The sequence below is a fragment of the Pseudomonas sp. TH49 genome, assembly GCF_016650625.1.
Lineage (GTDB): Bacteria > Pseudomonadota > Gammaproteobacteria > Pseudomonadales > Pseudomonadaceae > Aquipseudomonas > Aquipseudomonas fluorescens_H.
The window spans coordinates 1,432,760-1,490,430 of record NZ_JAEKFL010000002.1 but is presented as its reverse complement, the minus strand read 5'-3'; the positions used below and the strand labels follow the sequence as shown (position 1 = coordinate 1,490,430).

At 63.5% G+C, this 57,671-nt stretch carries 19 protein-coding genes (1 of these 19 cut by a window edge); 11 read left to right on the top strand and 8 right to left on the bottom strand.

Annotated elements, in window-relative coordinates:
• The 4 genes in view from JFU48_RS24045 to pepN are tightly spaced (at most 33 nt apart) and all read left to right on the top strand, a layout consistent with a single transcriptional unit that may run on beyond the window.
• Positions 1-3 carry the end of a rhomboid family intramembrane serine protease gene (locus JFU48_RS24045; RefSeq protein WP_103485044.1) on the top strand. 867 nt of this gene lie to the left of the window's left edge, so the window shows 3 of its 870 coding nt (coding positions 868-870); the start codon falls outside the window, past its left edge; it ends in the stop codon at positions 1-3.
• A 33-nt stretch (positions 4-36) separates the two neighbouring features.
• Positions 37-297: a YeaC family protein gene (locus tag JFU48_RS24040; protein ID WP_003224178.1), complete on the top strand. Its 261-nt coding sequence runs from the start codon at positions 37-39 to the stop codon at positions 295-297.
• Positions 294-1,124 (top strand): DUF2797 domain-containing protein, encoded by an 831-nt coding sequence (locus tag JFU48_RS24035; protein ID WP_003224179.1) that lies wholly within the window; start codon positions 294-296, stop codon positions 1,122-1,124. The genes JFU48_RS24040 and JFU48_RS24035 overlap by 4 nt, the downstream gene beginning before the upstream one ends.
• A gap of 10 nt (positions 1,125-1,134) precedes the next feature.
• Positions 1,135-3,792 (top strand): aminopeptidase N, encoded by a 2,658-nt coding sequence (pepN, locus tag JFU48_RS24030; protein WP_201137901.1) that lies wholly within the window; start codon positions 1,135-1,137, stop codon positions 3,790-3,792.
• A 230-nt stretch (positions 3,793-4,022) separates the two neighbouring features.
• Here the strand turns inward: pepN and katG are convergent, their stop codons facing one another.
• Positions 4,023-6,293 carry a catalase/peroxidase HPI gene (gene katG / locus JFU48_RS24025; protein ID WP_201137900.1) on the bottom strand — a complete coding sequence of 757 codons (2,271 nt, stop codon included), beginning with the start codon at positions 6,291-6,293 and terminating at the stop codon, positions 4,023-4,025.
• A gap of 336 nt (positions 6,294-6,629) precedes the next feature.
• Here katG and JFU48_RS24020 point away from each other — a divergent pair, with 336 nt between their 5' ends.
• Positions 6,630-8,666 carry a TonB-dependent receptor gene (locus JFU48_RS24020; protein ID WP_201137899.1) on the top strand — a complete coding sequence of 679 codons (2,037 nt, stop codon included), beginning with the start codon at positions 6,630-6,632 and terminating at the stop codon, positions 8,664-8,666.
• A 121-nt stretch (positions 8,667-8,787) separates the two neighbouring features.
• On the opposite strand, the gene JFU48_RS24015 is transcribed toward JFU48_RS24020, so the two are convergent.
• The 3 genes from JFU48_RS24015 to JFU48_RS24005 form a co-directional block, all read right to left on the bottom strand.
• Positions 8,788-10,998, bottom strand: coding sequence for a sulfatase-like hydrolase/transferase (locus tag JFU48_RS24015; RefSeq protein ID WP_201137898.1), 2,211 nt, complete (start codon positions 10,996-10,998; stop codon positions 8,788-8,790).
• Between the two features lie 329 nt (positions 10,999-11,327).
• Positions 11,328-11,525, bottom strand: a complete 198-nt coding sequence (locus JFU48_RS24010; protein ID WP_098968294.1) for a helix-turn-helix transcriptional regulator — start codon at positions 11,523-11,525, stop codon at positions 11,328-11,330.
• On the bottom strand, positions 11,522-11,896 hold the full coding sequence (locus JFU48_RS24005) for a hypothetical protein (RefSeq protein ID WP_003224193.1): 375 nt from the start codon (positions 11,894-11,896) through the stop codon (positions 11,522-11,524). Before JFU48_RS24005 ends, JFU48_RS24010 begins: the two co-directional genes overlap by 4 nt.
• Positions 11,897-12,177: 281 nt before the next feature.
• Here JFU48_RS24005 and JFU48_RS24000 point away from each other — a divergent pair, with 281 nt between their 5' ends.
• A complete protein-coding gene (locus tag JFU48_RS24000) occupies positions 12,178-12,798 on the top strand; it encodes a hypothetical protein (protein ID WP_242486704.1) in 621 nt (206 codons plus the stop codon).
• 65 nt (positions 12,799-12,863) lie between these two features.
• On the opposite strand, the gene JFU48_RS23995 is transcribed toward JFU48_RS24000, so the two are convergent.
• The 4 genes from JFU48_RS23995 to JFU48_RS23980 form a co-directional block, all read right to left on the bottom strand.
• On the bottom strand, positions 12,864-13,343 hold the full coding sequence (locus tag JFU48_RS23995) for a copper chaperone PCu(A)C (RefSeq protein ID WP_003224198.1): 480 nt from the start codon (positions 13,341-13,343) through the stop codon (positions 12,864-12,866).
• Positions 13,343-13,948: an SCO family protein gene (locus JFU48_RS23990; protein ID WP_201137897.1), complete on the bottom strand. Its 606-nt coding sequence runs from the start codon at positions 13,946-13,948 to the stop codon at positions 13,343-13,345. Before JFU48_RS23990 ends, JFU48_RS23995 begins: the two co-directional genes overlap by 1 nt.
• A gap of 156 nt (positions 13,949-14,104) precedes the next feature.
• Positions 14,105-15,511: an efflux transporter outer membrane subunit gene (locus JFU48_RS23985; protein WP_201137896.1), complete on the bottom strand. Its 1,407-nt coding sequence runs from the start codon at positions 15,509-15,511 to the stop codon at positions 14,105-14,107.
• 84 nt (positions 15,512-15,595) lie between these two features.
• Positions 15,596-16,390, bottom strand: a complete 795-nt coding sequence (locus JFU48_RS23980; protein WP_201137895.1) for a helix-turn-helix transcriptional regulator — start codon at positions 16,388-16,390, stop codon at positions 15,596-15,598.
• Between the two features lie 488 nt (positions 16,391-16,878).
• Between JFU48_RS23980 and JFU48_RS23975 the strand changes: the two genes are divergently transcribed.
• The 5 genes from JFU48_RS23975 (at position 16,879) to JFU48_RS23955 (ending at position 57,587) form a co-directional block, all read left to right on the top strand.
• On the top strand, positions 16,879-23,292 hold the full coding sequence (locus JFU48_RS23975; RefSeq protein WP_201137894.1) for a non-ribosomal peptide synthetase: 6,414 nt from the start codon (positions 16,879-16,881) through the stop codon (positions 23,290-23,292).
• A gap of 268 nt (positions 23,293-23,560) precedes the next feature.
• Complete coding sequence (locus JFU48_RS23970) at positions 23,561-36,574, top strand: non-ribosomal peptide synthetase (RefSeq protein WP_201137893.1); 13,014 nt, start codon at positions 23,561-23,563, stop codon at positions 36,572-36,574.
• A complete protein-coding gene (locus tag JFU48_RS23965) occupies positions 36,571-54,414 on the top strand; it encodes a non-ribosomal peptide synthase/polyketide synthase (RefSeq protein WP_201137892.1) in 17,844 nt (5,947 codons plus the stop codon). The genes JFU48_RS23970 and JFU48_RS23965 overlap by 4 nt, the downstream gene beginning before the upstream one ends.
• A gap of 66 nt (positions 54,415-54,480) precedes the next feature.
• Positions 54,481-55,629, top strand: coding sequence for a macrolide transporter subunit MacA (gene macA / locus JFU48_RS23960; RefSeq protein ID WP_201137891.1), 1,149 nt, complete (start codon positions 54,481-54,483; stop codon positions 55,627-55,629).
• 2 nt (positions 55,630-55,631) lie between these two features.
• Positions 55,632-57,587, top strand: a complete 1,956-nt coding sequence (locus JFU48_RS23955; RefSeq protein WP_201137890.1) for a MacB family efflux pump subunit — start codon at positions 55,632-55,634, stop codon at positions 57,585-57,587.
• Positions 57,588-57,671: the final 84 nt, after the last annotated feature.

Below are 57,671 nucleotides of genomic sequence, written 5' to 3'. Positions count from 1 at the left end.
TAAAATTTTCAGTGAATAAAGAGCACGGAGACCCAGATGTCCTCTTTTAACGACATGATCAAGAACATCACCCCGGATATCTACGAGAGCCTGAAACTGGCCGTGGAAATCGGCAAGTGGTCCGACGGTGGCAAACTCACCGCCGAACAGCGCGAGCTGTCGTTGCAGGCGATGATCGCCTGGGAAATCCAGAACCTGCCTGAAGACCAGCGCACCGGTTACATGGGCCCGCAAGAATGTGCGTCGAAGTCGATCGAAGTGCCGAACATCCTGTTCAAGTCGGATGCCATCCATTGATCGAGATTGGCCGCGGTGCAATCAGCAAAATGTCGGCGCGCCTGGACGGGCCGAATGTGCAATACGCGTTTCGTCTGGATGACGTCGAGGTGCCGGTCAATCCCATGATCGGCACCACGGTGCGTCTGGAGTACCTGGGGGCGATCCACTGCACCCATTGCGGGCGCAAGACCAAAACCAGTTTCAGCCAGGGTTACTGCTACCCGTGCATGACCAAACTGGCGCAGTGCGACATCTGCATCATGAGCCCGGAGCGCTGCCACTTCGAGGCCGGCACCTGCCGCGACCCGGTGTGGGGCCAGCAGTTCTGCATGACCGATCACGTGGTGTATCTGGCCAACTCGTCGGGAATCAAGGTCGGCATCACTCGCGCCACGCAACTGCCGACCCGCTGGCTCGATCAGGGCGCGAGTCAGGCGCTGCCGATCATGCGTGTGTCGACGCGGCAACAGTCGGGCTTCGTCGAAGACCTGTTCCGCAGTCAGGTGGCAGACAAGACCAACTGGCGCGCCTTGCTCAAGGGCGATGCGGCGGCGGTGGATCTGGCCCAGGTGCGCGACCAACTGTTCGACAGCTGTGCCGAAGGCCTGGACGGCTTGCAGCAGCGATTCGGCCTACAAGCTATTCAGAAGATTACCGATGTAGAACCTCTCGAAATCCGCTATCCGGTCGAGCAATACCCGGCCAAAATCGTCAGCTTCAACCTGGACAAGAACCCGATTGCCGAAGGCACGCTGCTGGGGATCAAGGGTCAGTACCTGATTTTTGACACCGGCGTGATCAACATTCGCAAATACACGGCCTATCAGCTCGCCGTGCATCAATAAGGATTCCAGCATGCGCACCGAACAACCGAAGATGATTTACCTGAAGGACTATCAGGCACCCGAGTACCTGATAGACGAGACGCACCTGACCTTCGAGCTGTTCGAGGACCACAGCCTGGTCCACGCGCAACTGGTGATGCGCCGCAACCCGGAGCGTGGCCCGGGCCTGCCGCCGCTGGTGCTCGACGGCCAGCAACTGGAGCTGCTGTCGGTGACCCTGGCCGACCAGGAACTGAGCGCCGGCGATTATCAGCTGACCGAAAACACCCTGACCCTGCAACCGGCCAGCGCCAGCTTCACGGTCGACACCAGCGTCAGGATCCACCCGGAAACCAACACCGCGCTGGAAGGCCTGTACAAGTCCGGCACGATGTTCTGCACCCAGTGCGAGGCCGAAGGCTTTCGCAAAATCACCTATTACCTCGACCGCCCGGACGTGATGAGCAAGTTCACCACCACGGTGGTCGCCGAACAGCACAGCTATCCGGTGCTGCTGTCCAACGGCAACCCGATTGCCTCGGGCCCTGGCGAAGATGGCCGGCACTGGGCGACTTGGGAAGACCCGTTCATGAAGCCGGCGTACCTGTTCGCGCTGGTGGCTGGTGATTTGTGGTGCGTCGAAGACACCTTCACCACCATGACCCAGCGCAATGTCGCGCTGCGCATCTACGTCGAGCCGGAAAACATCGACAAGTGCCAGCACGCGATGAACAGCCTGAAGAAGTCGATGCGCTGGGACGAAGAGGTCTACGGTCGCGAGTACGATCTGGACATCTTCATGATCGTCGCCGTCAACGACTTCAACATGGGTGCGATGGAGAACAAGGGTCTCAACATCTTCAACTCCAGCGCCGTGCTGGCTCGCGCCGAAACCGCCACCGACGCTGCGCACCAGCGGGTCGAGGCGATCGTCGCCCACGAATACTTCCACAACTGGTCGGGCAACCGCGTGACCTGCCGCGACTGGTTCCAGCTGTCGCTCAAGGAAGGCTTTACCGTATTCCGCGACGCCGGTTTCTCCTCGGACATGAACTCGGCCACGGTCAAGCGCATTCAGGACGTGGCGTACCTGCGTACCCACCAGTTCGCCGAAGATGCAGGTCCCATGGCTCACGCGGTGCGTCCGGACAGCTTCATCGAGATTTCCAACTTCTACACCCTGACCGTGTACGAAAAAGGCTCGGAAGTGGTCGGCATGATCCACACCCTGCTGGGCGCCGAAGGTTTCCGCAAGGGCAGTGACCTGTACTTCGAACGCCATGACGGCCAGGCTGTGACCTGCGACGATTTCGTCAAGGCCATGGAAGACGCCAACGGTGTCGACTTGACCCAGTTCAAGCGCTGGTACAGCCAGGCCGGCACACCGCGTCTGGCGGTCAGCGAGTCGTATGACGCCGCGGCGAAAACCTACAGCCTGACCTTCCGCCAGAGCTGCCCGGAAACCCCGGACAAGGTGGAAAAACTGCCGTTCGTGATCCCGGTCGAACTCGGTCTGCTCGACAGCAAAGGCAACGAGATTGCCCTGCGTCTGGCCGGTGAAGCATCGGCCCAGGGCACCAGCCGCGTGATCTCGGTGACCGAGGCTGAGCAGACCTTCACCTTCGTCGACATCGCTGAACACCCGCTGCCATCGTTGCTGCGTGGTTTCTCCGCACCGGTGAAACTGAGCTTCCCGTACAACCGCGACCAGTTGATGTTCCTGATGCAGCACGACAGTGACGGCTTCAATCGCTGGGATGCCGGTCAGCAGCTGTCGGTGCAGGTGCTGCAGGAACTGATCGCCCAGCAGCAGAAGGGCGAGAGCCTGGTGCTCGATCCGCGTCTGATCTCGGCGCTGAAAACCGTGCTGTCCGACGAGTCGCTGGATCAGGCCATGGTCGCCGAAATGCTCTCGCTGCCGAGCGAAGCCTATCTGACCGAAATCAGCGAAGTGGCGGATGTCGAGGCGATCCACACCGCTCGCGAGTTTGCCCGCAAGCAACTGGCGGACAACCTGTTCGAAGCGCTGTGGCTGCGTTACCAGGCCAACCGTGATCTGTCGAAGCAAACGCCGTATGTGGCCGAGGCCGAGCACTTTGCCCGTCGCGCGCTGCAGAACATTGCGCTGTCGTACCTGATGCTCAGCGGCAAGCCGGAAGTGTTGGTCGCTACGCAAGAACAGTTCGAAAACAGCGACAACATGACCGAGCGCCTGACCGCGCTGGCGGTGCTGGTCAACTCGCCGTTCGAAGAACAAAAGGCCAAAGCACTGGCGACCTTCGCCGAGCACTTCAAGGACAACCCGCTGGTCATGGATCAGTGGTTCAGCGTGCAGGCCGGCAGCACGCTGCCGGGCGGTCTGGAACGCGTGAAAGCCTTGATGCAGCACCCGGCGTTCAACATCAAGAACCCGAACAAGGTGCGTGCGCTGGTCGGTGCGTTTGCCGGGCAGAACCTGATCAACTTCCACGCTGCCGACGGTTCGGGCTACCGCTTCCTCGCGGATCTGGTGATCGAACTGAACGGCTTCAACCCGCAGATCGCCTCGCGCCAACTGGCGCCACTGACCCGCTGGCGTAAATACGACAGCGCCCGTCAGGCGTTGATGAAGGCTGAGCTGGAGCGGATTCTGGCTTCGGGGCAGTTGTCGAGCGATGTGTACGAAGTGGTGAGCAAAAGCCTGGCGTAACACGTAACGACATGTGGGATCGGGCTTGCTCGCGAAAGCGGTGTGTCAGACACGGAGATGTCGACTGGTACACCGCATTCGCGAGCAAGCCCGCTCCCACAGTTATTTGCGTAGTGCACAAACCCCTGTAGGAGCTGTCGAGTGCAACGAGGCTGCGATCTTTTGATTCTGGTTGTTTGAATCAGGATCAAAAGATCGCAGCGTGCCGCAGCTCCTACAGGGTTATTGCGTTACTTCAGATCAAACCGATCCAGATCCATCACCTTGGCCCACGCCGCCACGAAGTCTTTGACGAACTGTTCCTTCGCGTCAGAACTCGCATACACCTCGGCCAGCGCACGCAGGATTGCGTTGGAACCAAACACCAGATCAACCCGCGTCGCCGTCCACTTCACGCTGCCGGTTTTACGGTCGCGTCCTTCGAACTCGTCCGCTGCCGGTGAGGTCGGCTTCCACTCCACGCCCATGTCCAGCAGGTTGGTGAAGAAGTCGTTGCTCAGGGTTTCAGTGCGCGACGTGAACACACCATGCCGGCTTTGCCCGACGTTCGCCCCCAATACCCGCAGACCACCGACCAGAACGGTCATTTCCGGCGCGGACAGGGTCAGCAGTTGCGCCTTGTCGATCAGCAGCGCTTCGGCGGAAACGGTGTATTTGCCCTTGCTGTAGTTACGGAAACCATCGGCAATCGGTTCGAGGAAACCAAACGACTCGACGTCGGTTTGCTCCTGAGTCGCATCGGTTCGACCTGGATTGAACGGCACAGAGACCGAGTGCCCGGCGTTTTTCGCCGCTTGCTCGACCCCGGCGTTACCCGCCAGCACGATCAGGTCCGCCAGTGAAACTTTCTTGCCGGATGAGCCGGCGTTGAACTCGTTCTGAATGCCCTCAAGGGTCTTCAGCACCTTGTCCAGTTGCTCCGGCTGGTTGGCCTGCCAGAATTTCTGCGGGGCCAGACGCAGACGGCCACCGTTGGCGCCGCCACGTTTATCGGAACCACGGAAGGTCGATGCGGCGGCCCATGCCGTCGAAACCAGCTCCGAAACGGAAAGTCCCGACGCTAGCACTTTGCTTTTCAGCGCCGCCGCATCGTTGCTGTCGATCAGCGGGTGAGTGGCTTCAGGAATCGGGTCTTGCCACAGCAGTTCTTCGTTGGGCAGTTCCGGGCCGAGGTAGCGCGACAGCGGGCCCATGTCACGGTGGATCAGCTTGTACCAGGCGCGGGCGAAAGCGTCCGCCAGTTGATCCGGGTTGGCCAGGAAGCGTCGGGCGATCGGCTCGTAAATCGGGTCGAAGCGCAGCGCCAGGTCGGAGGTGAGCATGGTCGGCGAGAGCTTTTTGCTCGGATCGTGCGCATGGGGAACGGTGCCGGCCCCCGCGCCGTTTTTCGGTTTCCATTGGTGCGCACCGGCCGGGCTTTTGAACAGTTCCCACTCGAAACCGAACAGGTTTTCCAGGTAGTTGTTGCTCCACTGGGTCGGGGTGGTGGTCCAGGTCACTTCCAGGCCGCTGGTGATGGTGTCGGCGCCTTTGCCGGTACCGAATGCGTTGCGCCAGCCGAGGCCTTGTTCTTCCAGGCCGGCCGCTTCCGGCTCAGGCCCGACATTGTCGGCAGGGCCGGCACCGTGGGTCTTGCCGAAAGCGTGACCGCCAGCGATCAGCGCCACGGTTTCTTCGTCGTTCATCGCCATGCGGCCAAAGGTTTCGCGGATATCGCGACCCGAAGCCACCGGATCTGGGTTGCCCTCGGGGCCTTCCGGGTTCACATAAATCAGGCCCATCTGCACCGCGGCGAGCGGGTTCTCCAGATTGCGTTCGCCCTGATCGGTGCGGCTTTGCTCTTTGCCGTGCAGGTCCGGTTCGGCTACCAGCGTGCCGTCACCGGGTTCCTGCATGGCGGATTTGTCCTTGCCGTAGCGGCTGTCGCCACCGAGCCATTCGTGTTCCGAACCCCAATAAACGTCTTCGTCCGGTTCCCACACATCGGGACGACCGCCGGAGAAGCCGAAAGTCTTGAAGCCCATGGATTCCAGCGCGACGTTACCGGTGAGTACGATCAGGTCAGCCCAGGAAATATTGCGACCGTATTTCTGTTTGATCGGCCATAGCAGTCGGCGGGCCTTGTCGAGGCTGACGTTGTCCGGCCAGCTGTTGAGCGGGGCGAAACGCTGTTGCCCGGAGCCGGCGCCTCCGCGGCCATCGGCGGTGCGATAGGTGCCGGCGCTGTGCCAGGCCATGCGGATGAACAGCGGGCCATAGTGGCCGAAGTCGGCGGGCCACCAGTCCTGGGAGTCGGTCATCAGCGCGCGCAGGTCTTGTTTCAGGGCCTGGAAGTCCAGGCTCTGGAAGGCTTTGGCGTAGTCGAAGTCCTTGCCCAGCGGATCGGACTTGGGCGAGTGCTGGCTGAGGATCTTCAGGTTCAGTTGATTCGGCCACCAGTCACGGTTCGTCGTACCACCACCGGCGGCGTGGTTGAACGGGCATTTCGATTCGTTTGCCATGTTCGAGTCCTTATCAGGTCTTGTACGGCCGGCTCGTGCCGACTTCGGAGTAGTAAGGCTAGACCCGACTCGGGCAACCAGCTAATAGGCCGACTATTGGAGGCTGATAGGCACAGTCTTTCAGCGTCTTTGAGCTATTGCACAGGCGGCCTGATTCCCTGAATCAGGCCTGAAATCCGCGTGCTTGAGCGCTTGCTGCAAAACGAATTGGAAGAATCGTGATGACAGAAAGAAATGTTATTGTATAACATAAAAAAGATTTCATTCTGTTTCTGCCGGTATTGTTTGCAACACGCCGGCAGCGATCCTCACTTTTCTGCTCACGGAAGTTTTGAAATGCCTGCCCGTTCCCAACCCCTTCATCGATGCCTGACTCCGCTGGCTGCCGCGCTGCTGATCGCCTCACCGGTGTTTGCCGCCGAGCCGCTCGAGTTGCAACCGCAAGTCATCACCGGCAACCCTTTGGGCAGCCAGACTCTGGCATCGCCCTCGACCGTCCTCAGCGGCGACGACCTTACGTTTCAACAGAAGGGCAGCCTCGGCGAGACCCTGAACAAGCAGCCCGGCGTGTCCTCGTCGTACTTCGGCCCCGGCGCGAGTCGGCCGATCATTCGCGGTCAGGATGGTGATCGCATTCGCATCTTGCGTAACGGTGTCGGCGCGCTGGACGCCTCGTCGCTGTCGTACGACCACGCGGTGCCACTGGACCCGGTCAACGTCGAGCGCATTGAAATCGTCCGTGGCCCGGCAGCGTTGCTGTATGGCGGCAGTGCGATTGGCGGGGTGGTCAACACCTTCGATAACCGCATCCCCACCGAAGCCATCGACGGCATCCACGGGGCCGGCGAGTTGCGCTACGGCGGCGCCGACACCACCCGCAGCAGCGCCGGGAAACTGGAGGCCGGCAACGGTCAGTTCGCCTTGCATCTGGACGCCAGCGCCCGTGAGTTCAACGACCTGAAGATTCCCGGCTACGCCAAGACCGGCGCGGCACGCGCCAACGACGACGGCGATTCGCGCAAGCATCGGCTGGCCAACAGCGACGGTCGTCAGGACGGTGGTGCCGTCGGCGGTTCCTACACCTGGGGTGACGGCTACGCCGGTCTGTCCTACAGCAATTACGATTCGAACTACGGCTCGCCCGCCGAAGACGACGTGCGCATCCGCATGCAGCAGGAGCATTACGCATTCGCCTCGGAAATGCGCAATCTCGACGGGCCGTTCAGCTCGATCAAGCTCGACGCCGGCTACACCGATTACCAGCACCGGGAAATCGAGGGCGGCGAGGTGGGTACCACGTTCAAGAACAAGGGTTACGAAGCACGGGTCGAGGCCCGGCATCAGCCGTTGGGCCCGTTCAACGGGGTGGTCGGCGCCCAGGTCAGCCGCAACGAATTCTCGGCGCTGGGCGAAGAAGCCTTTGTGCCGCACACCGATACCGACGCCGGCGCACTGTTCATTCTGGAAGAGTTGCAAGCCACCGAGCGCCTGCTGTTCACCCTCGGCGGGCGACTGGAACACACCACGGTCGACCCGGACGCCAAAGGCAACGAGCGCTTCGCCAATGCCGACCGCTCCAGCCGTTTCACCGCCGGCAGCCTGTCGTCCGGCGCGGTCTACACGCTGACGCCGATCTGGTCGGTCGCCGCGACACTCGGCTACACCGAGCGTGCACCGACCTTCTATGAGTTGTACGCCAACGGCGCCCACGTCGCGACCGGCACCTATGAAGTCGGCGATGCCGGGCTGTCGAAAGAAAAAGCCGTGTCCAGCGACCTCGCGTTGCGTTTCGATAACGGCACGCACAAGGGCAGTGTCGGCGTGTTCTACAGCCACTTCTCCAACTACATCGGCTTGCTCGGCACCGGCCGCACCCTGAATGACGAAGGCGAAGAGGACGCCGGCGGGATTCCCGAATACACCTACTCGGGCGTGCGTGCACGTTTCAGCGGCATCGAGGCGCAGGATCGCTGGACGCTTGGCGAAAATGCCTACGGCAAATTCGCGCTGGAGCTGTCGGGCGATTACACCCGCGCCAAGAATCTCGACAACGGTCAGGATCTGCCGCGCATTGCGCCGTTGCGCTTGAACAGCGGTTTGCTGTGGGAACTGGATCGCTGGCAGGCACGGATCGATATCGAACACGCCAGCTCGCAGCATCGTGTGCCGACCAACGAAAGCAGCACCGATGGCTACACCACGCTGGGGGCGAATGTGGGGTATCACTTCGATGTCGGCCAGAGCAAATGGCTGGCCTTCGTCAACGCCGAGAACCTGACCAACCAGACCGTGCGTTACGCCAGTTCGATCCTGCGCGATATTGCACCGGCAGAAGGGCGCAGCATTCAGGTGGGGTTGCGTACGACGTTCTGATTAGTTGACCTGTTAACACTTCCCCCTGCAGGAGCTGCCGCAGGCTGCGATCTATTGATCTTGATCTTGAAAAAACAAAATCAAAAGATCGCAGCCTGCGGCAGCTCCTACACGGGGGTTATCAGCTCGATTGCGCAGTGTCATCATCCGGCAGCGCATCCAGCGGATCTTCCTGCCCCGGCAACTCGGTAATCACGCTGAAATCCGTGACCTCGACCGCACCCAGTCCATAGCCCAGCAAGTGGAACGAAAAGGCCTTGCGCGGTTGCGGGTTGTCGAAGCTGAAATCCATCTCCAGCGGCTGATCGGCCGTGGCAACCATCTCGGTCGGCAGGCCCAGTTGCACGTCCTGTTCGAACTCCTTGGCCTTGAGCTGAATGTACGCCGCCTGCTGCGGATCCACCGAGCGCACGGTCAGGCGCACGCGGGTGTGCGAGCCCTTGGGCATTTCCAGGTATTGCGCACCGATCAGGTTGTCGGCCCAGTCATCGTTGATCTGCGCCTGCAGCGGGATCACGTTGTTGCTGCCGAACTGGTAACGCTGATTGAGCGGGGTGCGCAGCAGCGACAGGTCCAGCGCCATGGCCCGCGCGGCTATCTGCCGGGCCTGCTGGCTGCTTTCGGTGCCCTTGAAGGTGGCGCGCTCGGCAATGAAACCGGCGCTTTCGTAGTAGCGACAACGGCGCGGCATGTCGCACTCGGAAAAGATTCCCTGGCCGTTGTGGTAGCGCAGTTTGCCGTTGGTGTAGGACATGATTTCGCGTCCGCTGTCGTAGTCGCGGAACAGCGAACGGCCGCTCAGCGCCGACGGCACCGGCAGATCGAAATAGTCGAGGATCGACGCGCTCAGATCGACATGACCGTACACCCCGGCATTCAGTCGCGGCAGTTGCTCGTGTTCCGGCGCCAGCGTCAGGTTGAAGCCCCACGACGACGCCAGACGCACGCCGTCAATGCCGTGGGATTCGTCCGAGGTGATCACCACCAGCGTGTCCTTGAGCACGCCCTGGCGTTCGAGACCGCTTAGGAACTGCTCCAGCGCATCGTCCAGGTAACCGACGGCAGCCTGTTTCGGCGTCTCGTAGCGCGCCAGATACTCTTCCGGTGCGGAGTAGGGCTGGTGGGTGCCGACGGTCAACAGGGTGAGCATCCAAGGTTTTTTCTGCTTCTTCAGTTGGCCAACGTAATCCAGCGCGCCTTCGAAGAACGCTTTGTCATCCTTGCCCCACGGGAATTCCAGATAGTTGGCGTTGGTGAACCATTCCAGACCATGGGTCGCATCGAAACCGATGTGCGGCATGATCTTGTCTTTGGCCATGAAACGCAGACCGGCGCCTTGCAGATAGTGAGTGCTGAAGCCGTTCTGCCGCAGTTGCGCCGGCAGGCAGGCCTGATTGCGCTCCTGCTGGGTGAGCATTTCAACGCCTTTGGGCGTGCCGTTGTTGAGCTTGTCGTAATCGCCACAAAGCATGGCGTACAGGCCGCGAATGGTCTGGTGTGTGTGCAGCACGTAATCCGGGGTGTTCATGCCACGCTCGGCCCAGCGGCTGAGGTTGGGCATCAGGTCTTCCTGATAGTGACTGCCGATGGCCTCGCGATTGGCGCGGATGTAAGCGCCGGGAATGCCTTCCAGAGCGATGATCAGCACGTTGCGCGCCTGCCCCGGCGCGGCCAGCAGCTTGTGGCCGTTGAGATCCAGATCCGTCAGCCCGGCCATCTGTGGCGCGGCGGGTTCGACGTCACCGTCCAGCCATTCCTCGGCCTGCAACTGCAGGTCGGCGACTTGCGCGGCGAGCAATTGATGCGGCAGGTTGTACATGCGCCATGGATCTTCTTCGCTCGGCCACTGGTTTTGCACGCCCCAGTGCGCGGCGAACAGCAGCGCCGGTGCGGCCCACACGGCGCGGGGCAGGGCAGCAGCGGGTTGCGCGCGATTGGCGAAACACGTCAGCAACCAGAGCAGCAGCGCCAGCAGCAGGGCAACCCCCAGCGCCGGATGGGCGAAACCGCCACCGGTGGAGTTTTCCACGAACTGCGGGTCAATCAGGTAATGCAGGTCGGTAGGATTCGGCAGCCGGCCGACAGCGCTGACCAACTCGGCCGTCGCCACCGCCAGCAACCCCCAGAACAGCAGCAACGGCAACGCCAGCCACCACGCGCGACGATGCAGCGACACCACCAACAAACTGCCAATGGCCAGGTCGGACAAATAGCCCAGCGGCGACGACCAGCCCAGCGCCGCGCGCAGGCACACCGGCACGATCAGCACCAGCAGAATCAAGGAAAACAGGCGGGCATGCGGCTGCCGCAACCAACGCAAAAGAACGCTCACAAAAAAGACCTTCCAGCCATCAAACCGTCATAAAAGTGTGCGCGATGATACCAAGGGTGGGCTGTCTGATCGCCCTTTTAAACACGCGGCTGATCTGCTCTCGCAAGCGCGGTAAAGGGCCTGAAGCCATGACCGGCGTTCGTGTCAGCCCGATAGCGGCGAATGGGCGCGCTGCTGTCGACGGCAGATTTATTGTTTCAGGCTGTTTAAGGAAGTCGCCCGCACTGTATGAAAGCCACACCACGACGGCAGCTGGAATCGAAGAAGCGCATGGCGATGCCGGCAGCTGACAACTCTGAGGCATCGCCCACCGTCAGCCAATTCGGCGATCAGTCCAAACCGTCGTCGAAGATGCTTTCAATCGGTAACTCGAACGCCCGGGCAATCTGAAACGCCAGTGGCAGGCTAGGGTCATAACGCTCGTTTTCGATGGCGTTGATCGTCTGGCGCGACACCTTGAGGCGTTCAGCCAGATCGACCTGCGACCAGTTGCGCTCGGCGCGGAGTGCCTTGAGGCGATTTTTCATTGGTAGCGACGTCGCGCGATTTGCAGGCCGAGAATCCACATGGCGCCCATCACGGGCCACACGCAAGTCCACGGTATGTGTGGGGCGCCGACGTTTTCCAGAAAACCGTAACTGAAGGTCAGCAGCGCCGAGGCGGCGAATGCAAATCCCAGCGCTTCGAACTGTATACGCAGATGCATTTCGTCCATGCGCCGCATGTTGCGCACGATGCTCCAGCACATCAATCCTGCCGGGATAATCGGTGTCAGCGCGACGGCTGAACGCAGAATCATGTTGGCATCCGTCAGGTATTGCGTAGCGATCACTGAGGCCGTCAACACCAGCATATAGAGGATCAACGCCGCGCCCATTTCAAGGTAGTACCGGTTCATTCTTCAACTTCCTGTGTAAAAGACCCTTTACATACTTGCTAAAATTTTTCCTTATGTAAAGCAAGCTTTCCATAAACCTCGACCGGGTTGTTTCTGGACAGCCTAATGGCCACTCAGTAGCATTCGAGCCCAACGGACTTTCCCTCTGCACGTCGTCCGACGTGGAATGCTCAAGGAATCGACATGCGCGACACCCCTAAAGGCGAACAACGAACGGTCGTGACCTTGGTCAACGGCGAGGTTCACCACGAAACCCAGATCAGTTTCAGTTCGGTATAGCCATGCAAGCGTTCACAAGTGGAAAGGTCGTCATCGAGTTCGGTGATTTCAGAGGAACGATGGTTCGCCATGAACGGTTTTTGATGCCTGCCGGCGAGTATCAGGATCGGTATTGGGTCAGGACTGCACAGGGTGATCTGCCGCTGGATCTGTTCAACAAGCATCTGCCGGTCAAGCGGGGCGAAGAGATCTCGGTACTCTACGGCTGCCTGCCGGGTGGCGAACGCAAGAGCGCGATCTGTGTGTTCAACCACTGCGAGGGTCGGCTCACGCCGCTGTCGGAGGGGAAAATGCTTCACGAAGAATTCATTCATCGCATCCCGGTCAGCCTCCCGTATGTTGCCTGCCTGGCGACCTCGGCAGTGGCGGGGGCGTTCTTCAACTGGTGGGGCGCGCCGGCGGGATTGGTCGTCTACTACCTGCTGAAGGCCGAGAGCGCCAAACGCAAAATGCTTCTGGTCAGTGGTCTGGACCTGCACCTGGAGAAGTTGAGCAAGCGTTATTTGCGTCAAGCATCGCGGGGCAGGATCAAGCGGTTGCTGGCGCGAAATCCTCGAATGACTGCACAGTTGGATTTGAACAAGCAGGACAGTGATTCGCTGGCGATTGCGCGAGACGCGTAACGCGCAAAAAAAGGGGCGACCTGATCATCGATCAGGCCGCCCCTTTTTATTGCCGCCAAGTCAGATCAATGCATCTTGCTGTGATCGTGACCTTCCATGTGCGTCAGCGCACGGACTTCAGCTTTGACTTCGACGGTTTCTTTCTCGCCCTTGGCGTTTTCCACAGTCAGGGTCAGCGGCACGCTTTCGCCTTCCTTGAGCTGGCCGGTCAGACCCATCAGCATTACGTGGTAGCCGTTCGGGTCGAAGGTGACCGCTTTGCCGGCCGGCAGGTCGACCGATTTGACCGGGCCCATGCTCATCACGTCGTTCTTCATCGACATTTCGTGGATCTGCACATCTTTGGCCACCGGCGAGGCAACGCTCAGCAGTTTGCTGTCGCTGTCAGCGGTGACGGTCATGAACGCGCCGCTGGCCGATTGGGTCGGCACGGTCGCACGCACCCAGGCGTCGTCGACCCTGGTCTGAGCGCTAGCCTGAAAAGCCAGGCCCAGCAGGGACACAGCGAAAACGGCGCGTTTGATGTTGTTCAAAACGGGGTGCATCAGCAGACCTCCATAACGGTGAGCAAATCTTCCGTGCACTCTTGTGCCGAAAGCGATACAGACAGACCCATGCGCAACTGGCCGCGCGAGTCGTAGACGTAACTGGTGGACGTGTGGGAGATGGTGTAGGTGTCGCCCGCCGGCGCTTTCTCGAAGAACACGTCGAATTCCTTGGCGGTGGCCTGGGTTTCTTCCAGCGTGCCGTACAGTGCGACGAAGCTCGGGTCGAAGGCTTTGACGTAGGCGTCGAGGATCTGCGGCGTGTCGCGTTCCGGGTCAAGGGTGATGAAGATCACCTGCAGACGGTCGCCGTCCTTGCCCATGAGTTTCTTGATTTGCGCGGCGCGGGCGAGGGTGGTCGGGCACACCGCCGGGCATTGGGTGAAGCCGAAGAAGATCATCGGCATCATCCCGCGAAAGCTCGACAGCGTCATGGTTTCGCCGTCGGTGTTCTTCAGCTTGAAGGTGCGTCCGAGGATCTTGTCACTCAGGTCCTTGCCGTACTTGTACGACAGTTGGCCACGGGTGTCGCAGCCGGCGAGCAGGCCCAGGCCCAGCACGCCCATTCCCGCAAGCACCTTGCGGCGAGTCAACAAAGCCGTCATCTAATACCGCCTTTTGCAGCCCGTCAGTCGGCAGGACTGGCGGGGGGTTAACCGTAAAAGCGGCGCATGATACCAAACTGAAGGCAGACCCCGGCCACGGATCGCCGCGCGGCGCAGGATCGGGCGACAAAAGGTGTAAGAAAAAGTGACGAGTGACTACTGAACACTCGCCTCATCGGCCCGCCAGCCGCCGCCCAGCGCGGTGTACAGATTGACCTCGGCCACCAGTTGCGCCAGCCGGTCAGTGATCAGACCCTGTTGCGAACTGAACAGTGAACGTTGCGCATCGAGGAACACCAGACTGCTGTCGACGCCATTCTGATAACGGTGCTGTGCCAGGTTGTAGTAGTCCTGAGTGGCCTGCACCAGGTCGCGCTGCGCCTGCAATTGCTGCTGATAAGTGCTGCGCGCCGCCAGGCCATCGGCGACTTCCTGAAACGCGGTTTGAATCGATTTCTCGTATTCGGCAACCGCCACGTCTTTCTGCAACTTCGAATAATCCAGACTCGCGCGCAGGCTGCCAGCATTGAAAATCGGCAGGTTGATTTGTGGCTGGAAAGTCCAGCCCCCCGATCCGCCGCTGAACAGTCCGGAGAGGTCGCGGCTGGAAGTGCCGGCGCTGGCGGTCAGGCTGACGCTGGGGAAAAACGCCGCCCGCGCCGCGCCGATATTGGCGTTGGCCGCCTTCAGTTTGTACTCGGCCTGAAGAATGTCCGGGCGTCGTTGCAGCAGATCCGACGGCAACCCGGCCGGCAGTTGTTGCACCAGATCGCTGGACAGTGGCCGCGCCGGCAGTTTCTCGGGGACCTGAGCGCCGACCAGCAGCGTCAGGCTGTTCAGATCCTGCGCCACCTGGCGTTTATAACGCGCCAGATTGGCCCGCGAACTGTCGACACTGGTTTGCGCCTGCGCCTGCTCCAGCGCCGAGGACTTGCCAGCGTCACGGTTGCGCGTGGTCAGGCGCAGGCTTTGCTCATCGGCGGCCAGGGTCTGGCGGCTCAGCTCGAGCAGCTCCTGATCGGCGCGCCAGGTCAGGTAGGCGTTGGCGACGTTGGCCACCAGACTCAGCTCGGCACTGCGCCGCGCCTGCTCGGTCGCCAGCCAGGTTTGCAACGCCTGCTCACTGAGGCTGCGCACCCGGCCGAAAAAATCCAGTTCATAGGCACTGACGCCCAGATTCACCGCGTAAGTGGAATTGATCAGCGCTTTGCCGCGGGTCACGCTGGGCGGCATGCGCTGGCGCGATTCGCTGGCAGTGGCCGACACCGCCGGCAGCAAATCGGCACGCTGAATCCGGTACTGCGCCTGGAACGCTTCGACGTTCAGCGCCGCCACCCGCAGATCGCGATTGTTGACCAGCGCGCTTTCGATCAACTGTTGCAGCGCCGGGTCGTTGAACAGTGTGCGCCAGTCTTCAGTGCGCGGTGCAGCCTGTGTTGGTGCCGGGTAAACGGTGCCTTGCGGATACTGCGCCGCGCTCGGTGAGGCAGGGCGCTGGTACTCGGGAATCAACGAACAACCGGCCAGCAGGACGGCGAAGGACAGCAGGGAAATGCGCAACATCGGACGCTCTCATGCAGAAAAAACACGTGCCGGGGACAGAGTCCCCACACCACTATCGAACACCGCTGAACCATGACCCTGCGGTTACGCGCCGGCCATCCAGCGCGCCAGCCCGTGCCGTCCGCTGACCCCGAGTTTGGCGGTCGCCCGTTTGAGATAGGTCTCGATCGAACTGCTCTTGACCCGCAGCTTCTCGGCCAGTTGCGGGACTGTGCCGCCGGTCAGCAGGCCCAGGCAGACTTCCTTTTCCCGCGCCGACAGCACGATGCCGCCCAGCGCCAGGCGCTCATCCAGCATTTGTTGCAACGGTGCCTGCTCCAGATCGGCCAACGGTGGGCGCGGCTGTTTGGCGATGATTTGCCGACTGAGGTGTGCGTGCCGTTCAATCAGCGGCAGCAGGGTGTCGGACAGACTTTTGAGAAACGACAGCTCCGGCAGGGAAAACACCCGTTGCGTATGCGGTCGGTAGAACGAGATGACACAGCGGCGGTTGGAGGTGCGGGACACCAGATTGCACTGGTGGACGCTGTGCTGCGGATGTCGTGGCTGAAGTGATGCTTTGAGTTGAATCAGCAGGGAATCATTCATCTCGATCATCTTCTGCAACAACGGATGATCGTCCGGACTCTTCAACGGGTCCGGTGGCGGGAAGGTCTGGGGCAGGCCGGCGCTGCCCAGCGCCTTGATCTCGACCACGCTGGCCTGGCGCTCGTCGAGGATCCACTCGCTGAGGTCGACGCGATTGACCGGCACCAGGGTGTCGACCAACTGGAACATATTGCTGGCGAAATGATCGTCGCCCGTGCTGGCAATCAGTTCCCCCAGTTGCCAGTAGAAGTGCGGGTTTTCCATGTTGCGAATGCTGCCGGTCAGATTCATATCCTTGTCATCCCTGGTTCCGAGTCATCACCGAGTCGTCCGCTGTTTATGCAAAAGCCGCCCACGCAATCGTCCATCCTTGAAACTGATCTGGGGCGGGATTTAAGCCTATGGATTTGTCCTACGTCTGTAGGGGAAAACAGGGACACAAAGTGCCATCATTTCTGAAACTTGGCGCCGGGCTTCTGACGCCATTTGGTACAGATGTCGTGCTCTGTCTGACTGTTTGGTCACGGAAAAGCCTTGAAAACCGGGACATTTACGTTGTTGGGAGGTAACTGAGAGGGCCGATGGCAGCGCTGATGTGTGGCATTTTTCCTACAAGTTTTTCAGTGTTTCCTGTCCGAACCTTTAGATAGTTCCCGCCCAGTCAGGGTCAACAAGCACTGACAGGCTCGCGCACGGGGTGGGGTTGTCCGGGTTTCACGTGTCATGTCGGCATCGGGGCCGATGCTTGAATAGGCGCAAAATCACATGAGAAGGATCTTATGCCGCCTATTTCTGCTCCTGCGGTGGCCACGCCGTCCGCATCGCTCCAGACGTATCCGCTGACCGCTGCGCAGCTGGATATCTGGCTGGATCAGCTGAGTCGCGGTGATTCGCCGCTGTACAACATTGGCGGGTACATGGACCTCAGCGGCCCGCTGGATCCGGCACTCATGCACGCCGCCCTCGAAGCGCTGGTGGCCCGGCACGACGCGATGCGCACGATCCTGCTGCCGGGCGCCGGTGTCGATGGCTTGCCTCTGCAGCAGTTTGCCCGCTCATTACCGGTGCCGATGCCGATCGACGATGTGTCGGCACATACTGACCCGGAGGCGGCAGCGCGGGCCCTGGTGCAGGCGCGCATCAATCAGCCCTTCGTGCTGGACGGCGGCTGCCTGTTCCGTTTTCTGCTGATCCGCCTTGATGGCGAGCGCCATTGGTTGTCCGCTCAGGCTCATCACTTGATCGTCGATGGCTGGAGCTTCGGCGAAATGTTCAAGTCGCTGGACGAAATCTATAACGCGCTGGCGCAGGGCCGGCCTGTACCGGCTTCGGCACCGTCGTACATCGACTTCATCGAAGACAATGCGCGCTATCACGCGTCGCCGCGTTATGCGCAGGACCGCACCTACTGGCTGGACAAGTACCGACAATTGCCCGAGCCGCTGTTGCTGCCGCGATATCAGCAGAGCCTGGCCGGCAATGCCGCGCAGACGCAGGTCCATGCGCAGCCCTTGCCGGCGCTGCTGCACCAGCGCATGAAGCAGGTGGCCCGGGAATTTGGCGCCTCGGCATTCCATGTGTTGCTGGCGGCGCTGCACGTGTATTTCAGCCGTACCGCCGAGCGTGACGAATGGGTCGTCGGGCTGCCGATCCTCAATCGCTCCGGCGCGCGCTTCAAGTCCACGCTTGGGCTGTTCGCCCAGGTCAGTGCGGTGCGCATGGGCTTCGGCCGCGAACGCACCTTCGCTGAACTGATCAGCACGATCCGTGAGGAACTGCGCAAGGATTTCCGCCATCAGCGTTTTTCCGTGAGTGAGATGAACCGTGCCCTGGGCCTGCTGCGTGAGGAGCGCTCGCAGTTGTTCGAGGTCACGGTGTCCTACGAGCAGGGCGCTCACGATTATCGCTATGGCGAGGCGTCGGGGCGGATGATCAAGGCCTCGAACCAGGAAGAGGCCACGCCGCTTGCGGTGCACCTGCTGAGTAATCTGACCAATGACGACGCGCGCCTCTACCTGATCTACAGCGAGGCGTTTTTTGCCGCCGATGAGGTCAAGGCGCTGGCCGACCGCTGGTTGCTGATTCTGGAGCAAGGGCTGGAGGCGGTGAACCTGCCTGTCGCGGATTTCGCGCTGAGCACGCCCGAAGAAAGCGCGCTGCTGCAACAGTGGAATGCGACACGAGTGGAGTACCCGAGCGCGACGACCATCCATCAGCGTATCGAGGCCCAGGCCGCGCAACGACCACAGGCGCTGGCGGCGGTTCATCAAGGGCATTGCCTGACCTATGCCGAGCTCAATCAACGCGCCAACGCGCTGGCTCATCATCTACTCGATCTCGGTGTACGGCCGGATGACCGGGTGGCCATCGTCGCCCGGCGCGGGCTCGACACACTGGTCGGGCTGTTGGCCATTCTCAAGGCGGGTGCCGCTTATGTGCCGCTCGACCCGGCGCATCCTGCCGAGCGCCTGAGCTATCTGCTGGAGGACAGCTCGCCAATCGCGGTGCTGACCCAGAGTGCGTTGCGCGGGCACCTGCCGGCGTTGTCGGTGCCGGTGATCGAGCTGGATCACCCGACCTGGTCCAGCGCCCATGTCGGCGCACCGAAGGTGCCGGGGCTGACCCCGGAAAACCTCGCGTATGTGATTTACACCTCCGGCTCTACCGGCCTGCCCAAAGGGGTGATGGTCGAGCACCGCACGCTGTGCAATCTGGTCGATTGGCACACTGACGTTTTCGATCTGCGTGCCGGTAGCCATACGTCGAGCCTGGCCGGGTTCGGTTTCGATGCGATGGCCTGGGAAGTCTGGCCGGCGCTGTGCGTGGGCGCGATCCTGCACCTGGCGCCGGTCAGCGATGGCAACGAAGACATTGATGCGCTGCTCGACTGGTGGCGTGCGCAGCCGCTGGACGTGAGTTTTTTGCCGACCCCGATCGCTGAATACGCGTTCAGCCGCCAACTCGATCACCCGACGTTGCGCACGCTGCTGATCGGTGGCGATCGCTTGCGTCAGTTCCCGCGTCAGCAATCGTTCGAAGTGATCAACAACTACGGACCGACCGAAGCCACCGTGGTGGCGACTTCAGGGCGCATCGACGCCGGGCAGGCGCTGCACATCGGCAAACCGGTGAGCAATGCCACGGTGTATCTGCTCGACGAGCAGCAGCAACCGGTGCCGATTGGCGTGAGCGGCGAGTTGTACGTCGGCGGGGCCGGGGTGGCTCGCGGTTACCTGAACCGCGCGGACCTGAGCGCCGAGCGCTTCCTGCGTGATCCGTTCAGCGCTGAACCGGGCGCGCGCCTGTACCGCACCGGCGACCTTGCACGCTGGCGCGCCGACGGCAATCTGGAGTATCTGGGGCGCAACGACGATCAGGTGAAAATCCGTGGCGTACGGATCGAACCGGGCGAGATCGAGAGCGCACTCGCCAGCCATACGGCAGTGCGCGAAGCGGTGGTACTGGTGCGCGACGGGCAACTGCTGGCGTGGTTCACCGAGCAGGCGCCGCTGGACATCAACGCGTTGCACGCGCACCTGAAAACGCGCCTGACCAGCGCCATGTTGCCCAGTGCTTATGTGCGTCTGGCGGTGTTGCCGCTGACCGCCAACGGCAAGGTCGATCGCAAGGCGCTGCCGGCCCCCGGGGCGGAAGATTTGATCCGCCGCGAATACGAGGCGCCGCAAGGCGAGGTCGAAATCGCTTTGGCGCAGATCTGGGCCGAAGTCCTGCAAGTCGAGCGGGTCGGGCGTCACGACCATTTCTTCGAACTCGGCGGACACTCGTTGCTGGCGGTGATCATGATCGAACGCATGCGTCAGCTCGATTTGAGCAGCGACGTGCGCGTGCTGTTCAGTCAACCGACTCTGGCGGCGCTGGCGGCTTCAGTCGGCAGCGGTCGCGAGATCGAAGTGCCGGCCAACCGCATCACCGCCGATTGCACCCACATCACCGCGGATATGCTGCCCCTGCTGCAACTGGATCAGCCGACGCTCGACCGGATCGTGGCCACTGTGCCGGGCGGCGCCGCCAACGTGCAGGACATTTATCCGCTGGCACCGCTGCAGGAAGGCATTCTCTATCACCACATCACCGCCGCTCAGGGCGATCCGTACCTGCTGCAATCGCAACTGGCGTTCGACAGTCTCGAGCGCGTCGAAGCCTTCGCCGCTGCGCTGCGCCAGGTCATGGCGCGCCACGACATTCTGCGCACCGCGGTGCTCTGGGAAGGCCTGACCACCCCGGTGCAGGTGGTGTGGCGCGAGGCGATTCTGCCGTTGCAGGAGGTGGAGCTGGACCCGGCCAACGGCCCGATCATCGACCAGTTGCACGCGCGCTTCAACGCCCGGCGTTATCGCCTCGACGTCAGCCAGGCGCCACTGATGCGTCTGGTGTATGCCCGCGATCCGGCGCTGGATCGGGTGGTGGGAATTCTGCTGTTCCATCACCTGGCCATGGACCACATCGCTCTTGAAGTAATGCGCGGCGAGATGCAGGCCAGCCTGTCGGGGCAGGTCGTGGCGCTGGCGCCGCCGGTGCCGTATCGCAATTACGTGGCGCAGACGCTGCTGGGTGTCACGGAGCAGGAACACGAGGTGTTCTTCCGCACGCAACTGGCGGACATCGACGAGCCGACCCTGCCGTTCGGGCTGCAGGAAGTGCAGGGCGACGGTAACGGTATCGAGGAAGCGCAGCAGGTGCTGCCGGCGGACGTGTATCAGCGTTTGCGCACCCAGGCGCGACAGGCCGGTGTCAGCGTCGCCAGTCTGATTCATCTGGCGTGGGCGCGGGTGCTGGCGGCGACTTCGGGCCAGCAGCGCGTGGTGTTCGGCACCGTGCTGATGGGGCGCATGCAGGGGGGCGAGGGTGCCGACCGCGCCTTGGGTGTGTTTATCAATAGCTTGCCGCTGCGCATCGATGTCGATGCAGGCGTGCTGGACGCGGTGCGCGCCACCCATGCGCGGCTGACCGCGCTGCTCGGCCATGAACACGCTTCGCTGGCACTGGCCCAACGCTGCAGCGGCGTCGCCTCGCCGTCGCCGCTGTTCAGCGCGCTGCTCAATTATCGGCACAGTGACGAATCCGAACTGCTGGAACCATCCAGCCAAGCCTGGCAAGGCATCGAAACCCTGGCCAACGAGGAGCGCACCAATTACCCGCTGACCATGAGCGTGGACGATTTTGGCAACGGCTTGCGCCTCACCGGCAGGGCCGTCGTCCAGATCGGCGCGCAACGGATTTGCGGCTACATGCAAACCGCGTTGCACGGTTTGCTGCAGGCTCTGGAGCAAACGCCGCAACAGCCGTTGAATCAGTTGCCGATCCTGCAGCCGGAGGAGTTGCAACGCTTGCTGATCACGTTCAACGCCACCGAGGTCGATTGTGCGCTGGACCAGCCGTTGCACACGCTGTTCGAAGCACAGGTGCGGCGCAAACCACACGCCGTCGCCGCACAGACCGGCGAGCGAAGCCTGACCTATGCGCAACTCAACGAGCGCGCCAATCGCCTGGCCCATCACCTGCGCGAAGTCGGCGTGCAACCGGACTCGCGCGTAGCGATTTGCGTCGAGCGCGGGCTGGATCTGATCGTTGGTTTGCTCGGCATCCTCAAGGCGGGCGGCGCCTATGTGCCGCTGGACCCGGACTATCCGCTGGAGCGCCTGAACTACATGTTGCAGGACAGCGCGCCTGTCGCACTGCTGGTGCATGGCGCCACGCGACAACTGCTGGGCGAGCCGGGTGTGACGCTGATCAATCTGGATCACGGCAGTTGGGAGCAGCAGCCGTCAGACAACCTTCAGGTGCCGGGCCTGAGTGCTTCGAACCTTGCCTACATGATCTACACCTCCGGCTCTACCGGGTTGCCGAAGGGCGTGATGATCGAGCATCGCAGCGCCTGCAACATGGTGCATTGGGGTTCGCAGATTTCGCCGCCGACCGAACACGGCGCGCTGCTGCAAAAAGCGCCGTTCAGCTTCGACAGTTCGGTGTGGGAGATCTTCTGGCCGCTGTGTTCCGGCATGCGCCTGGTGCTGGCGCGACCGGACGGTAACCGCGATTCGGCCTATGTGGTGCAGACCATTCGCGAGCAGCAGGTGACGGTGGTCAAGTTCGTTCCTGCGCTGCTGCAGCAGTTCATCGAACAGGACGGTGTCGAGCAGTGCACCAGCCTGACCGATGTGCTCAACGGTGGCGGCGAACTCAGTGCAGCGCTGGCGCGCCAGGTGCGCGATCGCCTGCCGTGGGTGCGGTTGCATAACGTCTATGGCCCGACTGAAACCACGGTGGACAGCACCGGCTGGACGCTGGAGCCGCACATGCCGGTGCCGGATAGCGTGGTGCCAATCGGCACGGCCTTGAGCAACACTCGGCTTTACGTGCTAGATGCGTACGGTCAGCCGGTGCCGCAAGGCGTCAGCGGTGAGTTGCACATTGGCGGCGTCGGCGTGGCGCGTGGTTATCACGGACTGCCGGAAATGCAGGCCGAGCGCTTCATCGACAGCCCGTTTGTGGCGGGTGATCGCCTGTACCGCACGGGAGATCTGGCGCGCTACAACAACCACGGCGAACTGGAATTTCTCGGCCGCAACGACTTCCAGATCAAGCTGCGTGGCTTGCGCCTGGAGCCGGGGGAAATCGAGGCGCGGCTGATCGAGCATCCGGCGATTCGCGAAGCGGTGGTGATGGTCCGTGATGAGCGTCTGGTGGCCTGGTACACCGTGCGCTCGGGCGTAGAAGCACCGAGTCTGGAGGCCTTGCGCGCGCATGTGCTGGAGCGCCTGCCGGAATACATGGTGCCGGGCGCGTTTGTGCGGCTCGACGCTTTGCCGCTGACACCGAACGACAAGATCGATCGCAAAGCCTTGCCGGAACCGGGTGCAGACGCGGTGATCAACCGCCCATACGTGGCGCCCGAGGGTGAAGTCGAAACCGCGCTGGCGCAGATCTGGGGTGAAGTCCTCGGCGTCGAACAGGTCGGTCGCCATGACAACTTCTTTGAACTGGGCGGGCACTCGCTGCTGGCAGTGAGTCTGGTGGCGCGCATGCGTCAGAGCGGTTTGCACACCGACGCCCGGGCGCTGTTCAGCCAGCCGACGCTGGCGGCGCTGGCGCTCAGCACCACACCCGAGGCGCAGCAAGTGGTCATCCCGCAAACCACCATCCCGAGCCTCAATCGCAAACGCCGGCTCTAGCCCGGAATTGATTGTGTAAACCAAACCCTGTGGGAGCGGGCTCGCTCGCGAATGCGGTGTAACAGTCACCATCAACATCGACTGACCCACCGCATTCGCGAGCAAGCCCGCTCCCACAGGGGGATTGCGGCGGCCGAGCCTGTGGCTTGTCCCCGCTTCCCATGTCAGCCCCGCAAGCCCCGATGTTTTAGCTTTTCCAGGCTGCGCGCAGCAGGCACGGACTCGCGGCTGCGCGCTCCTTTTTCTCGTATTTACAGCAGGTTATCCCATGCATTTCAGCGAACTGATGGCTGTTATTTCCACCCATGCGATCCGCCTTCAACAGGAAGATGAAGACCTGGTCATTCTGGGCAGCGACGACGCGCTGGACGATGCGTTGTGGGACAGCCTCAGCGAACACAAGGCGCAGCTGCTGGAACTGGTCGCGCAACACGGTGGCGACTGGCTGAGCCCGGCGTTTCGCATCACCCCGGACATGCTGCCGCTGGTGACGCTGGATCAGCCGACCATTGATCGGCTGGTCGCCAATGTGCCCGGCGGCGCCGCCAACCTGCAGGACATTTACCCGCTGGCGCCGCTGCAGGAAGGTATGCTCTATCTGCATCTGTCGGCGCCCGCCGGCGACCCTTACGTGTCGCAGGCGCGGTTCGCCTTCGACAGCCGTGAACGTCTGAACGCCTTCGCCGAGGCGTTGCAGTGGATGATCGAACGCCACGACATCCTGCGCACCTCATTCGTCTGGGAACGCCTGGATGAACCGCTGCAAGTGGTGCAGCGGCAGGCTCGTCTGTATTGCGAAGAAATCGCCCTCGACCCGGGGGCGGATGCACTGACGCAATTGCTGGAACGCCACGACCCACGGTTCTTCCGCCTCGACATCCAGCAGGCGCCGCTGCTGCGTCTGGTCTACGCCATGGACCCGGACAACGGTCGCGTGGTCGCGCTGTTGCTGTTTCATCACCTGATCATGGACCACGTCGCGCTCGATGTGGTGCGCCGCGAAACCCGCGCGCATCTGCTTGGCCAGACCGCGCAGGTCGGGCCGGCGGTGCCGTACCGCGATCACCTGGCCAAGGCCCGTCTGCGTCTGGACGAGCAGGTGCACGAAGCGTTTTTCCGCGAGATGCTTGCCGACATCGACGAGCCGACCTTGCCCTGTGGTTTGCAGGATGTGCAGGGCGATGGCCAAGGCATCGAAGAAGCCTTGCTGATGCTCGACACCGACTTCAGCCGCCAACTGCGCGGGCAGGCGCGCCAGCTCGGAGTCAGCGTCGCCAGTCTGATGCACCTGGCACTGGCGCGGGTGCTCGGTCAGTTGTCCGGGCGTACGGCGGTGGTGTTCGGCACCGTGCTGCTGGGACGGATGGCGGCGGGTGAGGGCGGCGAACAGGCGCTGGGGATGTTCATCAACACCTTGCCGCTGCGCGTGGATGTCGGGCAGGACGGCGTGCGTGCCGGGGTGCTGGCGACCCATCGGCGCCTGACCGCGTTGCTCGGCCATGAGCAGACCTCGCTGGCACTGGCCCAGCGTTGCAGCGCGGTGGCGGTGCCGACGCCGCTGTTCAGCGCGATCCTCAACTATCGCCATAGCAGCAGCGAAGAGATCGCCGAAGTCAGCGAACTGGCCCCCGGCGTGCAGGTGCTGGGCGCCCGCGAGCGCACCAACTACCCGCTGACGATCAACATCGACGACCTCGGCGAAGACTTGCGCATCACCGCGCTGGCCGATGCGGCGCTGGGCGCCGAACGCATCGCCGCTTATCTGCACACCGCGTTGCACAGCCTGCTGCAGGCCTTGCAATCGACCCCGGATGCGCCGCTGCAACGTCTGAACATTCTGCCGGCCGCCGAGCGCGAATACCTGCTGCACGGGGTCAACTCGCCGTTGCCGCAGTTCCCGGAAACGCCGCTGATTCATCAGCAATTCGAAGCCCATGCGGCGGCGCGCCCGGAGGCCACAGCGCTGCTGTTCGAGGCGCAGACGCTGAGCTACGGCGAGCTTAACCGCCGCGCCAATCAGCTTGCCCATCACCTGCTGGCACACGGAATTCGCCCGGATCAGCGCGTGGCGATCTGCGTCGAGCGTGGCCCGCACATGATCATCGGCCTGCTCGGTATCCTCAAGGCGGGCGCCGGTTACGTCCCGATCGACCCGGCGTATCCACTGGAGCGCATCGCCTACACCCTGCAGGACAGCGCCCCGGTGGCGGTGCTGACCCAGGCCGATACGCTGGACCGGGTTGGCGCGCTCAACGTGCCGATCATCGACCTGGACAGCCTGCAGTTGCAGGCTGAACTCAGCAGCAATCCGCAGATTCCCGAGTTGACTCCCAGTCATCTCGCCTACGTGATCTACACCTCGGGCTCCACCGGATTGCCCAAAGGCGTGATGGTCGAACACCGCAACGTAGTGCGGCTGTTTTCGGCGACCCACGATTGGTTCAACTTCAACCCGCAGGATGTGTGGGCGCTGTTCCATTCCTTCGCTTTCGATTTCTCGGTCTGGGAAATCTGGGGCGCGCTGGCGTTTGGCGGGCAATTGTTGCTGGTGCCGCAGGCCGTCAGCCGCTCGCCGGACGACTGCTACGCGCTGCTGTGCCGCAGCGGCGTGACCGTACTCAATCAGACCCCGAGCGCCTTCCGCCAGTTGATCGCCGCGCAGGGGCGCAGCCCGTTGCAGCACTCGTTGCGCGAAGTGATCTTCGGCGGCGAAGCGCTGGAACCGGGCCTGCTCAAACCGTGGTACGCGCGGGTCGGCAATGCCGGTACGCGGCTGGTGAACATGTACGGCATCACTGAAACCACGGTGCACGTGACCTATCGCCCACTGCAGGCAGCGGACGCGCTGCTGGTCGGGCGCAGCCCGATTGGCGTCGCCATCCCCGACCTGCAGCTGTACGTGCTCGACGCGCAGCGCGAACCGGTGCCGGTCGGTGTGATCGGCGAGTTGTACGTCGGTGGCGCCGGGGTTGCCCGCGGCTACCTCAACCGCGAGACGCTGACTGCCGAGCGCTTTATTGCCGACCCGTTCAGCGGCCGTGCCGAGGCGCGTCTGTACAAGACCGGTGACCTCGCGCGCCGGACGGCGGATGGCAGCCTTGAGTACCTGGGGCGCAACGACGATCAAGTGAAGATCCGTGGTTTCCGCATCGAACTCGGTGAAATTGAAGCTCGCCTCGCAGCCTGCGCCGGGGTGCGCGAAGCGGTGGTGATCGCCCGCGAAGACAGCCCCGGCGATCAGCGTCTGGTCGCCTACTGGCTGGCCGCCGCAGGCGCTGAGCCAAGCGCTGCGCAATTGCGCGACGAGTTGCTGCTGTCGCTGGCCGACTACATGGTGCCGAGCGCGTTCGTGCGCCTCGATGCGTTGCCGCTGACCAGCAACGGCAAGCTCGATCGCAAAGCCTTGCCACAACCGGACAGCGAGGCATTCGCCCGTCGCGGTTTCGAAGCCCCGCTGGGACCGGTGGAAACGCTGATCGCCGGAATCTGGCAGACCCTGCTCGGTGTCGAGCAGGTCGGGCGGCATGACAATTTCTTCGAACTTGGCGGCCATTCGCTGTTGGCAGTCAAACTGATCGAACGCATGCGTCAGCACGACTTGCAGTGCGACGTGCGCGTGCTGTTCGGCCAGCCGAGCGTGGCGGCACTGGCGGCGACCTTGAGTCACCGTCACGCCCTGCGAGTGCCGGACAATCTGATTCCTGCCGATTGCCCGCGGATCACCCCGGACATGCTGCCCCTGGCGACGCTGGATCAGGCCGCCATCGACCGCGTGGTCGCCACTGTGCCCGGCGGCGTTGCCAATGTGCAGGACATCTATGGCCTGGCACCGTTGCAGGCAGGGATCCTCTATCACCATCTGGCGACCAGCGCCGGTGACCCGTACGTGTTGCAGGCGCAATTTGCCTTCGCCGGACTGGCGCAGATCAAGGCTTTCGTCCGTGCGTTGAACGCAGTGATCGAACGCCACGACATTCTGCGCACCAGCGTGGTCTGGGAAGGGCTTGAAGAACCGGTGCAAGTGGTCTGGCGCGAGGCGCCGCTGGCGCTGGAACGGGTCGATGCCGACCTGCTGGAGGGCGATGTGCTGGAGCAGATGCAGGCGCGTTTCGATCCGCGGCACTACCGCCTCGACCTGCGCCGCGCACCGCTGATGCGTCTGGCCTACACCGAAGACCGTGAACAGCAGCGCTGGGTCGGCATCCTGTTGCTGCACCACATCGTGCTCGACCACACCGCACTGGAAGTGTTGCTCGCGGAAATGAACGACAGCCTGTACCCGAGCGGCGTCGATCTGCCGCCGCCGGTGCAGTACCGCAACTACGTGGCGCAGGCGCAACAGCAGGCCAATGCCCAGGCGCATGAAGCGTTCTTCCGCGACATGCTCGGCGACATCGACGAGCCGACCGTGGCCTTCGGTGTGCAGGACGTGCATGGCGATGGCAGCACGATCATTGACAGTGAGCAGGCGCTGGACGCTGGCGTGGCCGAGCGCTTGCGCGAGCATGCGCGCCGCCTCGGTATCAGCGCCGCCAGTCTGGTGCACCAGGCCTGGGGCCAGGTGCTGGCGCAGGTTTCGGGGCGCGAAGAGGTGGTGTTCGGCACCGTGCTGATCGGGCGCATGCAGGGCGGCGAGGGCGCCGATCGCGCACTCGGCATGTTCATCAATACCTTGCCGCTGCGGGTCAGCGTCGGCGCGACCGCGGTGCAGCAAGGCGTGCGCGCTACTCATGAACGTCTGGCGCAACTGCTGGCGCATGAGCAGGCCTCCCTGTCGCTGGCCCAGCGTTGCAGCGGTGTTGCCGCGTCGCTGCCGCTGTTCAGCAGCTTGCTCAATTATCGCCACAGTGCGGCGGAACCGGCAGGCGTGACTTGGGACGGGATCGAGATTCTCAGCTCGCGCGAGCGCAGCAACTATCCGCTGGTGGTCAGCGTCGATGACCTCGGCACCGGTTTCCGCCTGAGCGTGCAAGCGGTGCCACAAGTGGATGGCGCGCGGGTCTGCGATTACTTGCAGACCGCGCTGCACAACCTGCTGACCGCCCTCGAGCACAATCCGACCACGCCGCTGCGGCAGATTTCGGTGATGTCGCCGAGCGAGCGCCAGCGGGTCCTGGTCGGGTTCAACATCACCGGTCGCGACTACCCGCAGGCGCAGACCGTGCAGCGTTTGTTCGAGGCCCAGGCGGCCGCGCACCCCGAGGCATTGGCGGCGGTACAAGGTGCGCAGCAGGTGAGCTATGGCGAACTCAATCAGCGGGCCAATCGCCTGGCGCATCACCTGATCGGCCTTGGCGTGCAGCCCGATGATCGAGTCGCCCTGTGTGTCCGGCGCAGCCCGGACATGCTGGTCGCGCTGCTGGCGATCCTCAAGGCCGGCGCCGGTTATGTGCCGGTCGATCCGGCGTATCCGCCGGAACGCATCGCCTACCTGTTGCAGGACTGCGCCCCGGTGGCCGTCGTGGCGCAGGCATCGACCCGTGATCTGCTGGGCGCAGTGCCGGTCATCGATCTGGACCGCGACGACTGGCAACATCAGCCCGAGGTCAATCCGCGAGTCCCGGCGCTGACGCCGGCCAATCTGGCCTACGTGATCTACACCTCCGGCTCCACCGGCCAACCGAAAGGGGTGATGGTCGAGCATGCGACCCTGGAAAACCTCGTGCACTGGCACGCTGAAGCCTTCGACTTGCAGGCCGGCAGCCAGACGGCGAGTGTCGCCGGCTTCGGGTTCGATGCGATGGCCTGGGAAGTCTGGCCAACGCTGTGTGTCGGCGCCACTTTGCACCTGCCGCCGGCGTCGATCCGCAACGAGCACCTCGACGAGCTGCTCGACTGGTGGTGCGCGCAGCCGTTGCAGGTCAGCTTCTTGCCGACGCCGGTGGCCGAATACGCGTTCAGCCGGCAATTGCAGCACCCGACCTTGCGTACGTTGCTGATCGGTGGCGACCGACTGCGTCAGTTCAGTCGCCAGCAAACCTTCGCAGTGATCAACAACTATGGCCCGACCGAAGCAACGGTGGTCGCCACCTCGGGGCGGGTAGAGCTTGACCAGCCGTTGCATATCGGCCGTCCGATCGCCAATGCCAAAGTCTACGTGCTGGACGCTGAGCAGCGCCCGGTGCCGGTGGGTGTGGCCGGCGAGTTGTATGTCGGCGGGGCGGGTGTGGCGCGCGGTTATCTGAATCGCCCCGAGCTGACCGCTGCGCATTTCCTCTTCGATCCGTTCAGCGACGAGCCGCAGGCACGCATGTACCGTACCGGCGATCAGGCGCGTTGGCTGGCCGACGGCAATATCGAGTACCTGGGGCGCAACGACGATCAGGTCAAATTGCGTGGCGTGCGTATCGAACTCGGTGAAATCGAAGCCGCGCTCGGCAGCCACGCTGCGCTGCAGGAAGCGGTGGTGCTGGTCCGCGACGGGCGGCTGATTGCGTGGTTCACCGAGCGCACAGCGGTCGATATTCAACAGTTGCATACGCATTTACAGGCACGCTTGCCGGATGCGCTGCTGCCGGCGGCTTACGTGCGTCTGGACGCATTGCCGCTGACCGCCAACGGCAAGATCGACCGCAAGGCCTTGCCGGAGCCGGGGCACGGCGCGTGGCTCAGCCGCGAATATGAAGCCCCGCAAGGGCCGGTCGAGACGGCGCTGGCGCAGATCTGGATCGACGTGCTGAAAGTCGAGCGCGTCGGGCGTCAGGATAATTTCTTCGAACTGGGCGGGCATTCGCTGCTGGCGGTGAGCCTGATCGAACGCATGCGCCAGATCGACCTCGCGGCTGACGTTCGCGTGCTGTTCAATCAGCCGACTCTGGCCGCATTGGCGGCCGCGGTGGGCAGCGGTCGCGAAATCGAGGTGCCGGCCAACCGCATTCCGCCGGGCTGCACGCACATCACCCCGGACATGCTTAGCCTGACTGAACTCGATCAGGCCAGCATCGAGCGCATCGTCGCCACCGTGCCGGGCGGGGCTGCCAACGTGCAGGACATCTATCCGCTGGCACCGTTGCAGGAAGGCATTCTTTACCACCACTTGAGCGCCGACCAGGGTGATCCGTACCTGCTGCAATCCCGGCTGATCTTCGACAGCGTCGAGCGTCTGCGCACCTTCAGCCATGCCTTGCAGCAGGTCATCGAGCGCCACGACATTCTGCGCACCAGTGTGCTCTGGGAAGGGCTGGCGAGTCCGCAGCAAGTGGTCTGGCGTCAGGCGCCGCTGGTGGTGCAAGCGGTGCCGCTGGATCCGGCGCAGGGCGATGTTCTTGAGCAGTTGCACGCGCGGTTCGATGCCCGGCACAACCGCCTCGACCTGAGTCAGGCGCCGCTGATGCGCATCGTCTATGCCGAAGACCCGGCGCAGCAACGGGTGGTGGCGATCATCCTGTTCCAGCACTTGATTCTCGACCACACCGCCATGGAGGTGGTCGGCCAGGAAATGCGTGCTTTCATGTTCGATCAGGCCGACAGCCTCGGCACGCCGATGCCGTACCGCAACTACGTGGCGCAGGCGCGTCTGGGGGCCAGCGAGCAGGAACACGAAACGTTCTTCCGCGACATGCTCGGCGATATCGACGAACCGACCCTGCCGTTCGGCCTGCACGATGTGCAAGGCGATGGCGGCGACATCGAGGAGGCGCAGCAAGCCGTGGATGCCGGGTTGACCCTGCGCCTGCGGGAGCAGGCGCGGCAGTTGGGTGTCAGCCCGGCGAGCCTGATGCACCTGGCCTGGGCGCAGGTGCTGGGCGTGCTTGCCAACCGCCGCGATGTGGTGTTCGGCACGGTGCTGTTGGGTCGCTTGCAGGGCGGCGAGGGCGCGGATCGCACCCTTGGCGTGTTCATCAACACTTTGCCGTTGCGGGTGGATGTCAGCGAAGGCGTGCGCGCTGCGGTCAAGACCACCCATGCACGACTGACGGCATTGCTCGCCCATGAACACGCGCCATTGGCGCTGGCCCAGCGCTGCAGCGCGGTGTCCGGCGCGCCGCTGTTCAGCGCCTTGCTCAACTATCGGCATAGCGCCGCCGAGGCACAGCCGCGTGACGGTCAGGGCATCTGGGAAGGCGTGCAATTGCTCGGTGGCGAAGAGCGCAGCAACTATCCGCTGACCCTCAGCGTCGACGATCTCGGCGAAGGCTTTTCCCTGTCGGTGCTGGCGTTGGCGCAGATCGGCGCGCAACGGATCTGCGGCTTCATGCACACCGCACTGGAACATCTGGTGCACGCGCTGGAGCAGACGCCACAGCGTGCGCTCAACCGTTTGCCGATTCTTTCGGTGGAGGAATACGAGCGCTTGCTGGTCGGATTCAACCCGACCGCGGCGGCGTATCCGCGCGGTGCAACGATTCAGGCGCTGGTGCAAGCGCATGCCGAGCAGCAGCCGCAGGCATTGGCGGTGGTGCAGGGCACGCAGCAACTGACCTATGCGCAACTCAATCAGCAGGCCAATCGCCTGGCGCATCACTTGCTCGGCCTCGGCGTGCAGCCGGACGATCGGATTGCCGTATGCCTGCAACGCGGCCCGCAGATGCTGGTGGCGCTGCTGGCGATTCTCAAGGCCGGCGCCGGTTATGTGCCGGTCGATCCGGCGTACCCGGCCGAACGCATCGCCTACCTGTTGCAGGACAGCGATCCGGTGGCGGTGCTGGCGCAGGGCTCGACCCGCGAGTTGCTGGGCCGGGTGCCGGTGATCGATCTGGACAACGCCCTCTGGCAACACCTGCCGGCTACCAATCCGCAACTGCCGACCCTGACCCCGGCGCATCTGGCCTACGTGATCTACACCTCGGGTTCGACCGGCCAGCCGAAAGGCGTGATGGTCGAACACGCGACCCTGGAAAACCTTGTGCACTGGCACTGCGAGGCGTTCGATCTGCGTGCCGGCAGCCACACCGCGAGCGTCGCCGGTTGCGGTTTCGACGCGATGGCCTGGGAGGTCTGGCCGGCGCTGTGTGTCGGCGCGACCCTGCACCTGCCGCCGCCGTCGATCAGCAACGAACACCTGGATGAACTGCTCGACTGGTGGCGCGCGCAACCGTTGCAGGTGAGCTTCCTGCCGACGCCGATTGCCGAATACGCCTTCAGTCGTGAGCTGGGTCATCCGACTTTGCGCACGCTGTTGATCGGCGGCGACAAGTTGCGGCAGTTCTCGCGTGAGCAGACGTTTGCCGTGATCAACAACTACGGCCCGACCGAGGCCACGGTGGTCGCCACCTCCGGCCCGGTCGCCGTCGGCGCGCTGCTGCACATCGGCCGGCCCATCAGCAACGCCCGGATCTACTTGCTCGATGAACAGCAGCGTCCGGTGCCGGTTGGCGTTACGGGTGAGTTGTACGTCGGTGGCGCGGGTGTCGCGCGTGGTTATCTGAACCGTCCCGAGCTGACCGCCGAACGCTTCCTCGACGACCCGTTCAGTGACGAACCGCAGGCGCGCATGTACCGCACCGGCGACCTCGCGCGTTGGTTGGTCGACGGCAATATCGAGTACCTGGGGCGTAACGACGATCAGGTCAAACTGCGCGGCGTGCGGGTGGAGCTGGGTGAAATCGAAGCCGCGCTGTCCAGCCATCCGGCAGTGCAGGACGCGGTGGTGCTGGTGCGCGAGGCGCGGTTGATCGCCTGGTTCACTGCTCGCACAACGGTCGATATCGAGGCGCTGCGCGCGCATCTGCAAGCGCGCCTGCCGCAGGCACTGGTGCCGGCAGCCTACGTGCGGCTTGAGGCGCTGCCGCTGACCGCCAACGGCAAACTCGACCGCAAGGCCTTGCCCGAACCGGATCAGGACGCCTGGCTCAGCCGCGAATACGCAGCGCCGCAAGGGCCGGTGGAAACCGCGCTGGCGCAGGTCTGGGCCGAGGTGCTGCAAGTCGAACAAGTCGGACGTCACGACAACTTCTTCGAACTGGGCGGGCATTCGCTGCTGGCGGTGACCCTGATCGAGCGCATGCGTCAGCTCGGCCTGAGCACCGACGTGCGCGTGCTGTTCAGCCAGCCGACCCTGGCCGCGCTGGCCGAGGCTGTTGGCAGTGGTCGCGAAGTCGCGGTGCCGGCCAACCTGATTGCGCCCGGTTGCACGCGCATTACCCCGGATCTGCTACCGCTGGTGGAACTGGATCAGGCCAGCATCGAGCGCATCGTCGCCACGGTGCCAGGCGGGGCCGCCAACGTGCAGGACATTTATCCGCTGGCGCCGTTGCAGGAAGGCATTCTTTACCACCACTTGAGCGCCGAACAGGGCGATCCATACCTGCTGCAATCGCGCCTGGCATTCGACAGCCTTGAACGCTTGCAGGCCTTCGCCGCCGCGCTGCGCCAGGTCATGACACGTCACGACATTCTGCGCACCGGAGTGGTCTGGGAAGGGTTGGCGACGCCGGTGCAAGTGGTCTGGCGTGAAGCTGAGCTGCCGCTGCAGGAAGTCGCACTCGACCCGGCCGCCGGTGACGTACTCGCGCAATTGTTTGAGCGTTTCGACGCGCGGCATTTCCGCATCGACCTCAGTCAGGCGCCGCTGATTCGCCTGGTGTATGCGCAGGATCCGGCCAACGACCGGGTGGTCGCCATGCTGCTGTTCCATCACATCGCCATGGATCACACGGCGCTGGAAGTGGTGCAGCAAGAATTGCAGGCGCTGCTCTTTGGTCACGGCGAAGCCCTGATCCCCGCCGTGCCGTATCGCAATTACGTGGCGCAGACCCGGCTGGGTGTCAGCGAGCAGGAGCACGAAGCATTCTTCCGCGCGATGCTCGGCGAGATCGACGAACCGACGCTGCCGTTCGGTCTGCTCGATGTGCACGGTGACGGCCATGACATCGAAGAAGTCCGGCAGCGGATGCCCGACGCCTTGGCGCGGCGCTTGCGCAGCCAGGCGCGGCAGATGGGCGTGAGTGTCGCGAGCCTGTTTCATCTGGCGTTTGCCCAAGTATCGGCGGCGACCTCCGGGCATGACCGCGTGGTATTCGGCACCGTGCTGCTGGGGCGGATGCAGGGCGGTACCGGCGCTGATCGCGGTCTGGGGATGTTCATCAACACGCTGCCGCTGCGGGTGGATCTGGGTGATGTTCCGGTGCGTGCCGGGGTGCGCGCCACCCATGCGCAACTGACCGCATTGCTCGGCCATGAACATGCGTCACTGGCATTGGCCCAGCGTTGCAGCGGGGTGGCCGCGCCGTCGCCGCTGTTCAGCGCCATGCTCAACTACCGCCACAGCGTCAGCGAAGAACAGTTGCAGGCCAATCGCCTGGCCTGGCAAGGCATCGAAAACCTCTCCAGCGAGGAGCGCACCAACTATCCGCTGAGCTTCAACGTCGATGACCTGGGTCAGGGCTTTGACCTCACGGCCATGACCCCTGCGCAGATTGGCGCGGCGCGGGTGTGTGGCTACATGCAGCAGGCGTTGGCGGGGCTGGTCGAGGCGCTGGAGCAGACACCGCAGCAGGCCTTGAACCGCCTGCCGGTGCTGGCGGATGCCGAGCGCCAGCAGTTGCTGTTCGGCCTGAATGCCACGGACGTCGATTACGATCTTCAGCAGACCATTCATGGCTTGTTTGAAGCGCAAGTGGCGCGTTCGCCGCAGGCGCCCGCCGTGGTTGCGGGTGAGCAGCAACTGAGCTACGCCGAACTCAACGCTCGGGCCAATCAACTGGCGCGGCATCTGCGTGAATTGGGCGTAGGGCCGGATGCGCGGGTGGCGATCTGCGTCGAACGCGGTCTGGACATGGTGGTCGGGCTGCTGGCGATCCTCAAGGCTGGCGGCGGTTATGTGCCGCTGGATCCGGCGTATCCGCTGGAGCGTCTGGCTTACATGCTCGAGGACAGCGCGCCGCTGGCGGTGCTGGTGCAGGGAACCACGCGTTCGTTGCTCGGCGAAGTCGCCCTGCCGGTGATCGATCTGGATCAGCCGCACTGGCAATCGCTGCCGACGGAAAACCTTTCGCTCGCTGAATTGACCCCGCAGCACACTGCCTACGTGATCTATACCTCCGGTTCCACTGGCCAACCAAAAGGCGTGATCAACGAACATAGCGGGGTGGTCAACCGCTTGCTGTGGATGCAGGACGCCTATCAACTCACCGCCAGCGACACGGTGTTGCAGAAAACCCCGTTCAGTTTTGACGTCTCGGTATGGGAGTTCTTCTGGCCGTTGATGACCGGCGCCCGATTGGTCATGGCCCGACCTGAGGGGCACAAGGATCCGCAGTACCTCAGCGAAATCATCGAACGCGAACACATCACCACGCTGCACTTCGTACCGTCGATGCTCGACGTGTTCCTCGCCCATGCTGACACCGCACGTTGCAGCAGCCTGCGGCAAGTCATGTGCAGCGGCGAAGCCCTGCCGGGCAGCGTGGTACGGCGCTTCAAGCAGCAACTGCCGGGCAGCCAATTGCACAACCTCTACGGCCCGACCGAAGCCGCGGTGGACGTAACGGCGTGGAATTGCGCCGGTCCACTGGAAAGCACCCCGGACAACACGCCGATCGGCAAACCGATTGCCAACACCCGCATGTACATCCTCGATGCCCAGCAACAACCGGTGCCGCACGGCGTGGTCGGCGAGTTGTACATCGGTGGCGTGCAGGTGGCGCGCGGTTATCTGAATCGCCCGGAGCTGAATGCCGAGCGCTTCCTCAACGATCCGTTCCAGAGCAATGGACGGATGTACCGCACCGGCGACGTCGCCCGCTATCTGCCGGACGGCAATATCGAATACCTCGGCCGTAACGACGACCAGGTGAAGATCCGTGGCCTGCGCATCGAACTCGGTGAAATCCAGGCACGCCTGACCCAGATCGATGGCGTGCAGGAAGCCGCCGTACTGGCCCGCGAAGACGTTCCGGGCGACAAGCGTTTGGTCGCGTACTACACCGGCGCACCGCTGGAAGTCGAAACACTGCGCAGCCATTTGCTTGAGCACCTGCCGGACTACATGGTGCCCGCCGTATTCGTGCATCTCGATGCACTGCCGCTCAGCCCCAACGGCAAACTCGACCGCAAGGCACTGCCGGCCCCGGATCTGGCGACGCTGACCGCCCGTGAATACGAAGCCCCGGTGGGCGAGGTGGAAATCACCCTCGCACGGCTCTGGGCCGAGTTGCTCAACGTCGAGCGGGTAGGGCGCCACGATCATTTCTTTGAACTGGGTGGTCACTCGCTGCTGGCGGTCAGTCTGATCGGCCGGCTGCGTCAGGAAGGCATGGAAGCCGATGTCAGGTCGCTGTTCGAACATCCGACCCTGGCCGGCTACGCCGCAATTACCGAACGAATGGAGATCGTCCTGTGAACGTGATCGAACTGTTGGCCACATTGAAGGCTAAAGATATCCAACTGGCGGTCGCGGACGACCAATTGCGGGTCAATGGCAACAAGCAGGCGCTGAACGACCCGGCGTTGCTGGCGCTGTTGCGTGAGCACAAACCGGCGCTGATCGAACTGATCAAGGCCGGGCAGTACTCGGCCAGTAAGCACGGCCAGGTCGAAGTGCCGGCCAACGGCATCGTTGCGGGCAGCACGCGCATCACCCCGGCGATGCTGACGCTGGTCGAGCTCGACCAAGCGACCATTGACCACCTCGTCGCACAAGTCCCCGGCGGCGCCGCCAACGTGCAGGACATCTACCCGCTGGCGCCGTTGCAGGAAGGCATCCTGTATCACCACGTCAGTGGCGGTGACGGCGATCCGTATGTCATGCAATCGCATTTCGCCTTTGCCAGCCGTGAGCGTTTTCAGGCGTTCGCCCAGGCCCTGCAAAGCGTGATCGATCGCCATGACATTCTGCGCACCGCTGTTCATTGGGCAGGGCTGGACGCGCCGGTGCAGGTGGTCTGGCGTCGGGCCGAACTGCCGGTGGAAGAAGTGACGCTGCCAGATGCCGCCAGCGACGTTTTGGCGTATCTGCACGAGCGCTTCGACGCCCGGCACTTCCGCCTCGACGTCACCCAGGCGCCGCTGATGCGTCTGGCCCACGCCTGGGATGAAGCCGGGCAACGGGTGATCGCCACGCTGTTGTTCCATCACATGGCGCTCGACCACTCGGCGCTCGACGTGGTGCGCCACGAAATGCGCGCGTGCCTCACCGGACAGAGTGGGCTGCTCGGGCGTCCGGTGCCGTTTCGCAACTACGTGGCGCAGGCGCGTCTGGGCGTCAGCGAAGCCGAGCACGAGGCGTTTTTCCGCGAGATGCTCAGCGATATCGACGAGCCGACGCTGCCTTATGGTCTGCAGGATGTGCAGGGTGACGGCAGTGAAATCGTCGAACTCAGCGTGCCGGTGCCGCCGCTATTGGGCCAGCGTCTGCGGGCGCAGGCGCGAACCCTTGGCGTGAGTGTCGCGAGCCTGTTCCACCTCGGCTGGGCGCAGGTACTGGCCGCGCTGACCGGCAAGCAGCAAGTGGTGTTTGGCACCGTGCTGATGGGCCGCATGCAGGGTGCCGAGGCGATTGACCGGGCGCTGGGGATTTTCATCAACACCTTGCCGTTGCGGGTGAACATCGACGGGCAGGACGTGCGCGCGGCGGTCAACGCCACCCACGCCCGGTTGACCACGCTGATGCGTCACGAACACGCGCCGCTGGCCCTGGCTCAGCGCTGCAGCAACGTGGTGGCGCCGACCCCGCTGTTCAGCACACTGCTCAATTATCGTCACAGCCACAACGTGGCCACTGCCAGCGCCGCAACCCTCGCGGCGTGGCAGGGCATCACCACCCTGCACTCAGAAGAGCGCAGCAACTATCCGCTGACGATGAGTGTCGATGACCTCGGTGACGGTTTCAGCCTGACCCTGCTGGCCAGCACCCAGACCGATCCACAGCGCATCTGCGATTACCTGCACTGCGCGCTGGAAAACCTGCTGCTCGCTTTGGAGCAGGCGCCGCAGACACCGGTCAACCAACTGCCGATCCTGCCGGCGGCGGAGCTTGCGCAGGTACTGCTCGACTTCAATGCCACCCAGGTGGATTTCCCGACTGCACAGACCATCCAGCAACGTTTCGAGGCGCAGGTGGCCGAACGGCCGGACGCGCTGGCGGCAGTGTTTGCCGATGCGCAATTGACCTACGCCGAACTCAACCGTCAGGCCAACGCTTTGGCGCAGCACCTGATCGGCTTGGGCGTGAAACCGGATGATCGCGTGGCGATCGTCGCCCGCCGTGGGCTGGACACGCTGGTGGGACTGGTGGCGATCCTCAAGGCCGGCGCCGGTTACGTGCCGATTGATCCGGCGCACCCGGCGGAGCGCTTGAACTACCTGCTTGACGACAGCGCGCCAGTCGCCGTACTGACTCAAAGTCATCTGCGCGAGCGACTGCCGGCGCTGAACGTGCCGGTGCTCGACCTCGACCGCTGCACTTGGCCGCTGACTGCCACACAAAACCCGCAGGTAGCGGGCCTGAGCACCGCAAACCTGGCCTACGTGATCTACACCTCCGGCTCCACCGGCCTGCCCAAGGGGGTGATGGTCGAGCACCACACGCTGAGCAATCTGGTCGACTGGCACTGCACCGCGTTCGACCTGTGCGCCGGGCGTCACACCTCGAGCCTGGCCGGGTTCGGCTTCGACGCGATGGCCTGGGAAGTCTGGCCGGCGTTGTGTGCGGGCGCGACCCTGCATCTGGCGCCGACTCACGAGGGCGGCGAAGACATCGACGCCTTGCTCGCGTGGTGGTGCGCGCAGCCGCTGGACGTGAGCTTCCTGCCGACCCCGGTGGCCGAATACGCCTTCAGCCAGAACCTCGAACACCCGACCCTGCGCACGTTGCTGATCGGCGGCGACCGCTTGCGTCAGTTCAACCGTAACCAGCATTTCGACGTGATCAACAACTACGGGCCGACCGAGGCCACGGTGGTCGCGACTTCAGGTCTGGTGCAAAGCGGCGATGCGCTGCACATCGGTAAACCCGTGAGCAATGCCACGGTGTACCTGCTCGACGAACAGCAGCGCCCGGTGCCAATTGGCGTGGCGGGCGAGTTGTACGTTGGCGGTGCCGGGGTCGCCCGTGGCTACCTGAATCGCCCGGACATGACTGCCGAGCGCTTTCTGCGTGACCCGTTCAGCCGCGCGCCGAACGCGCGGATGTACCGCACCGGCGACCTTGCACGCTGGCGCGAGGACGGCAACATCGAGTACCTGGGGCGCAACGACGATCAGGTGAAAATCCGTGGCGTGCGCATCGAGCTGGGCGAGATCGAAACCTGCCTCAACCAGTTGCCGGGGATTCAGGAAGCGGTGCTGCTGGCCCGCGAAGATCAACCCGGTCAGCCGCGACTGGTGGCCTACTTCACCGAGCAGGCGCAGGTCGAAGCGCTGCCGGTGGGCGAGTTGCGCGCGCAACTGCTCAGCCGTTTGCCGGAATACATGGTGCCGACGGCGTTCGTCAAACTCGCCGCACTGCCGCTGACCGCCAACGGCAAAGTCGACCGCAAGGCCTTGCCGGCGCCGGATCTGGCGGCGCTGTTCACCCGCGAGTACGCAGCGCCCGAAGGCGAGGTGGAAACCGCGCTGGCGCAGATCTGGGCCGACGTGCTGCAGGTCGAGCGGGTCGGGCGGCAGGATCACTTTTTCGAACTCGGCGGGCATTCGTTGCTGGCAATGCGCATGGTCTCGCAAGTGCGCCAGCGCCTGGGTGTCGAGCTGGCGCTGAGCGATCTGTTTGCTAACGCCGAACTGGCGGCGGTCGCGTCAGTGCTGAACGAGGCCGGACGCTGTGCCCAGCCGCAGATCGTGCCGGTCCCGCGTGACGGCGCGTTGCCGCTGTCGTTCGCCCAGCAACGCCTGTGGTTCCTCGCGCAAATGGAAGGCGCCAACACCGCCTACAACATTCCCGTGGCCCTGCGGCTGCGTGGCCGTCTCGACGACGCGGCGCTGCAACGCGCACTGGCACGGATCGTCGCCCGCCACGAAACCCTGCGCAGCCGCTTCGCGCAATTCAACGACGAAGCCCAGGTACGGATCGCCCCGGTGGACTCCGGTCTGCTGCTGCGGGTCGAAGACCTGCGCCAGCACCCGCAACCCGACGAAACCCTGCAGGCGCTGATTCAGGGCGAAGCCTCCGGGCCGTTCGACTTGCAGGACGATCCGTTGATTCGTGGGCGACTGGTACGCCTGGCGGACGATCACCATGTGCTGTTGCTGACCCTGCACCACATCATCTCCGACGGCTGGTCGATGGGTGTTTTGACCCGCGAACTGATGGCGCTGTATCAGGCGTTTAGTCATGGCCAGCCGGATCCGCTGCCGCCCCTGGCGCTGCAATACACCGACTACGCGGTATGGCAACGGCGCTGGCTCAGCGGCGAAGTGCTGCAACGCCAGAGCGAGTACTGGCAACAGACCCTCGCTGGTGCCCCGGCACTGCTGATGCTGCCGACCGATCGCCCGCGCCCGGCGCAGCAGGACTATGCCGGCAGCAGCGTTGCCGTCGTGCTCGACGAACGCTTGAGCGCCGGGCTCAAAGCCTTGGGTCAGCGTCACGGCGTGACCCTGTACATGACGCTGATGAGTGCCTGGGCGATGCTGCTCAGCCGCTTGTCCGGGCAGGCTGAAGTGGTGATCGGTTCGCCGGTGGCCAACCGCACCCGCGCCGAAATCGAAGGCCTGATCGGCATGTTCGTCAACACCCTGGCGCTGCGCATCGACACCTCGGGCGAGCTGAGCGTCGAAGCACTGCTGGCGCGGGTCAAGGCGCAAACCCTGCAAGCGCAGGCGCATCAGGATCTGCCGTTCGAGCAAGTGGTGGAAATCACCCGGCCGGTGCGCAGCCTGGCGCACAGCCCGTTGTTCCAGACCTTGCTCAGTTGGGATGGCCTCGAAAGCCCGGCGCTGGCCCTCGGCGAACTGACGCTGGAAGGCGTGGCCGAGCCGAGCCACTTTGCCAAGTTCGACCTGTCGCTGAGCCTCAGTGAGTCCAACGGCAGCATTCGCGGATCGCTGGAATACGCCACGGCGTTGTTTGACCAGAGCACGGTCGAGCGCTTCACCGGTTACTTCCTGCGCCTGTTGCAGGCGATGGTCACCAACGATCAGGCAGTGCTGGAACACGCGCCGCTGCTGGCGCAGGAAGAACAGCAGCGCTTGCTGGTCGAGTTCAATGCCACGCAGGTCGAGTACAACCTTGAGCAGACCATTCATGGCTTGTTTGAAGCGCAAGTGGCGCGTTCGCCGCAGGCCATCGCCCTGCAAAGTGAGGCGCAGCGCCTGAGTTTTGCCGAACTCAATGCCCGGGCCAATCAACTCGCGCGGCACCTGCGTGAATTGGGCGTAGGGCCGGATGCGCGGGTGGCGATCTGCGTCGAGCGTGGTCTGGACATGGTGGTCGGGCTGCTGGCGATTCTCAAGGCCGGCGGCGGTTATGTGCCGCTGGATCCGGCTTATCCGCTGGAACGTCTGGCCTACATGCTCGAGGACAGCGCGCCGCTGGCGGTGCTGGTGCAGGGAACCACGCGTTCGTTGCTCGGCGAAGTCGCCGTGCCGCTGATCGACCTGGATCAGCCGCATTGGCAAGCGCTGCCGACAGACAATCTTGCAATAGCCGAACTAACCCCGCAGCACACCGCCTACGTGATCTACACCTCCGGTTCCACTGGCCAACCAAAAGGCGTGATCAACGAACATAGCGGGGTGGTCAACCGCTTGCTGTGGATGCAGGACGCCTATCAACTCACCGCCAGCGACACGGTGTTGCAGAAAACCCCGTTCAGTTTTGACGTCTCGGTATGGGAGTTCTTCTGGCCGTTGATGACCGGCGCCCGATTGGTCATGGCCCGACCTGAGGGGCACAAGGATCCGCAGTACCTCAGCGAAATCATCGAACGCGAACACATCACCACGCTGCACTTCGTACCGTCGATGCTCGACGTGTTCCTCGCCCATGCTGACACCGCACGTTGCAGCAGCCTGCGGCAAGTCATGTGCAGCGGCGAAGCCCTGCCGGGCAGCGTGGTACGGCGCTTCAAGCAGCAACTGCCGGGCAGCCAATTGCACAACCTCTACGGCCCGACCGAAGCCGCGGTGGACGTAACGGCGTGGAATTGCGCCGGTCCACTGGAAAGCACCCCGGACAACACGCCGATCGGCAAACCGATTGCCAACACCCGCATGTACATCCTCGATGCCCAGCAACAACCGGTGCCGCACGGCGTGGTCGGCGAGTTGTACATCGGTGGCGTGCAGGTGGCGCGCGGTTATCTGAATCGCCCGGAGCTGAATGCCGAGCGCTTCCTCAACGATCCGTTCCAGAGCAATGGACGGATGTACCGCACCGGCGACGTCGCCCGCTATCTGCCGGACGGCAATATCGAATACCTCGGCCGTAACGACGACCAGGTGAAGATCCGTGGCCTGCGCATCGAACTCGGTGAAATCCAGGCACGCCTGACCCAGATCGATGGCGTGCAGGAAGCCGCCGTACTGGCCCGCGAAGACGTTCCGGGCGACAAGCGTTTGGTCGCGTACTACACCGGCGCACCGCTGGAAGTCGAAACACTGCGCAGCCATTTGCTTGAGCACCTGCCGGACTACATGGTGCCCGCCGTATTCGTGCATCTCGATGCACTGCCGCTCAGCCCCAACGGCAAACTCGACCGCAAGGCACTGCCGGCCCCGGATCTGGCGACGCTGACCGCCCGTGAATACGAAGCCCCGGTGGGCGAGGTGGAAATCACCCTCGCACGGCTCTGGGCCGAGTTGCTCAACGTCGAGCGGGTAGGGCGCCACGATCATTTCTTTGAACTGGGTGGTCACTCGCTGCTGGCGGTGAATCTGGTGGCGCGGATGCGCCGTGCCGGCCTGACCGCCGACATCCGCGTGCTGTTCAACCAGCCGACCCTCGCCGCGCTGGCCGCTGCCGTGGGTGGCGAGCCCGAGGCCGAAGTCGCGGCCAACCTGATCACTGCGGACTGCACGCGTATCACTCCCGAGTTGCTGCCACTGGTGGCGCTCGACCAGCCAAGCATCGACCGCATCGTCGCCAGCATCCCCGGCGGCGTGGCCAACGTGCAGGACATTTACCCGCTGGCGCCGTTGCAGACGGGGATCCTGTTCCATCACCTGTCCGCCGCGCAGGGCGATCCGTATGTGTTGCAGGCGCAGTTTGCATTTGCCGATGAGCAACGCCTGAACAGCTTCACTCAGGCCTTGCAGAACGTAATCCAGCGCCACGACATCCTGCGCACTTCGCTGTTCTGGGACGGACTGCAAGACCCGGTGCAAGTGGTCTGGCGTGAGGCGCCGCTGGCGTGCGAATGCCTGGAACTGCATGACGCGGACGGCGATGTACTGGAGCAATTGCGCCAACGCTTCGACGCCGCGCAGTACCGCATGGCCGTCAATCAGGCGCCGCTTATGCGCGTGGTACATGCGCGGGATGCAGCCAATCAACGTGTGGTGGCGTTGCTGCTGTTCCATCACCTGGTGATGGACCACGTGGCGCTGGAGGTGCTGCAACACGAAATGCAGGCGTTCCTCAGCGGCCAGCCGCAACGTCTGGCCGAACCGGTGCCGTATCGCAATTACGTGGCGCACAGCCGTGGCGCAATCAGTGATCAGGCGCATGAAGCGTTCTTCCGCGAAATGCTCGGTGACGTCAGCGAAGCGAGCGCGCCGTACGGCCAGCACAGCATTGCCGAGGGCCACGCCGCAGAAGCACGACGGGTACTCGACCTCGATCTGAGTCAGCGCGTCAGGGCCAAGGCCCGGCGTTTGGGGATCAGCGCCGCGAGCCTGATGCATCTGGCCTGGGCGCAGGTGCTGGGAAAACTCTCCGGGCGTGACGCGGTGGTGTTCGGCACCGTGTTGCTGGGGCGGTTGCAGGCGGGTGAGGGCGCCGAACGCGCGCTGGGGGTGTTCATCAACACCTTGCCGCTGCGCGTCGATCTCGGGCAACGCTCGGCGCAGGAAGCCGCGCTCGCCACCCACCAACAGTTGAACGCGCTGCTGCAACATGAGCATGCGCAATTGGCGCTGGCCCAGCGTTGCAGTGGTATGCCCGCCGGCACGCCGTTGTTCAGCACGCTGTTCAACTATCGCCACAGCGCAACTGCCGGCACGCCTTCCCCGGAGGCGGCGAACGCGTGGCAAGGCATGCAGTTGCTCAATACCCAGGAGCACACCAATTACCAGTTGAGCGTGAGTGTCGATGACCTCGGCGAAGGTTTCGGCTTCACCGCACTGGCTGCCCCCGGCATTGATCCCGCACGCATCTGCGAGTACCTGCAACGAGCGGTGAGCAACCTGCTGCAGGCACTGGAGCAGACACCGCAAGTGAGCGTTGACCAGGTGTCGATCCTGGCGCCGGACGAACGCCGGCAATTGCTGGTCGAGTTCAACACCACCGAGCGGGAATACCCGCGTGCGCTGACCGTGCACGCATTGTTCGAAAGGCAAGTGGTGGCAGATGCGCACGCCATCGCTGTCGTGCATCGCGGGCAACCGTCGAGCTACGGTGATTTGAATGATCGGGCCAACCGCTTGGCCCACTACCTGATCGCTCAAGGCGTACAGCCGGGCGATCATGTGGCGATCCTGCTGCCGCGCTCGCTGGAGCTTTTGGTGGCGCAACTGGCGATTGCCAAGTGCGCAGCGGCCTATGTGCCGCTGGACATCAACGCGCCGAGCGAGCGGCAGGCGTTCATGCTCGAGGACAGCCGCGCCGTGGCGTTGCTGACCCTGCGTGGCGAAAACATCGACTATCCACTGCAGCGCATCGATCTGGATGCCCTGACGCTGAACGACCAGCCTGCGCACAACCCGAACCTGGCGCAGTCCTCGGAGACGCTGGCGTACATCATGTACACCTCCGGTTCTACTGGCACGCCGAAGGGTGTGATGGTGCCGCACCGTGGCATCGCTCGCCTGGTGCTGAACAACGGTTATGCCGATTTCAACCCGCAGGATCGCGTGGTGTTTGCCTCCAACCCGGCGTTCGACGCGAGCACCATGGACATCTGGGGGCCCCTGCTCAACGGCGGGCGCGTGGTGGTGATCGATCACCAGACCCTGCTGGATCCGCACGCGCTCGCTCGTGAATTGAGCGCCAGCGGCGCGACAATCCTGTTTGTCACCACGGCGCTGTTCAACCAGTACGTGCAACTGATTCCGCAGGCCCTGAAAGGCTTGCGCATGGTTCTGTGCGGCGGTGAACGCGGCGATCCGGCAAGCTTCCGTCGCTTGCGGGCCGAGGCGCCGCAGTTACGCATCGTGCATTGCTACGGCCCGACTGAAACCACCACGTACGCCACCACGTTTGAAGTGCACGAAGTGGCGGAAAATGCCGAAAGCGTGCTGATTGGCGGGCCGATCTCCAACACCCAGGTGTATGTGCTCGATGCGCACCAGCAGCCGGTGCCGATGGGCGTGACCGGCGAGTTGTACATCGGCGGGCAGGGCGTGGCCCTCGGTTACTTGAACCGTGCCGATCTGACGGCGGAAAAATTCCTGCCCGATCCGTTCAGCGACCGTCCGGGCGCGTTGCTCTACCGCACTGGCGACCTCGTGCGCTGGCTGGCGCCGGGGCAGCTCGATTGCATTGGGCGCAATGACGATCAAGTGAAAATCCGTGGTTTCCGCATCGAACTCGGCGAGATCGAAAATCGTCTGCTGGGCTATCCGGGGATCAACGAAGCGGTGGTGCTCGCCCGGCGCGATGCCCAGGAACCGCTGCGGCTGGTGGCCTACTACACCGCGCACGACGGCACACTGGAACTTGCTGACCTGCGTGAGCATTTGCAGGCGCAGTTGCCGGAATACATGGTGCCGAGTGCCTGGGTGCAGCTCGATACCTTGCCGCTGAACAACAACGGCAAGGTCGATCGCAAAGCCTTGCCCGAACCGGATGCTGCGGCGTTGTTCACCCGTAAATACGTTGCGCCGCAAGGTGAACTGGAAACCGCGCTGGCGCAGATCTGGGCCGAAACCCTGCAAGTCGAACAGATCGGCCGCCATGACCACTTCTTCGAACTCGGCGGTCATTCGTTGCTGGCGATGCGCATGCTGTCGCAGGTGCGTCAGCGTCTGGGCGTCGAACTGCCCCTGAGCGAGTTGTTTGCCGATCCGCATCTCAGCGCGGTGGCCGAGGTGTTGAATCGTGCCGGGCGCAGCACGCTGCCGGAGATCGTCGCGGCGGCGCCTGATCAAGCGCTGCCACTGTCCTTCGCCCAGCAGCGCCTGTGGTTCCTCGCGCAAATGGACGGCGGCAACTCGGCGTACAACATTCCGCTTGGCCTGCGCCTGCGCGGGCAACTCGATAGCGAAGCGCTGCAACGCGCACTGGCGCAGATCGTTGCGCGGCACGCCACCCTGCGCAGCCGTTTCGTCAGCATCGACGATCAGGCGCAGGTGCTGATTGCGCCGGTCGATAGCGGTCTGCTGTTGCCGATTGAAGACCTGCGCCAGGACTCACAGGCCGAAGCCAGCGTGCAGGCGCTGCTCGCGCAGGAAGCCGCGACAGCCTTCGATCTACAAAGCGATCCACTGATTCGCGGACGCCTGATACGTCTGGCCGACGAGCACCATGTGCTGTTGCTGACCGTGCATCACATCGTCGCTGACGGTTGGTCGATGGGCGTGCTGACCCATGAGCTGATGGCGCTGTATCAGGCCTTCAGTCACGGTCAGCCGGATCCATTGCCACCGTTGACGCTGCAATACGGCGACTACGCCGTGTGGCAACGGCGCTGGCTCAGCGGCGAGGTGCTGCAGCGGCAAAGCGATTATTGGCAGCAGACCCTCGACGGCGCGCCGGCCTTGCTGACCCTGCCCACCGACCGTCCGCGTCCGCCACAGCAGGACTTTGCCGGTAGCAGCGTCGAAGTACGGCTGGACGAGCGCCTGAGCGCCGGGCTCAAAGCCTTGAGTCAGCGTCACGGCGTGACCCTGTTCATGACCCTGATGAGTGCCTGGTCGCTGTTGCTGAGTCGCCTGTCCGGGCAGTCCGACGTGGTGATCGGCTCGCCGGTGGCCAACCGCACCCGCGCCGAGATCGAAGGCCTGATCGGCATGTTCGTCAACACCCTGGCGCTGCGCATCGACACCTCGGGTGAACCGAGCGTGGCCACACTGCTGGCGCGGGTTAAGGCGCGCACGCTGGAGGCGCAGGCGCATCAGGATCTGCCGTTCGAGCAAGTGGTGGAAATCGCCCGGCCGGCGCGCAGTCTGGCGCACAGCCCGTTGTTCCAGAGCACGCTGAGCTGGGACAGCAGCGTCGGGCCGAACCTGGCGCTGGGCGATCTGAGTCTTGAAGGGGTGGCCGCGCCGGGCCGGGTGGCCAAGTTCGACCTGACTTTGACCCTGGGTGAGGTCAACGGGGTGATTCGCGGTTCGCTGGAATACGCCACGGCGTTGTTTGATCAAGCGACCGTCGAGCGTTACGTCGGCTACTTGCAGCGCCTGCTGGCGGCGATGATCAACGATGAGCAGACCGTGCTGGAGCGGGTGCCGTTACTCGCCGAGTCTGAGCGTCAGCGCTTGCTCTACGACTTCAACGCTACGGCGCGCGAATACCCGCAAACGCTGACCGTGCACGGGATTTTCCAGCAGCAGGCAGCGGCGCATCCGAAGGCGGTGGCGGCGGTGCATGGTGAGCATTCGCTGAGCTACTTTGAGCTGAACGCCCAGGCCAACCGTCTGGCGCATCACTTGATCAGCCAAGGCGTACAGCCGGGCGATCATGTGGCGATCCTGCTGCCGCGCTCGCTGGAGCTGCTGGTGGCGCAACTGGCGATTGCCAAATGCGCGGCGGCCTATGTGCCGCTGGACATCAATGCCCCGAGCGAGCGTCAGGCATTTATGGTCGAGGACTGTCAGGCAGCGGCGTTGCTGACCCTCAGCAGTGAAGTCATCGACTACGCTGCGCCACGTATCGACCTTGACCGCTTGATCCTCAGCGGCCAACCGACGCACAACCCGAACCTGCTGCAATCCTCGGAAGCGCTGGCGTACATCATGTACACCTCCGGTTCCACTGGCACCCCGAAAGGCGTGATGGTCCCGCACCGCGCCATCGGCCGCCTGGTGCTGAACAACGGTTACGCCGATTTCAATGCGCAGGACCGCGTGGTGTTCGCCTCCAACCCGGCGTTCGACGCCAGCACCATGGACATCTGGGGGCCGCTGCTCAACGGCGGGCGCGTCGTGGTGATCGATCACCAGACCCTGCTTGATCCGAACGCGTTCGGCCATGAGTTGAGCGCCTCCGGGGCGACCGTGCTGTTCGTCACCACGGCGCTGTTCAACCAATACGTGCAACTGATTCCGCAGGCGCTGAAAGGCTTGCGCATTCTGCTGTGCGGCGGTGAGCGCGGCGACCCGGCGGCGTTCCGTCGACTGCTGGCGGAGGCGCCCGCGCTACGCATCGTGCATTGCTACGGCCCGACCGAAACCACCACTTACGCCACCACCTTCGAAGTGCGTGAAGTGGCGGAAAACGCCGAGAGCGTGCCGATTGGCGGGCCGATCTCCAACACCCAGGTGTATGTGCTCGACGCGCATCAGCAACCGGTGCCGATGGGCGTGACCGGCGAGTTGTACATCGGCGGGCAGGGCGTGGCGCTGGGTTACCTGAACCGCGCCGATCTGACCGCCGAGAAGTTCCTGCGCGATCCGTTCAGCGAGCAGCCGGGCGCGCTGCTGTATCGCACGGGTGACCTCGCACGCTGGCTGGCGCCGGGGCAGCTCGATTGCATCGGGCGCAATGACGATCAGGTGAAGATTCGTGGTTTCCGTATCGAACTGGGTGAAATCGAAAACCGCCTGCTCAACTGCCAGGGGATCAAGGAAGCGGTGGTGCTGGCGCGCCGCGATGGTCAGGACATCACGCGTCTGGTGGCCTACTACACCGCGCACGCCGGCCGTCTGGACAGTGCCGATCTGCACGCGCAGTTGCTGGCGCGACTGCCGGAATACATGGTGCCGAGCGCGTGGGTGCAACTGGATGGGCTGCCGTTGAACAACAACGGCAAGGTCGACCGCAAGGCGCTGCCGGCGCCGACACAGGCAGCGATGCTCAGCCGGGTGTATGTCGCGCCGATCTCGGCGCTGGAACAACATTTGGCGCGGATCTGGGCTGGCTTGTTGCAGCTCGAACAGGTCGGTCGTCACGACAACTTCTTCGAACTGGGCGGGCATTCATTGCTGGCGATGCGCATGCTGTCGCAGGTACGCCAGCAGCTGGGCGTCGAGCTGACACTGGCCGAGCTGTTTGCCAATCCCGAGCTGGCCGCCGTCGCCGAGGTGTTGAGCCGGGCGGGGCGCAGCACCTTGCCGGAGATTTTGCCGGCGCCCCGCGATCAGCTATTGCCGCTGTCTTTCGCTCAGCAACGCCTGTGGTTCCTGGCGCAGATGGACGGCGGCAACAGCGCCTACAACATACCGGTCGGTTTGCGCCTGCGCGGTCGACTGGATGAAGACGCGCTGCAACGGGCACTGGCACGCATCGTCGCGCGTCACGAAACCTTGCGCAGCCGCTTCAGCCAGATCGACGATCAGCCGCAGGTGCGGATTCTGCCGGCCGACACCGGTCTGTTGCTGCCGGTAGAAGACCTGCGTCAGCACCCGCAGGCTGATAACGCCTTGCGCGGCCTGATCGAGGAACAGGCCTGCGCTTCGTTCAATCTGCAGCACGATGCGCTGCTGCGCGGACGTCTGGTGCGTCTGGCGGATGATCATCATGTGCTGTTGCTGACGCTGCACCACATCATCGCCGATGGCTGGTCGATGGGCGTGCTGACCCGCGAGCTGGCCGCGTTGTATCAAGCGTTCAGCCGTGGCGAAGACGATCCGCTGCCGCCGCTGGCGCTGCAATACACCGACTACGCGGTGTGGCAGCGACGCTGGCTCAGTGGCGAGGTGCTGCAGCGTCAGAGCGATTACTGGCAGCAGACCCTGGCCGGCGCGCCAGCCCTGCTGACCCTGCCCACCGACCGTCCGCGTCCGCCACAGCAGGACTATTCCGGCAGCCGCGTCGACATGCTGCTCGATGAACACTTGAGCGCCGGTTTGAAAGCCTTGTGTCAGCGTCGCGCGGTGACGCCGTACATGGTGATCATGAGCGCATGGGCGATGTTGCTCAGCCGCTTGTCCGGGCAGAACGACGTGGTGATTGGCTCGCCAGTGGCCAACCGCACCCGCGCCGAGATCGAAGGCCTGATCGGCATGTTCGTCAACACCCTGGCGCTGCGCATCGATACCTCGGGTGAGCCGAGCGGCGAGACGCTGCTGGCGCGGGTCAAGGCGCAGACTCTGGACGCTCAGGCGCATCAGGATCTGCCGTTCGAACAAGTGGTGGACATCAGCAAACCGGTCCGCAGTCTGTCGCACAGCGCGTTGTTCCAGACCATGCTCAGTTGGGATAACAACGACGGCCCGAGCCTGACCCTCGGCGACCTGACCCTGGAAGGCGTGGCCGGCGAAAGCCACTTTGTGAAATTCGACCTGTCGCTGAGCCTCGGCGATTCGCCCGACGGGATTCGCGGTTCGCTACGCTACGCCACGGCCTTGTTCGATGAGTCGACGGTGCAGCGTTTTGTCGGCTACTTCCAGCGGCTGCTGGCGGCGCTAATCAACGACGATCAGGCCGTGCTTGCGCAAGTGCCGTTGCTGGACCGGCAGGAGCAGCAGCGCTTGCTCGTCGACTTCAATGCCAGTGAGGTCGATTGTCCGTTGGAGCAGCCGCTGCACGGCTTGTTTGAAGCGCAAGTGCGGCGCAAACCGGACGCCATCGCGCTGCAATCCGCGCAAGGAAACCTGACCTACCGCGAGCTCAATCAGCGCGCCAACCGCTTGGCCCAGCACCTGTGCGAACTCGGTGTGCAGCCGGATGCGCGGGTGGCGATCTGCGTCGAGCGCGGGCTGGATCTGGTGGTCGGTCTGCTCGGCATTCTCAAGGCCGGTGGTGCGTATGTGCCGCTGGATCCGGGGTATCCGGCGGAGCGTCTGGCGTACATGCTCAAGGACAGCGCGCCGACCGCGGTGCTGGTGCAGACCGCTACTCGCGGGTTGTTCGATGAAGCGGCCGCCACGGTGATCGACCTTGACCGCAGTACCTGGCAACACCTGCCGGATCACGACTCGCCAGTGCCGGGTCTCAGCGCCTCGAACCTCGCGTACATGATCTACACCTCGGGCTCTACCGGGTTGCCGAAAGGCGTGATGATCGAGCATCGCAGCGCGTGCAACATGGTGCATTGGGGCTCGCAGCTCAGTCCGCCGACCGAGCACGGCGCGCTGCTGCAAAAAGCGCCGTTCAGCTTCGACAGTTCGGTGTGGGAGATCTTCTGGCCGCTGTGTTCCGGCATGCGTCTGGTGCTGGCGCGGCCGGACGGCAACCGCGATTCGGCGTATGTGGTGCAGACCATTCGTGAGCAGCAGGTGACGGTGGTCAAGTTCGTTCCTGCGCTGCTGCAGCAGTTCATCGAGCAGGACGGTGTCGAACAGTGCACCAGCCTGACCGATGTGCTTAACGGTGGTGGCGAACTCAGTGCAGCGCTGGCGCGTCAGGTGCGCGCGCGGCTACCGTGGGTGCGGTTGCACAACGTTTATGGCCCGACTGAAACCACGGTGGACAGCACAGGCTGGACGCTGGAACCGGAAATGCCGGTACCGGCCAACGTGGTGCCAATTGGCACAGCACTGAGCAACACGCGGCTGTACGTGCTTGATGCGTACGGTCAACCAGTGCCACAAGGCGTCAGCGGTGAGTTGCACATCGGCGGCGTCGGCGTGGCGCGTGGTTATCACGGTTTGCCGGAGATGCAGGCCGAGCGCTTCATCGACAGCCCGTTTGTGGCGGGTGATCGCCTGTACCGCACGGGAGATCTGGCGCGCTACAACAATCACGGCGAGCTGGAATTCCTCGGCCGCAACGACTTCCAGATCAAGCTGCGTGGCTTGCGCCTGGAGCCGGGGGAAATCGAGGCACGGTTGATCGAACATCCGGCGATTCGCGAGGCGGTGGTGATGGTGCGTGATGAGCGTCTGGTGGCCTGGTACACCGTGCGTTTCGGCGTGGAAGCACCGAGTCTTGAGACGTTGCGCAGCCATGTGCTGGAGCGCCTGCCGGAGTACATGGTGCCGGGCGCGTTCGTGTTGCTCGACGCCTTGCCGCTGACACCAAACGACAAGATCGACCGCAAATCCCTGCCGGAACCGGGAGCGGACGCAGTCATCAATCGCCCCTACGTGGCGCCACAGGGTGACGTCGAAACCGCGCTGGCGCAGATCTGGGGTGAAGTCCTCGGCGTCGAACAGGTCGGTCGCCATGACAACTTCTTCGAACTGGGCGGGCATTCGTTGCTGGCGGTGAAGCTGGTCAATCTGATGCAACGGGCCGGGCTGTCGCTGTCGCTGGCCGAACTGTTCCAGCATCCGAGCGTCGAGTCTGCCGCTGCGCTGCTCAGTCAGGGCGAGGCGCTCAGTCAGCCTGAAGGGCTGGTCGTGGTGCGTGCCGGGACACACGGTACGCCGCTGTTCCTGATGCACGAATTCAGCGGCAGGGACGTGTACTTCCCGACGCTGGCCCAGCACATCGGTGGTGAGTTCCCGATTTACGGCCTGCCCGGTGTGCCGCTGGGGCAAGCGCAATTGCGCACACTGGAGTGCATGGCGCAGCGCATGGTCGGGATCATCCGCGCCGTGCAGGCGCATGGGCCGTATCGATTGGCAGGCTGGTCGTTCGGCGGGGTGCTGGCGCATGAGGTCGCGCAGCAATTGCTCGGCCTCGATGAGCCGGTGGAATTCATCGGCATGCTCGACAGCTACGCGCCAAACCCGCTCGCCCAGGACAAGGCGCTGTGGAGCGGCGAGGGCCTCGACAAGCGCCAGTTGCTTGGCCATTGCCGTGGCCGTTCGCTGATGCTCGGTGCCGAAAGCGAGGCAGCACTGGCGGCGGTGCAAGCGCTGGAAGCGCAAGTCGAACAACTGGATTTCCCCGAGCTGTTCAAGCGTTGCCAGGCACAGCAACTGACCGATCCGGAACTGGCGGCGGTCAGCGCGACGGACGCCTGGCATTACTTTGATCGCGAAGCGGCGCATCGCCTGGCGCTGGCGCATTACCGGGTCAGCCCGGCGAGCCAGACGATTCATCTGTTCCGTGCACAGGAGTTGATGGACGGCCAGTCGCTGCCGAGCCCGACGCGCGGCTGGGAAGAGCGCTTCGATATTGGCTTGCTGCACTGCATCGACATCCCCGGCGATCACCGGACCATGATGAAGCACCCGCACATCCAGGCACTCGGTCAGGCCATTACCCAGGCCTTGGAAACCTTGGTAGCGCCGGAGCCGACGCTGTATCAACCGCTGCTGACGATTCAGAGCGGGCAGCCGGGGCATGCGCCGATTTTCTGTGTGCCGGGGGCGGGTGACAGTGTCACCGGGTTCATTCACCTGACCGAGGCGATCGGCCCGGAATGGCCGATCATCGGTCTGCAACCGCGCGGGCTGGACGGCGTCAGTGTGCCGCACAGCGCGGTCGAAGCCGCTGCCGCGTTCTACCTGCAGGCCATCGAGCAGATTCACCCGCAAGGGCCGCTGCACCTGATCGGCCATTCGTTCGGCGGCTGGGTCGCGCACGCCATGGCCGCGCAGTTGCAAGCAGTCGGGCGCGAGGTGGCATCGCTGACGTTGATCGACAGCGAGGCACCCGGTGGTGACGGCGCGGCGGGCAAGCCGTACACGGCCACTGCCGCGCTGCAACGGCTGATCGACACCCTGCAACTGTCCTGTGGCAAATCGCTGGGCATCGATCCTGCGACCTTCGCCAACGCCGATGACAGCACGCAACTGCGCCTGCTGCACGCAGGCATGGTGCGCGCCGGGGTGTTGTCGGAGCGGGCGGCGCCGAATGCGATGCACGGCCCGGTGCGGACCTTCGCCAGCGCCTTGCGCACGGTCTATCAACCGCGCCTGGCCTACACCGGGCCGGTGCGGCTGGTGCTGGTCGATGACCCGACGCTGGACGAGTGGGGCAATCAGCGCGAACAGGCCGCGGTGCTTGCAGGCTGGCAGCGGCAGGTCAGCGATCTGGCGGTGTGGTACGGGCCGGGCAACCACTTCACGATTCTCAAGGCGCCCAACGTCTTCAGTTTCGCCGCGTGGTGGCATGACGGTCTGTCGCTGGCGGTCGGCGAAGTGCTGTCCTGAGTGTTGTTTCTCTATCAAGACCCGGCCACTGGCCGGGTTCATCCCTGAACGGACTTGTGGTTATTTATGGAAAAGTCGAAGTTGCGCAAAGTCGGTATGGGGTTGGCGTTGGCGGCGGTGGCCGGGTTGGTGCTGTACACGGTGCAGGCACCCGCCGAAGCGCCGAAATACCAGACGGCGCCGGTCGAACGCACGGATATCGAAAACACCGTGCTTGCCACCGGTTTGCTCGAAGGCGTCAAGCAGGTGGACGTCGGCGCTCAGGTGTCGGGGCAGTTGAAGTCGCTCAAGGTCAAGGTCGGCGACAAGGTGAAGAAGGGCCAGTGGCTGGCCGAGATCGATCCGCTGGTGCTGCAGAACACCCTGCGTCAGGCTCAGGTCGATGAGGAAAACCTGCAGGCGCAAAAGCGTGCCACGCAAGCCCAGCTCAAGCAGACCAAAGCGATTTACGAGCGTTATCAGAACCTGCAGGAAGACGCCTCGATCTCGCGTCAGGATTTCGAGACCGCGCAATCGAACTACGAGGTGCAGCAGGCCAACCTGCTGTCGCTGGACGCGCAGATCAAGAGCGCGCACATCCAGATCGACACCGCCAAGGTCAACCTCGCGTATACGCGGATCGTCGCGCCGATCGATGGCGATGTGGTCGGCATCGTCACCCAGGAAGGCCAGACCGTGATTGCCAATCAATTGGCACCCGTGCTGCTGAAACTGGCAGATCTGGACACCATGACCATCAAGGCCCAAGTGTCGGAAGCCGACGTGATTCACATCGCGCCGGGGCAGGAGGTGTATTTCACCATTCTCGGCGAGGACAAACGCTATTACGGCAAGCTGCGCGGCACCGAGCCGGCACCGCAGAACTTCCTCGAAACACCGCCGGCCGGTACGCCGAAACAAAACACCGCGGTGTTCTACAACGCGCTGTTCGAGGTGCCCAACCCCGACCACCGCTTGCGTATCTCGATGACCGCGCAAGTGCGCATCGTCCTCGATACCGCGCAATCGGTACTGACCGTGCCGGTGGCCGCGCTCGGGCCACGCAACGCCGATGGCAGCTTTCCGGTGCGGGTGCTGGACGCCAAGGGCCAGGCGCAGTCGCGCAACGTGCAGACCGGGATCAACAACAACGTCAAAGTGCAGATCAATCAGGGCCTCAGCGAAGGCGAGCGGGTGGTGATCGGTGATCCGCTGCCCGCCGTGGCGGGGGCTTGAGCATGACGCAGCCGTTACTGCAACTGACCGGCATCACCCGCAGTTTTACCGCCGGCGACCGTGAATTTCTCGCGCTGAAGAACATCAACCTGACGATCAATGCCGGGGAAATGGTGGCGATCATCGGCGCCTCCGGCTCCGGCAAATCAACCCTGATGAACATCCTCGGCTGCCTCGATTACGCCACCGCCGGCAGCTACAAGATCAACGGCCAAGAGACCCGCGACCTTGACGATCAGGCGCTGGCCGAACTGCGCCGCGATTACTTCGGTTTCATCTTCCAGCGCTATCACTTGCTGCCGCACCTGAGCGCGATGCACAACGTCGAGATGCCGGCAATCTACGCTGGCATCCCCGCGCCACAACGCCACGCCCGCGCCCGTGAGCTGCTGGCGCGTCTGGGTCTCGATGGGCACCTGACCCACCGGCCGAGCCAGCTCTCCGGTGGTCAGCAGCAGCGGGTGAGTATCGCCCGGGCCTTGATGAACGGCGGGGAAGTGATCCTCGCCGACGAACCCACCGGCGCCCTCGACACCGCCAGCGGCAAAGAGGTGATGCGCATCCTGCTGGAGTTGCACGCGGCCGGGCACACGGTGATTCTGGTGACCCACGACCCGAAAGTCGCGGCCAACGCCGAGCGCATCATCGAAGTCAGCGACGGTGAAATCCTCAGCGACCGCCGCAACCAGCGCGACACCGGGCAACTGCCGGGTGAAGACGTGCCGCCAAAACCCCCGGCGACCCGCCGCCTGGTGGCCAGCCTCGGGCTGTTCAAGGAAGCCTTCAACATGGCCTGGGTGGCGCTGATTTCGCACCGCATGCGCACTTTGCTGACCATGCTCGGGATCGTCATCGGTATCACCTCAGTGGTGTCGATTTCGGCGATCGGCGAGGGCGCGAAAAACTACGTGCTCAAGGACATTTCGGCAATCGGCAGCAACACCATCGACATCTATTCCGGCACCAGTTTCGGCGACAAGCGCGCCGCCTCGATCGAGACACTGGTGCCGGCGGATGTCACCGCGCTGAATCAACTGTATTACGTCGACAGCGCCACCCCGGTGGTCGGCCGCAGCATGCTCCTGCGCTATCGCAATATCGACCTCGACGCGCAGATCAACGGCGTCAGCGAGCAGTATTTTCAGGTGCGCGGAATCAAACTGGAGGCGGGCATCACCTTCAGCGAGAGTGATGCACGGCGCCAGGCGCAGGTGGTGGTGATCGACTACAACACCCGGCATCGGCTGTTCGCCGAGGGCGTCGATCCGCTGGGCCAGGTGATCCTGATCGGCAACCTGCCGTGCACGGTGATCGGCGTGGCAGCCGAGAACAAAAACCTGTTTGCCTCAGGCAAGACCCTCAACGTCTGGGTGCCCTACGAAACCGCTGCCGGGCGCCTGCTCGGCCAGCGCTTTCTCGACAGCATCAGCGTGCGGATCAAGGACGGCCAGTCGAGCAAAGTCGTGGAAAATCACGTCACCCAATTGATGCTGCAACGCCATGGCATCAAGGACTTCTACACCAACAACCTCGACAGCGTGATGCAGACCGTGCAGAAAACCAGCCGTTCCCTGGCCTTGCTGCTGTCGCTGATCGCGGTGATTTCGCTGGTGGTCGGCGGCATTGGTGTGATGAACATCATGCTGGTGTCGGTCACCGAGCGCACGCGCGAGATCGGCATTCGCATGGCGGTCGGCGCGCGTCAGTCGGACATCCGTCAGCAGTTTCTGGTGGAGGCGGTGATGGTCTGCCTGCTCGGCGGGGCGATCGGCATTTCCCTGTCGTATGCCATCGGCCACCTGTTTTCGGTGTTCATCAAGGAGTGGGAGATGGTCTTCTCCATGGCCTCGGTGGTGACGGCGGTGATCTGCTCGACGCTGATTGGCATCGTCTTCGGCTTCGTCCCGGCGCGTAATGCCTCGCGCCTGGACCCGATCGAGGCGCTGGCGCGGGACTGATTGCCGGAGCTGATTGGCCGGGCTTGTGCCTGAAGTGCACTAATCGAAAGGGACGGGTCATGAACCCGTCCCTGTTTTTCGTCC

Excerpts from the sequence above, each read along its gene's own strand:
- JFU48_RS24020 (WP_201137899.1), top strand. The coding sequence starts at position 6,630 with ATGCCTGCCCGTTCCCAACCCCTTCATCGATGCCTGACTCCGCTGGCT.
- JFU48_RS23985 (WP_201137896.1), bottom strand. The coding sequence starts at position 15,511 with ATGTTGCGCATTTCCCTGCTGTCCTTCGCCGTCCTGCTGGCCGGTTGT.
- JFU48_RS23980 (WP_201137895.1), bottom strand. The coding sequence starts at position 16,390 with ATGAATCTGACCGGCAGCATTCGCAACATGGAAAACCCGCACTTCTAC.
- JFU48_RS23990 (WP_201137897.1), bottom strand. The coding sequence starts at position 13,948 with ATGACGGCTTTGTTGACTCGCCGCAAGGTGCTTGCGGGAATGGGCGTG.
- JFU48_RS24005 (WP_003224193.1), bottom strand. The coding sequence starts at position 11,896 with ATGAACCGGTACTACCTTGAAATGGGCGCGGCGTTGATCCTCTATATG.
- macA (WP_201137891.1), top strand. The coding sequence starts at position 54,481 with ATGGAAAAGTCGAAGTTGCGCAAAGTCGGTATGGGGTTGGCGTTGGCG.
- JFU48_RS23955 (WP_201137890.1), top strand. The coding sequence starts at position 55,632 with ATGACGCAGCCGTTACTGCAACTGACCGGCATCACCCGCAGTTTTACC.
- JFU48_RS24000 (WP_242486704.1), top strand. The coding sequence starts at position 12,178 with ATGCAAGCGTTCACAAGTGGAAAGGTCGTCATCGAGTTCGGTGATTTC.
- JFU48_RS23995 (WP_003224198.1), bottom strand. The coding sequence starts at position 13,343 with ATGCACCCCGTTTTGAACAACATCAAACGCGCCGTTTTCGCTGTGTCC.
- JFU48_RS23975 (WP_201137894.1), top strand. The coding sequence starts at position 16,879 with ATGCCGCCTATTTCTGCTCCTGCGGTGGCCACGCCGTCCGCATCGCTC.
- JFU48_RS24040 (WP_003224178.1), top strand. The coding sequence starts at position 37 with ATGTCCTCTTTTAACGACATGATCAAGAACATCACCCCGGATATCTAC.
- katG (WP_201137900.1), bottom strand. The coding sequence starts at position 6,293 with ATGGCAAACGAATCGAAATGCCCGTTCAACCACGCCGCCGGTGGTGGT.
- JFU48_RS24010 (WP_098968294.1), bottom strand. The coding sequence starts at position 11,525 with ATGAAAAATCGCCTCAAGGCACTCCGCGCCGAGCGCAACTGGTCGCAG.
- pepN (WP_201137901.1), top strand. The coding sequence starts at position 1,135 with ATGCGCACCGAACAACCGAAGATGATTTACCTGAAGGACTATCAGGCA.
- JFU48_RS23970 (WP_201137893.1), top strand. The coding sequence starts at position 23,561 with ATGCATTTCAGCGAACTGATGGCTGTTATTTCCACCCATGCGATCCGC.